The sequence below is a fragment of the Arthrobacter sp. NPDC092385 genome (assembly GCF_044755105.1).
GTDB lineage: Bacteria > Actinomycetota > Actinomycetes > Actinomycetales > Micrococcaceae > Arthrobacter_D.
This window is the reverse complement of the sequence record NZ_JBIVQL010000011.1, coordinates 46,149-102,216: the sequence shown is the minus strand read 5'-3', so window position 1 is coordinate 102,216 and position 56,068 is coordinate 46,149. Positions and strand designations below refer to the sequence as shown.

The 56,068-nt window shown below is 69.2% G+C and carries 56 protein-coding genes and 1 tRNA gene (1 of these 57 running past the window's edge); 20 read left to right on the top strand and 37 right to left on the bottom strand.

Annotated elements, in window-relative coordinates; all coding sequences use genetic code 11:
• Positions 1–250, top strand: the 3' portion of a protein-coding gene (greA, locus tag ACIQCY_RS14360) for a transcription elongation factor GreA (RefSeq protein WP_400484575.1). It extends 242 nt beyond the left edge of the window; the window shows 250 of its 492 coding nt (coding positions 243–492); the start codon falls outside the window, past its left edge; its stop codon occupies positions 248–250.
• A 22-nt stretch (positions 251–272) separates the two neighbouring features.
• Here greA and ACIQCY_RS14355 read toward each other — a convergent pair whose 3' ends face one another.
• The 4 genes from ACIQCY_RS14355 to ACIQCY_RS14340 are packed head-to-tail and all read right to left on the bottom strand — an operon-like array spanning position 273 to position 4,466.
• A complete protein-coding gene (locus tag ACIQCY_RS14355) occupies positions 273–866 on the bottom strand; it encodes a rhomboid family intramembrane serine protease (RefSeq protein WP_400484574.1) in 594 nt (197 codons plus the stop codon).
• A gap of 3 nt (positions 867–869) precedes the next feature.
• Positions 870–2,132, bottom strand: coding sequence for a threonine ammonia-lyase (ilvA, locus tag ACIQCY_RS14350; RefSeq protein WP_400484587.1), 1,263 nt, complete (start codon positions 2,130–2,132; stop codon positions 870–872).
• 53 nt (positions 2,133–2,185) lie between these two features.
• On the bottom strand, positions 2,186–3,514 hold the full coding sequence (locus ACIQCY_RS14345) for an AI-2E family transporter (RefSeq protein WP_400484573.1): 1,329 nt from the start codon (positions 3,512–3,514) through the stop codon (positions 2,186–2,188).
• A gap of 37 nt (positions 3,515–3,551) precedes the next feature.
• Positions 3,552–4,466 carry an aldose 1-epimerase family protein gene (locus ACIQCY_RS14340; RefSeq protein WP_400484572.1) on the bottom strand — a complete coding sequence of 305 codons (915 nt, stop codon included), beginning with the start codon at positions 4,464–4,466 and terminating at the stop codon, positions 3,552–3,554.
• Positions 4,467–4,597: 131 nt separating this feature from the next.
• Here ACIQCY_RS14340 and ACIQCY_RS14335 point away from each other — a divergent pair, with 131 nt between their 5' ends.
• The 3 genes from ACIQCY_RS14335 to galK are packed head-to-tail and all read left to right on the top strand — an operon-like array spanning position 4,598 to position 7,679.
• Complete coding sequence (locus tag ACIQCY_RS14335) at positions 4,598–5,398, top strand: DeoR/GlpR family DNA-binding transcription regulator (protein WP_400484571.1); 801 nt, start codon at positions 4,598–4,600, stop codon at positions 5,396–5,398.
• Positions 5,395–6,525 (top strand): galactose-1-phosphate uridylyltransferase, encoded by a 1,131-nt coding sequence (gene galT / locus ACIQCY_RS14330; RefSeq protein WP_400484570.1) that lies wholly within the window; start codon positions 5,395–5,397, stop codon positions 6,523–6,525. Before ACIQCY_RS14335 ends, galT begins: the two co-directional genes overlap by 4 nt.
• On the top strand, positions 6,522–7,679 hold the full coding sequence (galK, locus tag ACIQCY_RS14325; RefSeq protein ID WP_400484569.1) for a galactokinase: 1,158 nt from the start codon (positions 6,522–6,524) through the stop codon (positions 7,677–7,679). The genes galT and galK overlap by 4 nt, the downstream gene beginning before the upstream one ends.
• Positions 7,680–7,801: 122 nt before the next feature.
• Here galK and ACIQCY_RS14320 read toward each other — a convergent pair whose 3' ends face one another.
• Positions 7,802–8,656: a Bax inhibitor-1/YccA family protein gene (locus ACIQCY_RS14320; RefSeq protein ID WP_400484568.1), complete on the bottom strand. Its 855-nt coding sequence runs from the start codon at positions 8,654–8,656 to the stop codon at positions 7,802–7,804.
• 342 nt (positions 8,657–8,998) lie between these two features.
• Here ACIQCY_RS14320 and ACIQCY_RS14315 point away from each other — a divergent pair, with 342 nt between their 5' ends.
• The 5 genes from ACIQCY_RS14315 (at position 8,999) to ACIQCY_RS14295 (ending at position 14,055) form a co-directional block, all read left to right on the top strand.
• Positions 8,999–10,267: a branched-chain amino acid ABC transporter permease gene (locus tag ACIQCY_RS14315; protein WP_400484586.1), complete on the top strand. Its 1,269-nt coding sequence runs from the start codon at positions 8,999–9,001 to the stop codon at positions 10,265–10,267.
• 9 nt (positions 10,268–10,276) lie between these two features.
• Positions 10,277–11,257: a branched-chain amino acid ABC transporter permease gene (locus ACIQCY_RS14310; protein WP_400484567.1), complete on the top strand. Its 981-nt coding sequence runs from the start codon at positions 10,277–10,279 to the stop codon at positions 11,255–11,257.
• 161 nt (positions 11,258–11,418) lie between these two features.
• Positions 11,419–12,402: an ABC transporter ATP-binding protein gene (locus ACIQCY_RS14305; protein WP_400484585.1), complete on the top strand. Its 984-nt coding sequence runs from the start codon at positions 11,419–11,421 to the stop codon at positions 12,400–12,402.
• Entirely contained in the window at positions 12,402–13,142 is a 741-nt protein-coding gene (locus tag ACIQCY_RS14300; RefSeq protein ID WP_400484566.1) for an ABC transporter ATP-binding protein, read from the top strand. The genes ACIQCY_RS14305 and ACIQCY_RS14300 overlap by 1 nt, the downstream gene beginning before the upstream one ends.
• 202 nt (positions 13,143–13,344) lie before the next feature.
• Complete coding sequence (locus tag ACIQCY_RS14295) at positions 13,345–14,055, top strand: hypothetical protein (RefSeq protein WP_400484565.1); 711 nt, start codon at positions 13,345–13,347, stop codon at positions 14,053–14,055.
• A 141-nt stretch (positions 14,056–14,196) separates the two neighbouring features.
• Here ACIQCY_RS14295 and ACIQCY_RS14290 read toward each other — a convergent pair whose 3' ends face one another.
• The 19 genes from ACIQCY_RS14290 to ACIQCY_RS14200 all read right to left on the bottom strand — a co-directional run bounded on the left by ACIQCY_RS14290 (position 14,197) and on the right by ACIQCY_RS14200 (position 35,890).
• Complete coding sequence (locus ACIQCY_RS14290) at positions 14,197–15,597, bottom strand: ABC transporter substrate-binding protein (RefSeq protein ID WP_400484564.1); 1,401 nt, start codon at positions 15,595–15,597, stop codon at positions 14,197–14,199.
• 237 nt (positions 15,598–15,834) lie between these two features.
• Positions 15,835–15,907 (bottom strand) — tRNA-Leu (locus tag ACIQCY_RS14285).
• A gap of 124 nt (positions 15,908–16,031) precedes the next feature.
• On the bottom strand, positions 16,032–17,471 hold the full coding sequence (locus tag ACIQCY_RS14280) for an NAD(P)/FAD-dependent oxidoreductase (protein WP_400484563.1): 1,440 nt from the start codon (positions 17,469–17,471) through the stop codon (positions 16,032–16,034).
• A 34-nt stretch (positions 17,472–17,505) separates the two neighbouring features.
• Positions 17,506–18,954 (bottom strand): S8 family serine peptidase, encoded by a 1,449-nt coding sequence (locus tag ACIQCY_RS14275; RefSeq protein WP_400484562.1) that lies wholly within the window; start codon positions 18,952–18,954, stop codon positions 17,506–17,508.
• Between the two features lie 4 nt (positions 18,955–18,958).
• A complete protein-coding gene (locus ACIQCY_RS14270; RefSeq protein ID WP_400484561.1) occupies positions 18,959–19,903 on the bottom strand; it encodes an exopolyphosphatase in 945 nt (314 codons plus the stop codon).
• Positions 19,903–20,607, bottom strand: a complete 705-nt coding sequence (locus tag ACIQCY_RS14265; protein WP_400484560.1) for a DUF501 domain-containing protein — start codon at positions 20,605–20,607, stop codon at positions 19,903–19,905. The genes ACIQCY_RS14270 and ACIQCY_RS14265 overlap by 1 nt, the downstream gene beginning before the upstream one ends.
• Positions 20,608–20,686: 79 nt before the next feature.
• The gene (locus tag ACIQCY_RS14260) at positions 20,687–21,550 is read right to left on the bottom strand and encodes a septum formation initiator family protein (protein ID WP_400484559.1); all 864 of its coding nucleotides are present in this window, start codon (positions 21,548–21,550) and stop codon (positions 20,687–20,689) included.
• Positions 21,551–21,647: 97 nt separating this feature from the next.
• The gene (gene eno / locus ACIQCY_RS14255; protein WP_400484558.1) at positions 21,648–22,928 is read right to left on the bottom strand and encodes a phosphopyruvate hydratase; all 1,281 of its coding nucleotides are present in this window, start codon (positions 22,926–22,928) and stop codon (positions 21,648–21,650) included.
• Between the two features lie 154 nt (positions 22,929–23,082).
• On the bottom strand, positions 23,083–23,769 hold the full coding sequence (locus ACIQCY_RS14250; protein ID WP_400484557.1) for a MazG nucleotide pyrophosphohydrolase domain-containing protein: 687 nt from the start codon (positions 23,767–23,769) through the stop codon (positions 23,083–23,085).
• Positions 23,770–23,789: 20 nt separating this feature from the next.
• Positions 23,790–24,947 (bottom strand): adenosine deaminase, encoded by a 1,158-nt coding sequence (locus ACIQCY_RS14245; protein ID WP_400484556.1) that lies wholly within the window; start codon positions 24,945–24,947, stop codon positions 23,790–23,792.
• Positions 24,948–24,971: 24 nt separating this feature from the next.
• Positions 24,972–25,655: a DedA family protein gene (locus tag ACIQCY_RS14240; RefSeq protein WP_400484555.1), complete on the bottom strand. Its 684-nt coding sequence runs from the start codon at positions 25,653–25,655 to the stop codon at positions 24,972–24,974.
• Positions 25,656–25,915: 260 nt separating this feature from the next.
• Positions 25,916–27,202, bottom strand: a complete 1,287-nt coding sequence (locus ACIQCY_RS14235; RefSeq protein ID WP_400484554.1) for a thymidine phosphorylase — start codon at positions 27,200–27,202, stop codon at positions 25,916–25,918.
• Positions 27,203–27,313: 111 nt separating this feature from the next.
• A complete protein-coding gene (locus ACIQCY_RS14230; RefSeq protein ID WP_400484553.1) occupies positions 27,314–27,724 on the bottom strand; it encodes a cytidine deaminase in 411 nt (136 codons plus the stop codon).
• A 13-nt stretch (positions 27,725–27,737) separates the two neighbouring features.
• A complete protein-coding gene (locus ACIQCY_RS14225) occupies positions 27,738–29,024 on the bottom strand; it encodes an ABC transporter permease (RefSeq protein WP_400484552.1) in 1,287 nt (428 codons plus the stop codon).
• Positions 29,021–30,418: an ABC transporter permease gene (locus ACIQCY_RS14220; protein ID WP_400484551.1), complete on the bottom strand. Its 1,398-nt coding sequence runs from the start codon at positions 30,416–30,418 to the stop codon at positions 29,021–29,023. The genes ACIQCY_RS14225 and ACIQCY_RS14220 overlap by 4 nt, the downstream gene beginning before the upstream one ends.
• On the bottom strand, positions 30,415–31,959 hold the full coding sequence (locus ACIQCY_RS14215) for an ABC transporter ATP-binding protein (RefSeq protein ID WP_400484550.1): 1,545 nt from the start codon (positions 31,957–31,959) through the stop codon (positions 30,415–30,417). The genes ACIQCY_RS14220 and ACIQCY_RS14215 overlap by 4 nt, the downstream gene beginning before the upstream one ends.
• A gap of 154 nt (positions 31,960–32,113) precedes the next feature.
• On the bottom strand, positions 32,114–33,226 hold the full coding sequence (locus ACIQCY_RS14210; protein WP_400484549.1) for a BMP family protein: 1,113 nt from the start codon (positions 33,224–33,226) through the stop codon (positions 32,114–32,116).
• 245 nt (positions 33,227–33,471) lie between these two features.
• Positions 33,472–34,677 (bottom strand): amidohydrolase, encoded by a 1,206-nt coding sequence (locus ACIQCY_RS14205; protein WP_400484548.1) that lies wholly within the window; start codon positions 34,675–34,677, stop codon positions 33,472–33,474.
• A 73-nt stretch (positions 34,678–34,750) separates the two neighbouring features.
• A complete protein-coding gene (locus ACIQCY_RS14200; protein WP_400484547.1) occupies positions 34,751–35,890 on the bottom strand; it encodes a mannose-1-phosphate guanylyltransferase in 1,140 nt (379 codons plus the stop codon).
• A gap of 304 nt (positions 35,891–36,194) precedes the next feature.
• On the opposite strand from ACIQCY_RS14200, the gene sdhC reads away from it, so the two are divergent.
• The 4 genes from sdhC to ACIQCY_RS14180 all read left to right on the top strand — a co-directional run bounded on the left by sdhC (position 36,195) and on the right by ACIQCY_RS14180 (position 39,704).
• Positions 36,195–36,578: a succinate dehydrogenase, cytochrome b556 subunit gene (gene sdhC, locus ACIQCY_RS14195; RefSeq protein WP_400484546.1), complete on the top strand. Its 384-nt coding sequence runs from the start codon at positions 36,195–36,197 to the stop codon at positions 36,576–36,578.
• A gap of 6 nt (positions 36,579–36,584) precedes the next feature.
• Positions 36,585–37,052 carry a succinate dehydrogenase hydrophobic membrane anchor subunit gene (locus ACIQCY_RS14190; protein WP_400484545.1) on the top strand — a complete coding sequence of 156 codons (468 nt, stop codon included), beginning with the start codon at positions 36,585–36,587 and terminating at the stop codon, positions 37,050–37,052.
• Between the two features lie 88 nt (positions 37,053–37,140).
• The gene (gene sdhA / locus ACIQCY_RS14185; RefSeq protein WP_400484544.1) at positions 37,141–38,919 is read left to right on the top strand and encodes a succinate dehydrogenase flavoprotein subunit; all 1,779 of its coding nucleotides are present in this window, start codon (positions 37,141–37,143) and stop codon (positions 38,917–38,919) included.
• Entirely contained in the window at positions 38,919–39,704 is a 786-nt protein-coding gene (locus tag ACIQCY_RS14180) for a succinate dehydrogenase iron-sulfur subunit (RefSeq protein WP_400484543.1), read from the top strand. The genes sdhA and ACIQCY_RS14180 overlap by 1 nt, the downstream gene beginning before the upstream one ends.
• Positions 39,705–39,838: 134 nt before the next feature.
• On the opposite strand, the gene ACIQCY_RS14175 is transcribed toward ACIQCY_RS14180, so the two are convergent.
• Genes ACIQCY_RS14175 through ACIQCY_RS14155 form a run of 5 tightly spaced genes read right to left on the bottom strand, consistent with a single transcriptional unit; the run spans position 39,839 to position 43,922 of the window.
• Positions 39,839–40,942 carry a YihY/virulence factor BrkB family protein gene (locus ACIQCY_RS14175; protein ID WP_400484542.1) on the bottom strand — a complete coding sequence of 368 codons (1,104 nt, stop codon included), beginning with the start codon at positions 40,940–40,942 and terminating at the stop codon, positions 39,839–39,841.
• Positions 40,902–41,501: a 2'-5' RNA ligase family protein gene (locus ACIQCY_RS14170; protein WP_400484541.1), complete on the bottom strand. Its 600-nt coding sequence runs from the start codon at positions 41,499–41,501 to the stop codon at positions 40,902–40,904. Before ACIQCY_RS14170 ends, ACIQCY_RS14175 begins: the two co-directional genes overlap by 41 nt.
• Positions 41,502–41,504: 3 nt before the next feature.
• Positions 41,505–42,542 carry a tryptophan--tRNA ligase gene (trpS, locus tag ACIQCY_RS14165; protein ID WP_400484540.1) on the bottom strand — a complete coding sequence of 346 codons (1,038 nt, stop codon included), beginning with the start codon at positions 42,540–42,542 and terminating at the stop codon, positions 41,505–41,507.
• A 15-nt stretch (positions 42,543–42,557) separates the two neighbouring features.
• Entirely contained in the window at positions 42,558–43,391 is an 834-nt protein-coding gene (locus ACIQCY_RS14160; protein ID WP_400484539.1) for an exodeoxyribonuclease III, read from the bottom strand.
• A gap of 42 nt (positions 43,392–43,433) precedes the next feature.
• Complete coding sequence (locus tag ACIQCY_RS14155; protein ID WP_400484538.1) at positions 43,434–43,922, bottom strand: hypothetical protein; 489 nt, start codon at positions 43,920–43,922, stop codon at positions 43,434–43,436.
• 171 nt (positions 43,923–44,093) lie between these two features.
• Here ACIQCY_RS14155 and ACIQCY_RS14150 point away from each other — a divergent pair, with 171 nt between their 5' ends.
• Both ACIQCY_RS14150 and ACIQCY_RS14145 read left to right on the top strand, forming a co-directional pair.
• The gene (locus tag ACIQCY_RS14150; protein ID WP_400484537.1) at positions 44,094–44,870 is read left to right on the top strand and encodes a hypothetical protein; all 777 of its coding nucleotides are present in this window, start codon (positions 44,094–44,096) and stop codon (positions 44,868–44,870) included.
• Between the two features lie 15 nt (positions 44,871–44,885).
• Positions 44,886–45,572 carry a class F sortase gene (locus ACIQCY_RS14145; protein ID WP_400484536.1) on the top strand — a complete coding sequence of 229 codons (687 nt, stop codon included), beginning with the start codon at positions 44,886–44,888 and terminating at the stop codon, positions 45,570–45,572.
• Between the two features lie 4 nt (positions 45,573–45,576).
• On the opposite strand, the gene ACIQCY_RS14140 is transcribed toward ACIQCY_RS14145, so the two are convergent.
• From ACIQCY_RS14140 to glyA, 6 genes are read right to left on the bottom strand one after another with little or no spacing between them, the layout of a single operon-like run.
• On the bottom strand, positions 45,577–46,410 hold the full coding sequence (locus tag ACIQCY_RS14140) for an ABC transporter permease (RefSeq protein ID WP_400484535.1): 834 nt from the start codon (positions 46,408–46,410) through the stop codon (positions 45,577–45,579).
• Entirely contained in the window at positions 46,407–47,282 is an 876-nt protein-coding gene (locus ACIQCY_RS14135; RefSeq protein ID WP_400484534.1) for an ABC transporter permease, read from the bottom strand. Before ACIQCY_RS14135 ends, ACIQCY_RS14140 begins: the two co-directional genes overlap by 4 nt.
• The gene (locus ACIQCY_RS14130; protein ID WP_400484533.1) at positions 47,275–48,216 is read right to left on the bottom strand and encodes an ABC transporter ATP-binding protein; all 942 of its coding nucleotides are present in this window, start codon (positions 48,214–48,216) and stop codon (positions 47,275–47,277) included. Before ACIQCY_RS14130 ends, ACIQCY_RS14135 begins: the two co-directional genes overlap by 8 nt.
• Positions 48,217–48,273: 57 nt before the next feature.
• Entirely contained in the window at positions 48,274–49,167 is an 894-nt protein-coding gene (locus tag ACIQCY_RS14125) for a bifunctional methylenetetrahydrofolate dehydrogenase/methenyltetrahydrofolate cyclohydrolase (RefSeq protein WP_400484532.1), read from the bottom strand.
• Positions 49,142–49,327 carry a hypothetical protein gene (locus tag ACIQCY_RS14120; protein ID WP_400484531.1) on the bottom strand — a complete coding sequence of 62 codons (186 nt, stop codon included), beginning with the start codon at positions 49,325–49,327 and terminating at the stop codon, positions 49,142–49,144. Before ACIQCY_RS14120 ends, ACIQCY_RS14125 begins: the two co-directional genes overlap by 26 nt.
• On the bottom strand, positions 49,321–50,628 hold the full coding sequence (gene glyA / locus ACIQCY_RS14115; RefSeq protein ID WP_400484530.1) for a serine hydroxymethyltransferase: 1,308 nt from the start codon (positions 50,626–50,628) through the stop codon (positions 49,321–49,323). Before glyA ends, ACIQCY_RS14120 begins: the two co-directional genes overlap by 7 nt.
• 433 nt (positions 50,629–51,061) lie before the next feature.
• Here glyA and ACIQCY_RS14110 point away from each other — a divergent pair, with 433 nt between their 5' ends.
• From ACIQCY_RS14110 to ACIQCY_RS14095, 4 genes are all read left to right on the top strand, one after another.
• The gene (locus ACIQCY_RS14110; RefSeq protein ID WP_400484529.1) at positions 51,062–52,222 is read left to right on the top strand and encodes an FAD-dependent oxidoreductase; all 1,161 of its coding nucleotides are present in this window, start codon (positions 51,062–51,064) and stop codon (positions 52,220–52,222) included.
• Entirely contained in the window at positions 52,223–53,083 is an 861-nt protein-coding gene (gene purU / locus ACIQCY_RS14105; protein WP_400484528.1) for a formyltetrahydrofolate deformylase, read from the top strand.
• Positions 53,084–53,136: 53 nt separating this feature from the next.
• Complete coding sequence (locus tag ACIQCY_RS14100; protein ID WP_400484527.1) at positions 53,137–53,661, top strand: gamma carbonic anhydrase family protein; 525 nt, start codon at positions 53,137–53,139, stop codon at positions 53,659–53,661.
• A 79-nt stretch (positions 53,662–53,740) separates the two neighbouring features.
• Complete coding sequence (locus ACIQCY_RS14095; protein ID WP_400484526.1) at positions 53,741–54,820, top strand: Gfo/Idh/MocA family protein; 1,080 nt, start codon at positions 53,741–53,743, stop codon at positions 54,818–54,820.
• 84 nt (positions 54,821–54,904) lie between these two features.
• Here the strand turns inward: ACIQCY_RS14095 and ACIQCY_RS14090 are convergent, their stop codons facing one another.
• Positions 54,905–55,072 carry an LPXTG cell wall anchor domain-containing protein gene (locus ACIQCY_RS14090; protein ID WP_400484525.1) on the bottom strand — a complete coding sequence of 56 codons (168 nt, stop codon included), beginning with the start codon at positions 55,070–55,072 and terminating at the stop codon, positions 54,905–54,907.
• Between the two features lie 76 nt (positions 55,073–55,148).
• Positions 55,149–55,421 (bottom strand): hypothetical protein, encoded by a 273-nt coding sequence (locus tag ACIQCY_RS14085; RefSeq protein WP_400484524.1) that lies wholly within the window; start codon positions 55,419–55,421, stop codon positions 55,149–55,151.
• A gap of 33 nt (positions 55,422–55,454) precedes the next feature.
• Here ACIQCY_RS14085 and ACIQCY_RS14080 point away from each other — a divergent pair.
• On the top strand, positions 55,455–56,068 hold a 614-nt coding region (locus ACIQCY_RS14080; RefSeq protein ID WP_400484523.1), incomplete at its 3' end, for a hypothetical protein.

Sequence of the window (56,068 nt, the reverse complement as noted above, 5' to 3'; positions counted from 1 at the left end):
GGCTCCGGCGGACAACGGCGTCGTCGAGCCGGGCATGATGGTGTCCGCGAAGATCGCGGGCGACGTCGAGAACTTCCTGCTGGGCAGCCGCGAGGTGGCCGGTGACACCGATGTCGACGTCTACAGCGAGAAGTCCCCGCTCGGCGCCGCCATCCAGGGCAAGAAGGCCGGCGACACCGTCACCTACGCCGCTCCCAACGGCAAGCAGATCACCGTCGAGATCATCTCGGCCACTCCCTACGCCGGCTGACGACTCCGCAGTCCCGCGCCGGTCAGGCGGTGAAGAGGTCCGTCCCCCCGGGGGCGGGCCTCTTCCGTCTGAGCAGGAACGCGGCGAGGATTCCGCCGAGCGCCCCGAAGAGGTGCGCCTGCCAGGAGATGTTCGAGCCGAACCTCGGCAGGATCCCCCACAGGAGGGAGCCGTACGCGGCGAACAGGACGACGGCGAGCAGGATCTGCTTCCAGTCGCGGTTGTAGAAGCCGCGGGTGACCAGGTACGTGAAGAGGCCGAACACCACGCCCGAAGCACCGATGGTCAGCCCTCCGCCGAACAGCCATGCGCCGATGCCGGAGGCCAGCCAGCTGGTACCGACGGCGACGGCGAAGCGCCGGGCACCCTCGAGGAAGGCGAGGAAGCCGAGGACCAGCAGGGGCAGGGTGTTGCCGACCAGGTGCTGGATGCCCCCGTGGAGGAGCGGTGAGAAGAGCACGCCGTCGAGGCCGTCGACCTGCCGCGGGGCGATGGCCAGGGTCCTCACCAGGAGGTTGCCGAGCGCCGCGTCCAGCACGAACACGGCCCACATCACGGCCACGAAGCCGACGACGGTGACGAGCCCTGCCTGCGCCCGGCGCGCGAGGAGTCCCATTCCTCAGCCCCGGAGGACCACCGGCTGGAAGCCCTCTGCGCGCAGGTTGCTGAGGACCTGCTCGCAGTGCTCGTCGCCCTTGGTCTCCATGTTGATGGTGATCGCCACGTCCCCCATGCTGATGGACCCGCCGACGCGCGTGTGGTCGACACCGGTGACGTTGGCATCGGATTCGGCGATGATCCGCGAGATGGTGGCGAGCGAGCCCGGCCGGTCGTCGAGCAGCATGCGCACCACGAGGAAGCGCCCCGCGGCGGCGAGTCCGCGCTGGATCACCTTGAGCATGAGCATCGGGTCGATGTTGCCGCCCGAGAGCACCACCACCGTGTTGCCCGGGCTCGCGCCGTCCTCGGTGAGCTTCCCGTCGAGCAGCGCCGCGACCCCCACGGCGCCGGCCGGTTCGACCACCATCTTGGAGCGCTCGAGGAGGAAGATGAGCGCGCGGGCGAGGGAGTCCTCGCTGACGGTCACGACGTCGTCCACGAGTTCCCGGATGATCGAGAAGGGCAGCTGGCCGGGCCGGCCCACGGCGATGCCGTCCGCGATGGTCGAGACCTTCGTCAGGGGCACGAGCGCATCGGCCGCCAGCGATGGCGGGTAGGCCGCGGCGTTCTCGGCCTGCACGCCGATGATGCGGATCTCACGGCCGAGCTCCTTCGCCCGCGCCTTCACGGCCACGGCGACACCGGCGAGCAGCCCGCCGCCGCCCACTCCCATGAGGATGGTGTCGACGTCCGGCACCTGCTCCAGGATCTCGAGCCCGAGGGTCCCCTGCCCCGCCACGACATCGACGTTGTCGAAGGGGTGGACGAAGACGGCGCCGGTCTCATCGGCGTACTTCTTCGCTTCCGCGAGCGCCTCGTCCACGTTGTGCCCGTGCAGCACCACCTCCGCCCCGTGACCGCGCGTCGCGGCGAGCTTGGGCAGCGCGACGCCGAGGGGCATGTAGATGCGGGCGGAGATACCGAGCCGGGCAGCGGCCACGGCGACGCCCTGGGCATGGTTGCCGGCCGATGCCGCGACGACGCCGCGTGCGCGCTCGGCCTCGCTCAGCTTCGCCATGCGGTTGTACGCACCACGGACCTTGAAGGAGCCGGCGCGCTGCAGGTTCTCGCACTTGAAGGACACGGGAGAACCTGTGAGGCGGCCCAGGGCGCGGGACTGCTCGATGGGCGTCCGTGCGATGACTCCCTCGAGCGTACGGTATGCGGCTTCGACGTCGGCGAGGGTCACCGGGAGGCCGGCGTCCGCTGCGACATCGAGCACGGTGGTGGTCGCGGTGGTGGAGGTGTTCAGGTGGGTTGCTACGGTCTGCTCGGTCACGGGGATGTCTCTTCCTGGAGGGCTGGCGCCGGCGTGGCGGGGGAAGGTTCCGGGGTGCTGGCCGGTGACGACGAAGAGTTGCGCTCCGCCGTCGCCGGCCCGCTAATGCCGGGGCCTCCCCCGTGTGGCCAGCCTGCCTGCTGCACCACGGGATCGTATTCCCAGGCCCGCTGGGCGATGTAGCGCACGGAGGTGTTGAGGACCGCGAGGAGCGGGACGGAGAAGAGTGCGCCGGGGATCCCGGCGAGGAGCGTGCCACCGACCACGGCGAGGACGACGGCGAGCGGGTGGAGCGCGACGGCAGGTCCCATGATGAGCGGCTGGAGGACGTGCCCCTCCAGTTGCTGGACCAGCAGGACGATCGCGAGCATCACCAGGGCGTTGACCCAGCCGTTGGCGACGAGTGCGAGCAGGACCGCGACAGATCCCGTGGCCAGCGCGCCGACGATGGGGATGAAGGACCCGAGGAACACGAGGACGCCCAGCGGCAGCGCGAGCGGAACGCCGATGATGGCCGCACCGACACCGATACCGATGGCATCGACGGCCGCGACGAGCATCTGGACGCGGACGTAGCTCGCCATCGACATCCACCCCCGCCGGCCCGCGCCGTCCACGGCGGCACGGGCACGCACCGGCGCCAGCCCGACGGCGAAGCGCCAGATCCGGCCGCCGTCGAGCAGGAAGAAGATCAGGGCGAACACCGTGAGGAGCGTGCCAGCGCCGACGTGGCCCGCCGTCGTGCCGAAGGAGAGCGCTCCGCTGAGGATCGAGGCGCTGTTGTTCTGCACGGCGTCGGCGATGTCCTGGAGGTACCGGTCGATCTGCGTCGCGGTGAGCTGCAGCGGGCCCTGCGCCAGCCAGTCGAGCGTCTGCTGGATGCCCGCGCGGGCCTGCCCCCAGAGGCTGCCCAGCCCGAGCGCCAGCTGGCGGCCGACGAGGAGCAGTGCTGCCGTGATGAGGCCGAAGAACCCGACGAGCGTTGCGGCGACGGCGAGGCCGTTGGGCATGCGGCGGCGGAGTGCGTTCTTCAGCGGCATGAGGAGCGCTGCGACCAGTCCCGCGATCATGAGCGGGATGACCAGGAGGGAGACCTGGCCGAGCAGGTAGATCAGCGCTCCCCCGACGACGATGACGAGCCCCAGCCGCCAGGACCAGGAGGCCGCGACGCGCAGGGCGAACGGCACGTCCGTGCGGTCGTCCGTGCGCAGGGGCTGCCGTGCCTGTGCGGGCTGTGCGGGCAGCGGATCGGGCAGGGCGGCGGCACCGCGGCTCACTGCGCGCTGGATGGCGCGCTGGGGATTCGCTCCGGGGAGACGCTGCATGGGCCAATCCTTCCATAGAAGGCCCGGGCGCCCGCTATCAGAGGCCTGGCAGGATGCCCCATTCCGCGGCGAACGACGCGCCTGCCTCGAGCCACCGGAGTCCCTCGCCGGAGTTGAGGGCGTTGGCCGGGGCGGTCATCGGCTCGATGGCCACGGCCTTGCTCACGCCGGGGTAGATGGTGCTCACGTAGACGTGGGCGTAGCTGAACGAGGCGTCGGCCCAGAGGGTGACGCGTCGTCCGTCGGGAGCGGAGAGGACGTGCTCGTGGCGTCCGCCCCGGAGGCGCAGACCGGTGAAGGCCGTGTCGAACTGGATGTCCCCGATCCGCCGGCCCTCGCGCAGGTCGTGCTGCCCGGCCACGGGGGCCCTGCCCGTGGGGATAGACCGGTCGTCCGCTTCGAACATCTCGTCCGCCAGCAGTGTCAGCGTGAGCTCCTCCGTCGGTACGTCGGAGATCTTGAGGTACGGGTGGGCACCGAGCGCGAAGGGCGCTGAGTCGTCCGAGAGGTTGGTGAGCTCCTGGGTCACGGTGAGCTGCTCCTCCGTGAGTTCGTAGGTGGCCCGGTGGAGGAGGTGGAAGGGGTAGCCGTGCTGCGGGAAGACCTCGGCCTCGAGGACGGCGTGGGAGTCCCCGACGTCGATCGCCCGGTAGCCGGTGTTCCTCAGCAGCCCATGGATGGCGTTGCCCTTCGACGGCTCCGTGATGTCGAGGCGCTGCTCCTTGCCGTGCAGCGACCAGCGGCCGTCGGCCACCCGGTTCGGCCAGGGCGCCAGGAGGATCCCGCCGCCCCCGGCGGGGATGTCGCCGTCGCCCCAGGTCTCCGTCAGCGCGACGCCGTCGCACTCGTAGGACCGCAGCGCCGCGGCCAGGCTCGCGACGACGACGGTCGAGGATCCTGCGCGCAGGGTGTAGTTGGTGCCGCTGGCCGGTCGTGGAGTCGCCGAAGTCATGCAGCGATGCTACAGCTGCGCCCGCCCGGGGCCTTCTCCCTGTGCTGCCCTGGCAGGACCGCCTATGATAGGTTTTGTTCGTTTCGGTGCGGACTAGTTCGGTTCTGCCCGTCGCCCCAGGGAGGAGGATCATGCTGGCAGCAGAGCGCCACGCCGCGATCCTCGACCGGCTCGCCCGGCAGCCCGCCGTGCGGGTGAGCGGACTCGCCCTGGCCCTGGGGGTCTCGGAGATGACCGTCCGGCGCGACATCGACACCCTCGAGGCCCGTGGGGCGCTGGTCCGCGTGCACGGCGGAGCCGTACGCCCGGGCAGCCTCAGCTCGGTCGAGGCCGGTTTCGACGCCAACCGCTCGAGGGGTGGCGAAGCGAAGCGTAAGATCGCGGCTGCCGCCGTCTCCCTGCTGGCCCCCGGCATGACGGTGTCCATCACGGGTGGCACCACCACCTACGCGCTCGCCCCGCTCCTCTCCCGCGTGCAGGGGCTGACGGTCATCACCAACTCGCTGCCGCTGGCCGATGAGCTCCACCGGCTGCACGCCGCCGCACCCGGCGACGGCGCGCCCCAGGTCCTCCTCTCCGGGGGACAGCTCACGCCGTCCAAGGCCCTCGTCGGCCCGCTCGCGACCGGCACGATCACCTCCCTCCGCGCGGACCTGTGCTTCATGGGTGCCCACGGTGTGGACGCCACGGCCGGCATCACCACGCCCAACCTCGCCGAAGCCGACACGAACCGGGCGTTCGCCCGTACCTGCGGCACCCTCGTGATCCTGGCGGACGCCACCAAGATCGGCGTCGTGAGCCTCGCGCGCGTGGCCGACCTCGACACCACTGCCGCCCTCGTCACCGACCGGCAGCCCGAGGGCGAGTACGCCGCCCTCACCCGGATCCTCTGCGACCCCGTTCCCGACCCCCACCTGGAAGAGCGCCCATGACCTCCATCACCCCGACCCGCCTGTCCGACGGGCGCGAGCTGATCTACTTCGATGCGCACGAGGACAGCGCCGCGCGGCACCGCGACGCGGCAGCCACTCGTGACACGCGCGGGCTCCCGCCGCGCGGAGCCGCCGCCACCGCACGCTACGACGCGCTGTCGGGCGAGTGGATCGCCGTCGCGGCGCACCGCCAGTCCCGCACGCACCTCCCGCCCGCCGACCAGTGCCCCCTGTGCCCGACGACGCCGGCGAACCTCTCGGAGATCCCCGCGTCCGACTACGAGGTGGTGGTGTTCGAGAACCGCTTCTCCTCGTTCGGCCCGGATCTCGGTGCCCTGCCCGCCGCCCCGGAGTGGGGTACGACGGCGCCGGCGTACGGACGGTGCGAGGTGGTCGCCTTCGATTCCGCGCACGAGGGCTCCTTCGGCTCGCTCAGCCCGGAGCGTGCCAGGACGGTCATCGATGCCTGGGCGCACCGCACCGAGGCGCTGTCCGCGCTGCCCGGGATCAAGCAGGTGTTCTGCTTCGAGAACCGCGGCGCCGACATCGGCGTCACGCTCCTGCACCCCCACGGACAGATCTACGCGTATCCGTTCATCCCGCCGCGCGCCGCCGCCCTGGCGGCCCGGGCGGCCGAGTTCTTCGAAGCGTCCGGCGGAACGCAGACCCTCCTGGGGCACGCGCTGGCCTCCGAGCGCGAGTCCGGGGACCGCATGGTCATCGAGGGGAAGCACTTCAGCGCCTTCGTGCCCTTCGCGGCGCGCTGGCCGCTCGAGGTGCACCTGGTCCCCCACCGCCAGGTCGCCGACCTCGCGGGCCTGACCGGCGAGGAGCGCGATGAGCTGACCACGGTCTACCTGGAACTCCTGGGCAGGCTCGATGCCCTCTACCCCACACCCACGCCCTACATCGCGGCGTGGCAGCAGGCTCCGATCGACGACGCCCTCCGGCCCGCGAGCTACCTGCACCTCCAGCTGACCTCGCCTCGACGCGCCGCCGACAAGCTGAAGTTCCTGGCCGGCTCGGAAGCCGCCATGGGGGCCTTCATCAACGACACGAATCCGGAGAAGGTCGCGGAAGCACTCCGCGGCGCCACTCCCGCCACCGCCCGGAAGGACCAGGCATGAACTCCACAGCACAGGATCTCGCGACGGCCTTCACGGACCGGTTCGGCACGGAGCCGGACGGCCTGTGGTCCGCTCCCGGACGTGTCAACGTCATCGGCGAGCACACCGACTACAACGACGGCTTCGTGCTGCCGTTCGCCATCCGGCACTCGACGACGGTCGCCGCCGCCGTCCGGTCCGACCGGCTGGTGCGGGTAGCCTCCACCTTCGCTCCGGACGAGGACGCCGTGGTGGCCGACCTCGACGAGCTCTCGGAAGGCAGCGTGGAAGGCTGGGCGGCGTATCCGCTCGGCGTCCTCTGGGCCCTGGAGCAGTCCGGGTACCGCTGCCCCGGCATGGATCTCCTCGTCGATTCCTCCGTGCCGGTCGGCGCGGGCCTCTCCTCCTCCGCGGCGCTCGAGTGCTCGGTAGCCGTTGCAGCCAACGAACTCGCGCAGGCGGACATCTCGCGCCGGGAACTCGCCGTGATCGGGCAGTTGGCCGAGAACCGGATGGTCGGTGCACCGACCGGCATCATGGACCAGTCCGCGTCCCTCCTCGGCGAGGCCGGGCACGCCGTGTTCCTCGACTGCCGGTCCGGGGCCTCCCGGCTCGTGCCCCTCGACCTGGAGGGCGCCGGGCTCGAACTGATGGTGATCGACACCCGCGTCAGCCACTCGCATGCGACGGGAGGCTACGCCGCACGCCGCCGGTCCTGCGAGCTCGGCGCGGAGATGATGGGCGTGGCGGCGCTCAGGGACCTGTCCGTCAAGGACCTCGCCGAGGCGGCCGGCGTGCTCGACGAGGAGACGTTCCGCCGCGTCCGCCACATCGTCACGGAGAACGCGCGCGTCGAGGATGCCGTGGAGGTGCTGACGCGCAAGGGCCCTGCCGAGCTCGGGCCGCTGCTCGTGGCAAGCCATGCCTCGATGCGCGACGACTTCGAGATCTCCTGTGCGGAACTCGATACCGCGGTGGACACGGCGCTCGAGGCCGGCGCCCTCGGAGCCCGCATGACCGGCGGGGGCTTCGGCGGTTCGGCGATCGCCCTGGCACGCGTCGGGGATGTCCCTGCCATCCGCTCGGCGGTGGAAACAGCGTTCTCCGCTGCGGGCTTCCGCTCGCCGGTGATCTTCAGTGTCCTGCCCGGTGCGGGTGCCGCGCGGATCGCCTAGACCCGACAGCCCGTGCAGACCGGCCCCGAGGCCGCACAACGGGAAGGACCCGCAACCGACAGGTTGCGGGTCCTTCTGCTTCTGGTACTGCCCAGCCGGCCGGGAGGCCGGCTGCCTGCGTGTTAGTCGTCGCCCCGGAGGATCGCGAGGAGTCGGAGGATCTCCACATAGAGCCAGACGAGCGTGACGGTGAGGCCGAACGCGGCCGTCCACGAGTACTTCTGCGGGGCACCCTGGCGGACGCCCTCGCTGATCGAGGTGAAGTCGATGATCAGGGAGAAGGCCGCGAGGCCGATGGCGAAGACGCCGATGACGACGCCGAAGGGGATGCCCGTTCCGAGGAAGTCAGCACCGCGAAGGCCCCAGGGGTCGTCGTTCAGGCCGAAGACCATGAGTCCGAGGTTCAGCAGCGAGAAGGCCGCATAGCTGATCATCGCGATCATGAAGAACTTCATCGCCCTGGGCGTCGCCCGGACCTTGCCGCTCTTGAACAGGGCGAGCGTCACACCGAACACGACGAGCGTCCCGAGGACGGCCTGCATCGCGATACCCGGGAACATGCTCTCGAGGAACATCGTGATGCCGCCGACGAACAGGCCCTCGAGCCCGGCGTAGGCCAGGATCAGCGCGGGCGACGGCTCACGCTTGAACGCGTTGACGAGTCCGAGCACGAAACCACCGAGCGCGCCGACCACCATGAGGGGAAGGGCGAGGCCGGGCACGAGGAACGCGGGAACAGCGGCGCCCAGCAGGACGACGCCCAGGCACAGCAGCGTCTTGACGATGACATCGTCGAACGTCATGCGGCCCGTCTGCGCGGGGCCCGCCGACGGCTGGTTGTACATGTGCTCCAGCTGCTGCTGGTTGGCCATGGTCTGGCCCGCATACGTCGCGGTACCGAGTCCCGCCATCTGGTTGCCTCGGGTAGCCGAACGGAAGTTCTTCCCGTTGAATACCGGATTACCGCCAAGTGCCATTTTCGTTAGTCCTCCAATAGGGGGCTGGGTGTTCTCGCAACCCTACCAATTCCAACGGTTCTGCCGGGGTTTTGTTCCCGCAGCGGCAACTCGCGGGACTCCCTCCGGCAGGGAATTACAACACCAAGGTGCCTTGGTAAATCTTTTGTTACCAAACTGATCCCTTGGCGGGATGCTTTTGCGAAATCACGAAACATGCCGCTAGTAACATGATCCCCACGCCCGTGACACTCGTCACAACTGTTGATCCCGGCGGCCAGCGCCGGGCCTGCCCCCACCGTGGAGGTTCCCATCTTGATCACCCTATCGACGCCTGCACGGATCAGGAGGTCGCTGCTCCTGATGCTCGGCTTCCTGGCCATCGTGCTGATCGGCGCCCCCGCGGCGCAGGCGTCCCACCAGCCGCAGACCGCCACGAGCGTCCAGGCACAGGAATTCGACAACCGGATCGGCGGCGTCCTCCGCGGCGCCGACGGACCCATCGCCGACGTCACGGTCACCGCCGAGGGCAATGGATTCGAAGGAGAGACCACCTCCGGGCCCAACGGCGCCTGGAGCATCGGCGTCCCGGAGCAGGGAACCTACGAGGTGGCCATCGACGAGGACACCCTCCCCGAGGGCATCTCCCTCGCGGAGGGCCAGGAGAATCCCCGCGAGGTCACCTTCGCCAACACCTCCAGCGCCACCACGCTCTTCCTCTTCGGCGAGGGCATCGTCACGCAGCAGGCATCCTTCCTGGACACGCTCGCAGAGCGTGCGCTCGCAGGTTTCAGCTTCGGGCTCCTCCTCGCCCTGAGCGCCGTCGGCCTCTCCCTCATCTTCGGGACCACCGGCCTGACCAACTTCGCCCACGGTGAGATGGTCACGCTCGGCGCCGTCCTCGCGTTCGCCTTCGCGGCCGCCGGGCTCCCCATCGCCGTCGCGATCGTCCTCGCCGTCCTCGGTGGCGGACTCCTCGGGTACGTGCAGGACGCCGGGCTGTGGAAGCCCCTGCGGAGCCGCGGCACGGGCCTCGTGCCGATGATGATCGTCAGCATCGGCTTCGCCCTCGCGCTGCGCTACATCATCCAGTTCTTCTTCGGTGGCGCCACCCGGCAGCTGCCCGGTTCGCAGAGCGACATCATCGAGATGGGGTCCGTCGCGATCTCCCGCAACGACCTGACGTCGCTGATCGTGAGCCTCGTGGTCATCCTGGTGGTCGCCTTCCTGCTCCTCCGCACCCGCATCGGCAAGGCCACGCGGGCGGTGGCGGACAACCCCGCACTCGCGGCGGCCTCGGGCATCGACGTGGACCGCGTCATCCGGATCGTCTGGGTGATCGGCGGAATGCTCGCAGCCCTCGGCGGCATCCTCTGGGCCTACTACCGCCCGGGCGTCTCCTACAACATGGGCCAGCAGATCCTGCTGCTCATCTTCGCAGGCGTCACCCTCGGCGGACTCGGCACCGTCTTCGGCGCACTGGTCGGTTCGATCATCGTCGGGCTGTTCGTGGAGATCTCCACGATCTGGCTCGAGGCAGACCTCAAATACGTGGGCGCGCTGCTGATCATGATTCTCGTGCTCCTGTTCCGGCCGCAGGGTATCCTCGGCCGCCGAGAGCGCATAGGTTAGGGGCTCGTCATGGACTTCGGAAACATCCTCATCAACGCCTTCGGCGAACTGATCAGCCCGACGACGGCGGCCTACGCACTCGCCGCGCTGGGCCTCGCCGTGCACTTCGGCTACTCGGGCCTCCTGAACTTCGGGCAGGCCGGCTTCATGGCGGTCGGCGCGTACGGGTACGCCATCTCGACCCTCAGCTTCAACGCTCCGCTGCCCGTGGCCGTCCTCGTGGCACTGCTGGCCTCGGTGGTCTTCGCGATCGTGCTCGGCATCCCCACCCTCCGCCTCCGGGCGGACTACCTCGCCATCGTGACCATCGCGGCGGCGGAGATCATCCGCTACATCGTGACGACGAACGGCCTCACCGACGTCACGGGTTCGGCCAACGGACTCGCGGCGTTCGAGGGCGGCTTCTACGCGCTGAACCCGTTCCCGCCCGGCACCTACAACATCGGTCCGCTGGGCATGAACGAGCGCGACTTCTGGATCCGCATCGTGGGCTGGACCGTCGTCATCATCGCCTGCGTCGTCGTCTGGCTCCTCATGCGCAGCCCGTGGGGGCGGGTCCTCAAGGGGATCCGCGAGGACGAGAATGCGGTGCGCTCGCTCGGCAAGAACGTGTACGCCTACAAGATGCAGGCACTCGTGATCGGCGGTGTCCTCGGCTCGCTGGCCGGCATCATCTTCACGCTGCCCCGTGGTGCCGTGCAGCCCGCCAACTACGCGACCGAATTGACGTTCTTCCTCTACACCTGCCTCCTCCTCGGCGGCATGGCCACTGTCCTCGGACCGGTCATCGGCGCGATGATCTTCTGGGTGGTGCTCTCGTTGACGCAGGGACTCCTGTACGGCGCTATTGAGGTCGGCGCCATCACGTTCCTGTCCAACTCTCAAGCGGGTCAGCTGCGCTACATCCTCGTGGGTGTGGCATTGATGCTGCTCATGGTCTTCAGGCCGCAGGGCGTCCTGGGTAACAAGAAGGAGTTGGCGTTCGCATGACCGGCAACCACAACGACAGCAACCCGGACGTCACGTCGGGCACCACGAGTGCCTCCGGCGATGCGCAGGGCACAAGCGGAGCCCACGCAGCGACTCCCCCCGCCGGCGGCGTCGCCGGAGGTGCCGCGCCCTCCGGGCCGGCCTCCTCCGGCCGCGACTACATGACGGACCCGGAGCCGATCACCACCGACGCGACGGGCCCGGGGTGCCGCAAGCGGGACCCGATCGTCGTCGCACGGAACGTGACGCGCAGCTTCGGCGGCATCAACGCCGTCGACGTCGAGCACCTCGAGATCCCCCGGCACAAGATCACCGCGCTGATCGGGCCCAACGGTGCCGGCAAGACGACCCTGTTCAACCTGCTGACGGGGTTCGACACGCCCAACAGCGGCGACTGGGAGTTCGACGGCAAGCCCCTCGCCAAGGTCGCTTCGCACAAGGTGGCCCGCATGGGCATGGTGCGCACGTTCCAGCTGACCAAGGTCATGGGCAAGCTCACGGTCATGGAGAACATGCGCCTGGGCGCCACCGACCAGCCGGGCGAAAGCCTTGCCCGCGCCCTGTTCAAGGGCATCTGGGGCAGCCGCGAGCGGGAGATCACCCAGCAGGCCGAGGTGCTCCTGACGAAGTTCAAGCTCGACACGAAGCGGGACGACTACGCGGCGTCGCTCTCCGGAGGGCAGCGCAAGCTCCTCGAGATGGCGCGCGCACTCATGGTGCGGCCGCGGCTCGTGATGCTCGACGAGCCCATGGCGGGCGTCAACCCGGCGCTGACGCAGTCCCTCCTCGACCACATCAAGAACCTCAAGGCCGAGGGCATGACCGTCCTGTTCGTCGAACACGACATGCACATGGTCCGCCACATCGCGGACTGGGTCGTCGTCATGGCCGAGGGCAGGGTCGTGGCGGAGGGCCCACCGGACATCGTCATGAAGGACCAGGCCGTCATCGACGCCTACCTGGGAGCACACCACGACGTCGACCTCGGTGACTCCACGGGCATCGAGCGCCTCGAGGAGGAGCTCGCCCACGACGAGGAGTCGGTGGTCGGCACGGAGGACGAGGGCATCCTCGGACACGGCGTCACCGAGGTCGGCGGGGCACACGCCGCCGGCTCCACGCACAAGGACGAGGAGACGAAGTAATGGATGAATTCGAGGGAGACTCGGTCGTCAAGGTCACCGATCTCGTCGCGGGCTACATCCCGGGCGTGAACATCCTGAACGGCTGCAGCATCGAGGCCCGCCGTGGTGAGCTCATCGGCATCATCGGACCCAACGGTGCGGGCAAGTCGACGCTCCTGAAGGCGATGTTCGGCCTGGTGAAGGTCCACTCGGGCACCGTCGTCGTCCGCGGCCAGGACCTCACGGGGCTGAAGGCGAACCGCCTCGTCAGCCGTGGTGTTGGCTTCGTGCCGCAGAACAACAACGTCTTCGGCACGCTCACCATCGAGGAGAACCTCCAGATGGGCATGTACCAGCGGCCCAAGGACTTCAAGGAGCGCTTCGACTTCGTCGCCAGCCTGTTCCCGGAACTGGGGAAGCGGAAGGCGCAGCGGGCCGGCTCGCTGTCGGGCGGTGAGCGCCAGATGGTCGCCATGGGCCGCGCGCTCATGATGGATCCGGCGGTTCTGCTGCTGGACGAGCCCTCCGCCGGCCTCTCCCCCGTGAAGCAGGACGAGACGTTCCTCCGGGTCCACGAGATCAACCGGGCCGGGGTCTCGGTGATCATGGTCGAACAGAACGCCCGCCGCTGCCTCCAGATCTGCGACCGCGCCTACGTCCTGGATCAGGGCAAGGACGCCTACACGGGCACCGGGCGCGAACTGATGAAGGACCCGAAGGTCATCCAGCTCTACCTGGGAACCCTCGCGGACACCGCCTGAGGTCCTCGCGGTGCGGCCCGGCGGCTGCCCCGCGACGCACCGGCACCACGCATGGGTAGCTGGCCGGGTGCGGTACACGTGATGTGGGCGCACAGCGCAAGGGGTGGGCGGAACCGACAACGGTTCCGCCCACTTCCTTTTAACGACCGCTACGTTGGAAGGGAGAACCGGAAGCAGCACATCCAGGAGAGGACGCCCGCAGATGGCAGGACTGGCCAGCACCGCAATCGGCAAGGGGTTCGAGGTGGTGTTCCGCGGCATCAAGCACGTACGGCGGCACCGCCCCATCCACTCCCGCGGACTGAGGCTCGACGGCACGGTGGTGGTTCATGACCACGGCGGGCGCAGCGGCATCTCGTGGATCGACCAGCCCAGCGAGTCCCCCGCCACCGGGCGTATCTCGCGGTCCGCGGGCACGCCGGACGGACTGCCGGACATCGTCGGGCTCGCGCTGCGGATCCATCATGCAGAGGTCGGTCCCGCGCCGTCGACGTTCTCCGACGTACTGCTCTCCTCGACCGGGTGGTCCTTTCCCGGCCGCTTCGTGCTGGTGCCCCGGCTCCGGGTCTCACGCGCGCCCCTGAACACGATGATGCCCTACCGCGGCGAGGACGGGCCCGTCCTGCTCGGCGCGAGGACGATCAGCCCGGGGGCGCTGCCGTCATCCCTCAGGGGCTTCAGCCGCTCGCTCGGATCCTCGCCGTGGCAGCTCGGCCTGTACTACGCCACGCCCAGGGGCCCCTGGCAGCACTTCGGCACACTCACCCTGCAGCTGAACCCCGGGGCCGAGGAGAAGGACCTGCGATTCGACGCCGTCCTCCACCCCCTCGCAGGAACGCGGAGCTATGACTGGGCCCGGACGGTGCGCGAGCCCTCCTACGCGGTCTCCAGGCGCGAACCAGGCGACTCCTGAGGGCCCGGTAGAGCCCTCAGGAGCTTGGCGGCGGGCGGATTCCCGCCGGGCACGGCAAAGGCCCCGGCTGCACCCTCCTGGGAGGGGCGGCCGGGGCCTTTGCTTCGTACCACTCAGGGGGCGAGCCCCCGACGGGATTCCCTAGAGCTGACCGACCTCGGAACGGCTCGGCTGGGGCTTGTTGTCGGCGTCGTACTTGTAGATGCCGATGGCTGCCTCGGTGGGATCACCCTTCTCATCGAAGGAGACGGGGCCGGAGAGGCCGTCGTAGTCGATGTCCTCGCCGTTGCGCAGGAGCGTGACGCAACCAGCGAAGTCGAAGCACTTGGTGCCGTCCTTCGACACGGCCGCGAGCTGCTCGGCGATCGCCGTGCCCTCGACGCTTCCCGCTGCCTCGGAGGCGAGGGAGATCAGGTTCACGGCGTCGTAGCTCTCACCGGCGTACGCGTAGCTGGTCAGGTTCGGATCGACGGTTGCGAGGGCTTCCTGGAAGCCGGTTCCGGTGAAGGGGCCGGGGATGGTGCCCTGGGCTCCTTCGAGGGTTCCGGGATCGAGGTCCGCACTGTAGTCGGAGGTGTTGCCGTCGACCATGAACAGGGTGCTCGCGTCGATGCCCTTGGCGACGAGCAGCGGGACGATGCTCTTGGCCTCGTCGAAGCTGATGAGCACGATCGCGTCGGGCTTCGCCGCGGCGATCGCGTCCACCTGGCTGGAGAACTGCGAGTCGCCGGTGTTGAACATCTCGTTGGCCACGACCTGGCCGCCCGCCGCTTCCACGGTCTCCTGGATGTTGCTCTGCAGGCCGGTGCCGTAGGAGTCGTTCAGGGTGATCATGCCGACCGTCTGGGCACCACACGTCATGATGTAGTTGCCGAGCGTGCGGCCCTGGAGCACGTCCGAGGGAGCCGTACGGAAGTACAGGCCCTTGTCGTCCCAGTCGGTGAACTCGGGCGACGTGTTGGCGGGCGAGAACTGCACGACGCCGGCGCCGGTGATCTGGTTGATGACGGTCTTCGAGACGCCCGAGGACGCCGCGCCGATGATGGCGCTCACGTTCTGCGACAGGAGGTCCGTCACGGACTGGGTCGCGATGTCGGTCGTGGTGTCGCCGGAGTCGCGGTGCGTGATCGAGATGTCCTGGCCCAGGACACCGCCGGCCTCGTTGACTTCCTTGACGGCGAGGTTGACGCCGGCGATCTCGGGCGGGCCGAGGAAGGCGAGGGTTCCGGTGGTCGGCAGGATGGAGCCGAGCTTCAGCGGCTCGGGGCTCGTGGTCTTGCTCGCCGGTACGGCTGCAGGGTCGCCCTTCTCGCCCTGCTCCTCGCCGGCACCGCCTTCACTCTCGGGGCATGCCAGTGCCGACGCGGCAGCAGCGCTGGTCTCGGTTCCCGCTTCGGTCTCGGTGCTCCCGCCCTCGGTGCTCGAGGAGCCACCGCAGCCGGAAGCGAAGAGCGCGATGCCAAGGCCCAGTGCCGCGACCTTCGCCGCTCGCGGGGCACTCTCCCCGATGCTGGAACGCATCGGGATTCGTGTTGCAGTCATGAATTAGTCTCCTCGACCGAAAGGCTCTCACTGCCTTTGATGCTTTTGCCAGGTGTTCCTGGCTTGTAGGAAAAGCTAATCCAAAAATGTGTCTGAGATAAGGGAATCGGGTTACATCCTTGTAACGCTCGTCACGGGCCCTGCTTCGCACTCTTGACAGCGGGCGCTACTCAGTGCCCTGCCTATATTTGCAGGATCAACTGGAGGACGTCACGCAGGCGTCGTGGATGGAGTGGGTGCCCCAGCAGGGACTCGAACCCTGACTGAACAGATTTTAAGTCTGCTGCCTCTGCCATTGGGCTACTGGGGCCGTCCCGCCGCACCAGCCTACCGCGGACAGGAGTCCGGACCACTGCGCACGGGGAACGACGAAGAACGACGGCGACCCCCCGGAAGGCGGTCGCCGTCGTTCGTCGTGCGGGTACTGCCAGGCGTCAGGCAGAGGCCTTGGCCGCCGCGGCCTGGCCGGCCGGTGTGGGCGGCTGGCTCTGCAGCGCGGTGTCCTTCTTCGGCGGCGGAGTGGCCGCTTCGCGGAACTGGCGCTGCGGGGTCTGCAGGTCCGAGAGCGGTGCGAGGTCGCGCCCGAACAGGAAGCTCATGCTCCAGTTGATGATGACGCGGGCCTTGCGCTCGTACATCGGCATCGCGAAGCCGTGGTAGCCGCGGTGCGCGAGCCAGGCCGGGAAGCCCTTCATGCCGAAGCCCATGATGTTCGCGACACCCTTGAACTGGCCGAAGCCTGCCACCGCGCCGAGGTTGGTGTGGCGGTACTCCTTGACCTCGCCCACGCCGTAGTTGACGGCGAGGATGTTGGCGGCGAGGAGCTTGGCCTGGCGGACCGCGTGCTGGGCGTTGGGGACGCAGAAGCCGCCGACTCCCCCACCGGTCAGGTCGGGAACGGCCGCGACGTCGCCGGCGGTCCAGGCGTGCTCGACAGGACCGTCGTCGCCCGTGATGCGGAGTTCGGCGGTGGCGCGGACGCGACCGCGCTCATCGACCGGGAAGTCCGTGGAACGGACCACGGGATTGGCCTGGACGCCTGCGGTCCAGAGGAGGGTGTCGGTCTCGAACTCGTCGGCAGGCGTCTTGTCCGGCATGTTGATGAGCTTGAGGGTGCCGTCCAGGGCGCTGGACAGCGACGTGTTGAGGAGGACCTCGATCTGGCGTGAGCGGAGGTGTTCCACGACCCACTCGGCCTGCTCGGCCGTGACCTCGGGCATGATGCGCCCCATCGCCTCGACGAGGACGAAGCGCAGGTCGGACCGGCTGAGGCGCGCATTGGCCTTCACGGCGTCGCGGGCCGCGTCCTCCATCTCCGTGATGGCCTCGATGCCGGCGAAACCGCCGCCGACGACGACGAAGGTGAGGGCGCGGTCGCGCTCCGGGCCTTCGGGGAGGAGGGATCCGGTCTCGATGCGCTCGAGCATGCGGTCGCGCAGGGCTACCGCCTCCTCGATCGTCTTCAGACCGATGCCCTGGTCCTTCAGGCCGTCGATCGGGAAGGTGCGCGTGATGGATCCGGCGGCGACGACGACGTCGGTGTAGCCGAGCTCGAAGGACTCGCCACCACCGGTGGGGGCGATCGTCGCTGTGCGGCCGGCGTGGTTGATCGAGGTCACCTTGCCGGAGATGAGCTCCGTCTTCTTCAGGTGCTTGCGGTGGGACACGATCGCGTGGCGCGGCTCGATGCTTCCCGCGGCGACCTCCGGGAGGAAGGGCTGGTAGGTCATGTAGGGCAGGGGATCGACGAGCGTGACGATTCCGCCGTGGTCCTTGACCTGCTTCTGCAGCCTGTGCGCGACGTACAAGCCGACGTAGCCGCCGCCGACGACGAGGATGCGCGGGCGGTCGGAGAGGTGTGGGTTCGATGCCATTCCTCGATGCTACCGGACTTTGTGAAAATCTTCACTAGCTCGGAGGCGGGCCAGGAACCCCTTCCCGGCCCTGCTCGTCGCGGGCCTCCGGCACGCGGTCCATGCGCCCGGTGTCGTCGTCCTGGGGCACGGGTCGGCGCTTCCGCACGCGGGCCGTGTGCACGGCCCCGCCCAGCAGGACAGCGATCATCAGGCCCCCGAAACCGAGCACCACGAACGCGGACACGTCGTGCACCGGGGTGAGGGGATCCTCGGCCACGGGGGCCGGTGGTGCCGGGATGACCTCCGCCGGCGGCAGGCTGGGCTGAACCGGAGCCGCCTCGGGTGCCTGGCCCTCCCGCCGGTAGAGCTGGATCCACTCGGCCATGCTGCCGAGCCGGTTCTCGGCCGGCACGCTGATGTCGTCCCCCACGGCGGCGGCGACATCGAGCACGCCGTAGCCGTAGAGGGTGTCGAAGCCGGGTGGGCCGGCATCCCTGGCGGTGTCCACGATCCGGTTGACCACCTGTGCGGCCGAGAGGTCGGGGTACCTGGACCTGATCAGTGCGGCGACACCGGACACCAGGGGCGCCGCCCCGGACGTCCCGGACCAGTCGGCGTAGGAGCCGCCCGGCAGTCCGCCGACGAGGTTCTCGGACGGCGCGGCGACGGCGATGCTGATGCCCTCGCTGGACGCTTCCGCGCTGGCCACCCCCGCCCGGTCGAGTCCGGCCACGGCGAGGACGCCGGGGATGGTCGCGGGCGCGCCGACCTGCGCCAGGCCGCCGGCGCGGTTGCCGGCGGCCGCGACGATGACGACGTCGTTCTGCTCCGCGTACAGGAAGGCTTCGTCCCAGCTCTCGGGCCAGGCGGTACTGGTGCTGCCGAGGGACATGTTGATGACGTCGGCACCGTTGTCCACGGCCCAGCGGACGGCGTGGGGCACCTGCTCGTCCACCGGCACGCCGGCAGGATTCGGGCCGCTGTTCGAGCCCTCGATCCAGAGGGAGACGGCGAGCAGGTGGGCTTCGGGCGCGACGCCGACGATGCCGTCCGGCCCCCGCCCGTACTGGCTGTACGGCTCGGGCGGGGGCGTCGCGGCGGCAGTGCTCGCTCCGGAGGGTCGGGTGGCCGGCTGGGCGGGCTCCGGCTGGTCGGTGTGTCCGCGCCCGGCCAGGAGGGAGCCGACGAGGGTCCCGTGAGCCGGGACCTCGCCGATGCCGCGCTGTCCCCGAGGGTCCCCCGCTCCCGAGGCATCCGTCCCACCGATCACGGCCCCGGCGAGGTCGGGGTGGCTGCCGTCGATCCCGCTGTCGATCACGGCCACCGTGACACCCTCGCCCTGCGTGCTCTTCCAGGCCTCGGTGATCCCGTAGTCCTCGAGCCAGTACTCCTTGGCGCGGACCTCGTCCGCCGCCGCGGGCAGGGCTGCAGGCAGCAGGACGGCCAGGACGACGGCGGAAGCCGCCCCCGACCGCAGAGTCAGGCGCCCCGTGCTGCGCATCGGCTCAGCCGTTCCGCTCCGCGACGCTCAGCGCTATGCCGTCGAGGATGTCGTGCTCGCTGGTGATCGCACGGGTGACACGTCCGTCGGTCACGGCAGCGACCCGCTCCACGATCGACTTCCAGATCAGCGCGCCCGCCCCGATCACGTCCACGCGTCCCGGATGCATGTAGGGCAACGCGGCCCGCGCCGCGCGCGGCATGTGCAGGAGGTCCGACGCCGCCGCCGAGATCACCGCGATGGGCAGCTCCGATCCGTGGATGCGTTCCGCCTGGTACTCCGGCAGGTCGAGCGCATGCGCGGTCACCGTGGTGACGCTTCCGGCGACCCCGACGATCTTGGTGACGCGCTCCAGCGGGACTTCGGCCGCCGCCTCGTCCATCAGGCGCCCTACTTCGGCCTCCATGGCCTCGATCTGGTCCTCGTGCGGGGGGTTGTCCTTGAGGAAGCGCTCCGTGTAGCGCACGCAGCCCATGTCCGTGCTGCGTGCGGCGATCAGTCCGGCGGTGGTGCCCGCCACGAACTCCGTGCTCCCCCCGCCGAGATCGATCACCAGGACGGTCTCGTTCCCGCCCGTGGCGAGGACGCTCACCGCGCCGTCGAAGGACAGCTTCGCCTCCTCGTCCCCGGAGATGACCTCGGGTTCCACGCCGAGCCGGGAGCGGATGCCGTCGACGAAGTCCTGGCGGTTCTCGGCGTCGCGTGATGCGGAGGTGGCGACGAAGCGCACGGGCGGGTTGCCGTGCCGGTCGATGAGCTGTGCGTACTCCTCCGTGGCGGCGAAGGTGCGAGCGAGCGCCGCCTCGGACAGCCGTCCGGTCGCATCCACGCCCTCGCCGAGGCGGACCACGCGCATGAGGCGGACGACGTCGGTCAGGACGCCGTCCTCGACGTCCGCGATGAGGAGCCGGATGGAATTGGTCCCGCAGTCGATGGCAGCTGTGCGCATTACTTCTCCTCGCTGGTTGCGGTGGGGCCGGTCGCGGCGCTCCGTCGTGCCTCGCGCTTCGCCTCGAGCTCCTCGGGGCTCAGTCCCTGCGTCCGGGTGTGCCTGCTGAGGTCGGCGTCCGGCGCCTGGCCGGTGGTGTCCCACGCCCCCTCGCAGTAGCAGCGGTCGAGCGTCCACCACTGCGCGATGCGCTCGATCGCCTCGTCGCCGAGCGGGTTGACGCCGGGGCCGGCTGCGAGCGAATGGCCCACCAGCACGTGCAGGCACTTGACCCGCGTCGGCATCCCTCCGGCGGACACGCCGTCGATCTCGGGTACCGGGCCGGTGCCGGCGCGGGCCCCCACGGCGTCCCGCGCCGCGAGGTACGCCTCGTGCGCCGAGCGGTAGCGGGCGGCGAGGGCGGTGTCGGCGGAGAGCCGGCTGCTCATCTCGGTCATGACGCCGTCGGCCTCGAGGCGCGAGACGGCGGAGGTGATCACGGGGTGGCTGAGGTAGTAGGTCGTGGGGAAGGGGATGCCGTTCGACAGGCGCGGAGCCGTCGTGGCGACGAGCGGGTTGCCGCACACGCACCGGGCCCCGATCTCGACGACGTCCCGCACGGGCCGGCCGAGCTGGCGGCTGAGGACGTCGAGATCGCGTGCGCTCGGGGTCCTCGGATCCTGCCCCTGGTTGTCCTGGGCATCGTGCTGGTCCTGCTGGGTCACGCTGTTCCTTCCTGGTACGCCGCCGTGGGCGTACGGTTCACGGCGGGCGGCGGCACCGATGGTGCCTGTGGCCCGCCGCTCAATCTGTTGCTGCGCGCGCGACCGAGCTCCAGAGGGAATCCACCCAGGGGAGATCGGCAGGGTCCGTGGCGGAGCCCTCCCCAGTGCTCTCCTCGAGGCCGTCGGAGCCCTTGACCAGGTACCGGGTCTCCCCCGGCATCACGAGGAAGATGCGCTCCCGCGCCTGCTGCTTCACGAATGCGGGATCGTTCCAGCGCGCGAGCTCGGACTGGTAGTCGGCCTGTTCCTGCTGCTGCCGTGCGATGTCGGCTCGCAGCGCGTCGAGCTCGGACTGCTGCTGGAGGTACCTGCTCACGGACGGCGCGAGCAGCACGATCACGGCGATGAGGACGACGGCGAGGGCGAGCAACCGGCCGGAGAAGGACTTCGCCGGGATCGGGGTGGCTTCCTCGGCCGGCTGGATCGCGGAATCGACGCGCTTGGAGCCGAGCCGTCCACGACGGATGCTCCCCGCGAGCTGCGACCGTTCGGCCGCGCGGGCTTCCGAGGGGGACGCCGCTTTCGAGGCGCCCGGGCCGCTGGTCGCCCGGGGCGTGCCTGCCGGCGTCGTTCCGGCGGGGCTGCGCGGTGTACGCGCGTCCGGAGCGGCCGTGGCGCGGGGGTCCTTGGTCGCCGAGGGGCCGGCCGCGCGCGGGGCGGACGGCTTCCGGGGGGACGACCCGGCGGGCCGGGGTTGCGCCGGGCGCGCCGGGCCCGGCACGTGGCCGGTTCCCCGGGTGCCGGCGCCGGAGGGCGCCGGCGATCCGGAGCCCCTGGAACCGTGTGCAGGTGTCTGGCCCCTGTCCGTCCCGGGGGCCAGCCGTTCCTCCGCCGCAGGCGTCGGACGGCCGGCTCGCGGCACGTTGGGGCGGCGGGCAGTCATGAAGCTCCTCGTCAATGCTCTCGCGTATGGTCGCGTCGGGTCCCTCGCCGAACCCGTCTAACGAGGGTAACCGCCCTCCGCCTCAACTGAGGATCAACTATGCCGTGAAACGCGGGAAGGCGGCCCGGCCGGCGTAGCGTGCGGCGTCGTCGAGCTCCTCCTCGATGCGCAGCAGCTGGTTGTACTTCGCGACGCGCTCGCTGCGGGCGGGCGCACCGGTCTTGATCTGGCCGGCGTTCGTGGCCACACAGATGTCGGCGATCGTGGTGTCCTCGGTCTCGCCGGAGCGGTGCGAGGTGATCGTCGTGTAGCCGGCACGCTGCGCCATGGAGATGGCGTCGAGCGTCTCGGTCAGGGTGCCGATCTGGTTGACCTTCACCAGGAGCGAGTTCGCCGTCCCGTTCTGGATGCCCCTGGAGAGGCGCGTCGGGTTCGTGACGAACAGGTCGTCACCGACCAGCTGCACCTTGTCACCGATCGAGTCCGTGAGGTGCTTCCAGCCTTCCCAGTCCTCCTCGTCGAGGGGGTCCTCGATGGAGACCAGCGGGTAGTCGCGGACGAGCTCCACGTAGTAGGCGCTCATCTCCTCGGTGCTGAGGGACTTGCCCTCGAACTGGTAGGCGCCGTCCTTGTAGAACTCCGAGGCGGCGACGTCGAGTGCGAACGCGATGTCCGTCCCCGGGGTGTAGCCGGCGCGCTCGACCGCGGAGGTGATGAGGTCCAGCGCGTCACGGTTGGACGGCAGGTTCGGCGCGAAGCCGCCCTCGTCGCCGAGGCCGGTCGCCAGGCCCTTCTCCTTCAGCACGGCCTTGAGCTCGTGGTACACCTCGACGCCCCAGCGGAGGCCCTCGGAGTAGGACTGCGCGCCGAGCGGCACGATCATGAACTCCTGGACGTCGACGTCGGAGTCGGCGTGCGAGCCACCGTTGAGGATGTTCATGAGGGGAACGGGCAGGACATGCGCGTTCGGTCCGCCAAGGTAGCGGTAGAGCGGGAGGGCCGAGGACTCGGCCGCTGCGCGGGCGATCGCCAGGGAGACGCCCAGCATGGCATTGGCGCCCAGGTTCGACTTGTTCTCGGTGCCGTCCAGGTCGATCATCGCCTGGTCGATGGCGCGCTGGTCCGCGGCGTCGAAGCCGAGGAGGGCCGGCTGGATCTGCTCGATGACCGCCTCGACGGCCTGGAGGACGCCCTTCCCGAGGTAGCGGTCCTTCTCGCCGTCGCGGCGCTCGTTGGCCTCGAAGGCCCCGGTGGAGGCACCGGAGGGGACGGCCGCGCGGCCGAAGGTGTCGTCGTCGAGCAGGACCTCGACCTCGACCGTGGGGTTACCGCGGGAATCGAGGATTTCCCTCGCGTGGATGGCATCGATGATGGCCATGGATTTGCTCCTCTTCGTTGGAGTGTAGGGGTTCACATCTTGTTGGGACGTCTTTGTCAGAGCAACGGAGGTGTTGCTCCAGCCTAGTTCACGCAGTCACGGCCGTGGTGTGCATCACCCGGATGTGACGCCGCGGCCCCGTGTCCCGCGATGCTCACGCACCGTCGGGGACGCCCTGCTGGTAGTCCAGCACAGCACGGCGCAGTGCCCGCTCGGGATCGACACCGGCTGCGACGGCCCGGCGGACCACCTCCAGCAGCTCGCCGCCGATCTCGGCCTCTCCGGACCCGGCCCGGCCGTCACCGGCCTCCCCCGCGCGCTTGACCGTCTTGGCGGCGAAGGCGAGGGCGGGAAGGTGGCGGGGAATGCCGTCGAAGGGCGAGGTGCGGCCGGGCCGCTCCTGCTGCTTGACCGCCTGCCAGGTCGCCACGATCTCGTCCACCGATGCGGGGAAGGCGCCCTGCAGCGAGCCGTCCGGCCGGAACACGTGCGGGTTCCGGCGGACGAGCTTCGCCGTGAGCCCTTCCGCCACGTCGGCCAGCCCGAAGGAGCCCTGCTCGGCCTGCAGCTGCGCGTGGAGGACCACCTGGAACAGGACATCGCCGAGTTCACCGCGCAGCTCCCCGAGGAGGTGGGCGTCGGGTTCCCCGGACCGGGCGACGTCGTCGACGGCCTCGTAGAGCTCGTACGTCTCCTCCACCAGGTACTCGAGCAGGCCCGCGTGGTCCAGCGCGGCCGTCCACGGACAGTGGCGCCGCAGCAGGTCCACCACCTGGACGAGGCGATCGACCGCCGCGCCGGGGAGCGGTCCGGGTGCGGCGCCTGCCGCGGGCTCCGCCACCGGGTCCGCTCCCGCGTTCGTCAGGCGGACGCCTGGTCGGCAGCCCGGTCGAAGCTCACGGCGATGTGCTCGGCGAGCGCCTCGCGGTCCTCGAGCGGCAGGAAGGCGGCGTCGACGGCGTTGAGCGTGAGCTCCAGCAGGTCGCCCAGGTCGTAGCCGAAGGTGTCGACGAGCAGTTCGAACTCGCCCGTAAGGGTCACTCCGCTCATGAGCCGGTTGTCCGTGTTCACGGTGACCTTGAAGCCGAGCTGGTACAGCAGGTCAAAGGGGTGGGCGTCGATGGTGTTCCCGAAGGCCTCGACGGCACCGGTCTGCAGGTTGGACGACGGGCACAGCTCGAGCGGGATGCCCCGGTCGCGGACCCACGAGGCGAGGCGGCCGAGGTTCGCGATGCCGACTTCCTCGCCGTCCGCCGCCTCCTCGTCCGCGGATTCCTCGATCTCGATGTCCTCGGCGATGCGGACGCCGTGGCCGAGGCGCAGGGCCCGACCCGCGACGAGGGCGTCCTGGATGCTCTCCAGCCCGGCTGCCTCACCCGCGTGGACGGTCACCGGGAACTGCTCCGAGGCGAGGTACGTGAACGCCTCAGTGAAGCGCGACGGCAGGAAGCCGTTCTCCGCTCCGGCGATGTCGAAGCCGACGGCGCCGCGATCACGGTGGCGCACCGCGAGCTCCGCGATCTCCTGGCCGCGGTCGGCGTGGCGCATGGCGGTGATGAGCTGGCCCACCTGGATGAGGCGTCCGGCGGCGATGGCCGCGGCGGCGCCCGCCTCCAGGCCCTCCTGCACGGCCTCGACGGCCTCGTCGAGCGTCAGCCCCTTCTGCGTGTGCTGCTCGGGTGCCCAGCGCACCTCGCCGTAGACCACGCCGTCGAGCGCGAGGTCCTCCACGAACTCTTTGGCCACCCGAATGAGGCCCTCGCGCGTCTGCATGACGGCGATGGTGTGGTCGAAGGTCTCGAGGTACCGCTCGAGCGAGCCGGAGTCCGCGGACTCGCGGAACCAGCGCCCGAGGGACTCGGCATCCGACGCCGGCAGTTCGTGGCCGATCCCGGCGGCGAGTTCGAGGATGGTGGCCGGCCGCAGGCCGCCGTCGAGGTGGTCGTGCAGCGAGATCTTCGGCAGGGTCTGGATGTCGATGGCAGCGTCGGAGACGGCGTCGTTCTGGGTGTGGGTCACGCTGCCAAGCCTACGCGATGCGCCTCACGAGGGGCTCGTCTCCCGGACCGGCCCGGCCTCCTCCTGGACCTCCTCGAGGGAGGCCCGGAGCGGCGTCGCCCCACGGACCAGTGCGATCACGCGGTCCACGACGAAGCCGATGCCGACGGCGATCCCGACGGCCACGGCGACACCGAGCAGGTGGTTGTGCTCGAACCAGGTCCCGGCGACGGCGCCGATACCCACCGAGTAGCCCGCCCACACCGTCCCGGAGAGCGCCGTGAGGGCCACGAAGCGGCGCCGCGAGTAGCCGGTCGCCCCGGCCGTCAGGTTGACGGCCACGCGCCCGATCGGGATGAAGCGCGCCACGAGGATCAGCGACGCGGCCCTCTTCGAGAGTTCGGTGCCCGCCCAGCTGAAGGACCGCTGCACCCGGGGCCGCCTCATCCAGCGGAACCGGGTGGTACCGATCCCCCGGCCGATCCCGTAGGCGACGTTGTCGCCGAGGAACGCGCCCAGGGCTGCGACGAGGATCAGCAGCCACGGGTTCGGGACGCCCTGCGTGATGACGAGGGACGCGAGCCCCACGACGACGGATTCGCTGGGGAACGGCGGGAAGAACCCGTCCACCACACAGCAGACGAGGACGAGGAGGTACACCCAGGGTTGCTCGGCAGCGGCGAGCACGAACCCGCTGATGCCGTCGAGTGCGCTGGTCATCGCGTCCATCCGGGGTTCCTCCGCTCGTCCGCCCCGCGTGTCCGCATCCCTGGACGGGAACGGAAGCGGAAACCGGGGCCCGACGCCGGAGTGCCGCGGTTCCGGTCGAACCGCGATGCGTCACCCTGCGCCTGCCTTCGACGCTACCGGCGGGCCCCCGGCCGGGTCGTCGCCCTTGTGGGCGACCTGCGCCGCGGCGGGCCTCACCCCATGGGATGAGGCCCACGGGCCGTGCCCCTAGGGGGTTTCCCCGGTCACGGCCGGTACGGCTAGGCGATGCGGTCGATGATGAGCTGATGTGCCGGGCGTGATCCTTCCGGAGCGATCACGACGGCATCGGCCAGGGCCTCGCGGGCTCGGTCGAACTTGTCCGGCGTATCGGTGAGCAGCGTCATGAGCGGCTCGCCGGCCCGCACGTGGGCGCCGGGCTTCGCGTGCAGCCGCACGCCCGCGCCTGCCTGCACCTGGTCCTCCTTGCGGGCGCGGCCGGCACCGAGACGCCATGCCGCGATGCCGACCGAGAGCGCGTCGAGTCCCACGAGGACGCCGTCGGCCGGTGCGAGGATCACCTCGGACTCCTTCGCGACCGGCAGCGCGGCGCGGGGATCCCCGCCCTGTGCCTCGATCATCCTGTTCCACACGTCCATCGCGCGGCCGTCCCTCAGCGCGGCCGCGGGATCGGCGTCGTGCACCCCGGCGCAGGCCAGCATCTCCTCCGCGAGGCGCACGGTGAGCTCGACGACGTCGGCCGGCCCGCCGCCCGCGAGCACCTCCACGGATTCCTCGACCTCGATGGCGTTGCCGGCGGTGAGGCCGAGCGGGGTGCTCATGTCGGTGAGGAGCGCCACGGTGTTGACGCCGGCGTCCTTGCCGAGCGCCACCATGGTCTCGGCGAGCTCGCGCGCCTGGTCGAGGTCCTTCATGAACGCGCCGCTGCCGACCTTCACGTCCAGGACGAGCGAACCGGTCCCCTCGGCGATCTTCTTGCTCATGATCGAGGACGCGATGAGTGGGATGGCCTCCACGGTGCCGGTGACGTCGCGCAGGGCGTAGAGCTTCTTGTCGGCGGGCGCGAGGCCGGTGCCTGCGGCGCAGATGACGGCGCCCACCTCCGCGAGCTGCCGCATCATGTCGTCGTTGCTGAGGTGTGCCTGCCAGCCGGGGATGGACTCGAGCTTGTCGAGGGTTCCTCCGGTGTGGCCGAGCCCGCGCCCGGAGAGCTGCGGGACCGCCACGCCGAACACGGCGACCAGTGGCGCGAGCGGCAGTGTGATCTTGTCACCCACGCCGCCGGTGGAGTGCTTGTCGCTGGTCGGGCGACCGAGCGAGGAGAAGTCCATGCGCTCCCCCGAGGCGATCATGGCCGCCGTCCAGCGGGAGATCTCTGCCCGGTCCATGCCGTTGAGCAGGATCGCCATGTTGAGGGCCGCCATCTGCTCGTCGGCGATGACGCCGCGCGTGTAGGCGTCGATGGTCCAGTCGATCTGCTCGGGGCTCAGCGTGCCCCTGTCACGCTTGGTTCGGATGATGTCGACGGCGTCGAAGGCTTCGGTCATGGCGGATCCTCGGGTTGTTCGGATGACCGTCCGGCTCCTCGTGGGCTCCGCACGGTCTCGGTGGTTCGGACTGGACGGGAGGGGCGCGGCCCGTGCGGCCGCGCCCCCGGGTCAGGCGAGGTGCTGCGGGCCGAAGGCGTCCGGCAGGACCTCGTCCATGGTGCGGATGCCGCTCACCGTCATGAGCACCATCTCCGGCGCCCTGAACTCGTAGAGCAACTGGCGGCAACGCCCGCACGGCATGAGGGTATTGCCCTCGCCGTCCACGCAGCTGAAGGCCCGGATGCGCCCGCCGCCGCTCATGGCCAGCGCGCTGACGAGCGCGCACTCGGCGCACAGGGTCAGGCCGTAGGAGGCGTTCTCCACGTTGCAGCCGGAGATGATCCGGCCGTCGTCGAGCAGTGCCGCAGCTCCCACGGGGTACTTCGAATAGGGGACGTAGGCGCGTTCCATCGCGTCCCTCGCCGTGGCGGCGAGCTCGTCCCAGGGGATCTCGTTCTCGGGGATCTCGTTCTCGGTCATGCTGCTGAGCCTCCTAGCCCTTGATGTACGGGATGCCGCTGGCTCCCGGTGCCCTCGAGCGGCCCACGAGGCCCGCGACCGCGAAGACCGTCACCACGTAGGGCAGCATGCGCAGGAACTGGTCCGGCACCGGCGTGCCGAGCAGGCTCAGCACGTTGGACAGGTTGGTGGCGAAGCCGAACAGCAGGGCCGCGAAGAACGCGCCGATCGGATTCCAGCGCCCGAAGATGAGCGCTGCCAGGGCGATGTAGCCCTGGCCCGCCGTCATGTCGCGGCCGAAGCCGGAGACGGCCACGAGCGTGAAGAAGGACCCGCCGATGCCCGCCACGACGCCGGCGAGCAGCACGTTCATGAAGCGCATCCGGTTGACGTTCACGCCCAGGGTGTCCGCCGCCTTCGGGTGCTCGCCGACGGCGCGCGTCCGCAGGCCCCAGCGCGAGTGGTAGAGCGCCACGTAGACCACGGCGACCGCGACGTACATCAGGTAGCCGACGATGGTCTGCTGGAACAGGATCGGGCCGATCACCGGGATGTCCGCGAGCAGCGGGATCTCGATCACGGGCAGGCGCGGCGGCGAGTTCCACCGTTCCGCGTCCTCGCTCAGCACGGCGGAGAACAGGAAGCCCGTGAGACCGGAGACGAGCACGTTCAGCACCACGCCGACGATCACCTGGTTCACCACGTACCGGATGCTGAAGACGGCCAGGACGAGGGACACGAGGACGCCGGCGACCGCCGCCGCCAGGAGCCCCACGACGGCGCTGCCCGAGAGCGATCCGGCCACCGCTGCGGCGAAGGCCCCGAAGAGGAGCTGTCCCTCGATGGCGATGTTGACCACGCCGGACCGCTCGCAGAGCACGCCCGAGAGCGAACCGAAGATCAGCGGGACCGCGAGGGTCACCGACCCCGCGAGGAGCCCGTAGAGGGCGACGTTCGGGGTGCGCGCGCTGCCGACCACCCAGGTGAGGAAGGCGACGAGGAACAGGACGGCGAACACCGCCAGAACCCAGGCGGGTACCTTCCGCCCCGAGCGGGTGCGGAGGATCGCGAGGACGGCGAGGCCGAGCATCGCCAGGGCCGCGATCCACCCGATCACCGGGGCGGAGACCACGATCGACGGAAGGACGATCGGATCGTTCTCCTCGGAGAGCCTGAACGTGACGTCGTTGCCCGGTGCGCCGAGCGCGAAGACGAGGAGGGCGAAGAGGGCGACGACGGAGAGGATGATCGGATTCTTCCAACTCCGTACGTTCGCCTCGCCGGCGCCGCGGACGGGCGCCGTGGTGGTTGCTGTGCTCATGCTGCTGCTCCGGTCGAGGCTGGCGTGCGGGTCGTGGAGCCGCCCTTGCCGGCGCGCGTGGCTCCGGGCGTGGGGAGGCGGAACAGCGCGCGGACGAGCGGGGGCGCTGCGATGAAGAGGACGATCAGCGACTGCACCACGAGGACGATATCGATGCTCGTACCCGTCGAGGCCTGCATGGTGACTCCCCCGGCGCGGAAGGCGCCGAAGAGGATGCCCGCCGCGAACGTCCCCCACGGCGAGGAGCGTCCGAGGAGTGCGACGGTGATGGCGTCGAAGCCGAAGCTCGCGGCGACACCCGATGTCAGCACCTTCTCCGTCCCGGCCACCTGGGCCACTCCGGCGAGGCCCGCGAGGGCACCGGCGATGGCCATGGCGAGGATGTAGCCCTTGCTGACATTGACGCCGGCGGTGCGGGCCGCGCTCGCGTTGGCGCCGACCGCCCGCAGCTCGAAGCCCACGGTGGAGCGGTTGAGCAGCCACCACACGAAGACGGTGGCGAGCACCGCGACGACGAAGCCCCAGTGCAGGCGGAAGGCCGGACCGAGGAGCGGCGGGTACAGGGCCGTCGCGTCGAGCTGCGGACTGATCGGGTTCGTCGAGCCGGGGCGCTGGAACGCGGGAGTGCTGAGGAAGTAGAGCACGAGGTTCGTCGCGATGTAGTTGAACATGATGGTGAGGATGACCTCGTGGGCGCCGGTGCGGGCCTTGAGGAGTCCCACCAGGCCCGCCCAGACGGCGCCTCCGACCATGCCCGCGAGGATCACGAGCAGCAGGTGGATGCCGACGGGCAGGTGCAGCGTGAAACCGACCCAGCCCGCGAAGGTCGCGCCGATCAGGATCTGACCCTGCGCGCCGATGTTGAAGAGACCCGCTCGGAAGGCGAGCGCCACGCCGAGCCCCGCGCAGATGAGCGGCGTCGCCACGGTCAGGGTCTGCGTCAGCGGGTAGATCATCCGGGTGAAGGAGTCCCCCTCGAAGTTGAAGACCGAGCCCTGGAAGAGCGCGATGTACGCACCCGATGCGGCGGTCCATGCGGCGCCGAGGGTGTCCTGGGGCCGGCTGAAGAAGTACGACGACGCCCGCGCCACGTTCTGGTCCGTCACCGCGATGAGGAGGCCACCGAGGATCAGGGAGAGGACCACGGACAGGAAGGCGACGAGCGCGTTCCCCGTCATGATGCGCTGCAGGAGCGTCGACTCGGGCGAGGGACCGGCGCCGAGACCGGCGGCCGTCGCGGGAACGGCGGGAGGCGGGAGCTCACCGCCCGCCGTCTCGACGGCGTTCTCGAGGCGCACCTCGTCCTGGCGAGCGCTGTCCTTCGCTTCCCGGCGGGTCGGCCGCACGTCGCCGTCGTTGGCCGGGGGTACCGGCCGGTCGTCCTGCGGGGTCACAGGTTTCCTCCTTGAACGTCGTGTGCCTGCGCGAGCGCTTCGTCGGCGGGCATGCCGGCCATCATGAGGCCGAGGACATCGCGCGACACGTCGCCGGGCACGATGCCCATGAGGCGGCCGCGGTAGAGCACGGCGATCCGGTCGGCCAGTTCCAGGACCTCGTCGAGTTCCGTGGAGACGATGATGACGGGCGTCCCGCCGTCGCGCTCCGCGACGATGCGTCGGTGCAGGAACTCGATGGATCCGACGTCGACGCCGCGGGTGGGCTGCGAGGCGATGAACAGTTTGAGCGGCCGCGAGAACTCACGGGCCATGACGACCTTCTGCTGGTTGCCGCCGGAGAGCGTGCCGGCCGCCGCGGAGGCCGACTGCGTGCGGACGTCGTACTCGGCGATCTTCTCGTCGGCGTTCTTCTGGATGGCCGACGGCGACATGGACAGGCCGCGCGCGAAGGGGGCGTCGTCGTACCGGTTGAGGATGAGGTTCTCGGCGACGGAGAACGTGCCGACGAGGCCCTCGACGCTGCGGTCCTCCGGGACGAACCCGACGCCGGCGTGGATGATGTCCTTGACCCTGCGGCCCACGAGCTCCTCGCCGCCGAGGGTGATGGAGCCCGTGACGTGGTCCTGGAGTCCCATGATGGCCTCGGTGAGCTCGGTCTGGCCGTTGCCCTGCACGCCCGCGACCGCGAGGATCTCCCCCTGCGCGACGTCGAAGCTCAGGCCGTCCACCACGCGCTGGCCGTTGGCGGCCTGGACCGTGAGGTCCCGGACCCGGAAGGTCACCTCGCCGCGCACGGCGGGCTTCTTGTCGAGCGTGAGGCTGACCGAGCGTCCCACCATGAGGGACGCGAGCTCGGTGGTCGGGGCGCTCGGGTCGGCCGTTCCGACCACCCTGCCGCGCCGGATCACGGTGATGACGTCGGACACGGCCTTGACCTCGCGCAGCTTGTGGGAGATGAAGACGATCGACTTCCCGTCGGCCTTCAGCTGCGCCATGATCCCGAGGAGCTCGTCCGTCTCCTTCGGCGTCAGCACCGCGGTCGGTTCGTCGAGGATCAGCACCTCGGCGTCCCGGACGAGCGCCTTGATGATCTCGACGCGCTGCTGCACTCCGACCGGGAGGTCCTCGACCACGGCGTCGGGATCGACGTCGAACCCGTACTGGTCCGAGATCTGCCGGATGCGCGTGCGCGTCTCCTGCAGGTTCAGCATGCCGCCCGCCTTCGTGGCCTCGTTGCCCAGCGCGACGTTCTCTGCCACGGTGAAGACCGGCACGAGCATGAAGTGCTGGTGCACCATGCCGATGCCCGCAGCCATCGCGTCACCCGGGCCCTTGAAGGTCACGGGCTTGTCGTTGACGAGGATCTCGCCCTCGGTCGGGTCGTACAGTCCGTACAGCACGTTCATGAGCGTGGACTTGCCGGCCCCGTTCTCACCGAGCAGGCTGTGGACCTGCCCGGGTTCCACCACGAGGTCGATGGAATCGTTGGCGACGAGCGATCCGAAGCGCTTCGTGATGCCGATCAGTTCGAGTTTCACAACCCAGCCAGCCTGTTCTGTTCTGTTGTCTCCGTGGAGGTCATCGGAAAGGATACCGGCTGCGGCTTCGGGGCACGCATCCGGTCCGAACGCAAACCGCCTTCCTCCCGGCGGGGTGCCGCAGGAGGAAGGCGGTGTGCGCTGCGCTGCTGTATTACTTGGGGCTGGCGGCCGAGTCGACCGTGATCTCGCCCGAGATGATCTGTTCCTTCAGCTCGTCGAGCTTGGTCTGCAGATCGGCGGGCACGTTGGCCTCCTGGTCGTGGAACGGCGCGAGCGCCACTCCGCCGTTCTCCAGGGTGCCGACGTACGGCGCGTTGTCGAAGTTGCCCTCGACGTCGGTGCTGATGACGTCCTCGACGGCGTCGCCCATGAGCTTCATGACGGAGGTGAGGATGAACTCCTCGCCCTTGCCGGCCGTCTCGTAGCCGTCCGAGTCGACCCAGATCGCCTTGACGTCCTTGCCCGCGGCGTTGGCCTCGATGACGGCGTCGAGCGTTCCGGAACCCACCGGACCGGCGACCGGCATGATGATGTCGGCACCCTCGTTGATGAAGTTCTGGGTGTTGGTCTTGCCGGCGGCGGCGTCCTCGAAGTTGCCGACGAAGGTGCCGTTCTGGCTCTCCTTGTCCCAGCCGAGGAGCTGGACGTCGCCGCCGGTCTCCTCGTTGAAGTGGGCGACGCCCTCGGCGAAGCCGTCCATGAAGATGGTGACGGTCGGGATGTTGATGCCGCCGTAGGTGGCCACCTTGCCGGACTCGCTGGTCGCCGCCGCTGCGTACCCGGCCAGGAACGCTGCCTGCGCCGTGTCGTAGATGATCGGCTTGACGTTGGGCAGGTCGATCGAGTTGTCGTCGACGATCGCGAAGTTGGCGTCCGTGTTCTGCTCGGCGGCAGCCTTCGTGGTGTCGGCGAGCAGGAAGCCCACGGTGACGGTGAGGTTGCAGCCGGCCTGGACCATGCTGTCGACGTTGGGGCCGAAGTCGGTCTCGGCCTGCGACTCGGCCTGGTTGATCTTGATGCCGAGATCGGCCTCGGCCTTCTTCAGTCCTTCGTAGCTGGACTGGTTGAACGAGCGGTCGTCGAATCCGCCCGAGTCGGAGACGATGCAGCCGAGGTAGTCGGTGCCCGCCTCGGCGCTCGCGCCGCCGCCGGACGAGTCCTCGGCCGGCGGCGCGCCGCAGCCGGAGAGGACGAGGGCCGATACGCCGAGAACGGCGGCGGACAGACCGGTTCCGCGCGAAAACCTGCGCAGTGAGTTCTTCAAAATGCCTCCAGGAAAGAAATGCGCCACGGGGACGAATACCAGTGAGTGTCCATCAACGGTTCACGATTGACCCGAGGCACTGTTTTCACTGAAAGACCGTGGCGCCGCGACACCGTCGGTGCAGCACGTATGGAGACATCCTAAGGGCCAAGTGACGGGGAACACTACACGGGCCGCCTGCAGGGAACGATCGTTCGGATTTCGTTATGGACAGCGGACCGAGGAGGTGTGCGGAAGGGCACCGCTCAGTAGTCCGGGCCCAGCACGGCCTGCAGCGCCGCGGCAGCCATGACCCGGATCCCGGACTCGATGGCACGCTCGTCCGGCGCGTAGTCCCCACGGTGCAGGTCGTACGTCTCCCCGCCGGGAGTGCGCGTCCCGAGCCGCATCATCGCCCCGGGCACCTCCTGGGTCATCCAGGCGAAATCCTCTCCCCCCATGGACTGCGGTGTGAGCACGACGGCGCCCGGACCGAGTTCGGCGCGGGCTGCCGCCTCCAGGAGCCCGGTCTCGGCCTCCTGGTTCACCACGGGAGGCACACCGCGGATGTGCTCCAGCTTCACGTCGACGCCGAAGGGCGCGGCCACCTCCCGCACCGCACGATCGAGCAGCTCGCCCGCGGATTCCCAGGCTTCGGCATCGAGGCAGCGGAGGGTGCCCGACATGAATCCGTGGGCGGGGATGGCATTGGGAGCCGACCCTGAGTGGATCTGCCCCCACACCACGGACACCGCGCTGCGCACGTCGATCCTGCGCGACAGGACGGCCGGCACGTTCACGGCGATGGATGCCAGGGCGAACACGAGGTCCTCGGTCAGGTGCGGGCGCGAGGTGTGGCCGCCCCGCCCGCTCAGCTCGACCCGGAGGGTGTCCGACGCGGACGTGATCGCGCCGATGCGCGTGCCGACGAGGCCGACGTCGATCCTCGGGTCGCAGTGCAGCGCCAGGATGCGCGGGAGGCCGTCGAGCACGCCCTGTGCTATCACGTCGATGGCACCGCCGGGCATCATCTCCTCGGCGGGCTGGAAGATGATCCGCACCGTTCCCGGCAACGGGGCCCGGGCGTGGAGATCGGCGAGCACCAGGGCGACGCCGAGCATCACGGTGGTGTGGATGTCATGTCCGCATGCGTGGGTGATGCCGGTCGAGGCGGACTCGTACGCGAGCCCCGTCTCCTCGATGATCGGCAGCGCGTCGATGTCGGCCCGCAGGCCGAGCCGGAGCGGTCCCTGCCCGACGTCGACGAACGCCCCGGTGCCGTCGAGCCGCTGCGGAGCGAGGCCGGCCTGCTCGAGCCGGGCGACGATGAGGTCGGTGGTGCGGTGCTCCTTGTAGGACAGCTCCGGGTGCCGGTGGATGTCGCGCCGGATCTCGGTCAGCTCGGCGAGCAGCGGCTCGAGCGATGCTCCCACTCGGGCGGTCGGCGGGCTCTGGGTGCTGGACTTTTCCACTCCCTCAGCCTACCGACAGGGGGCCGACGCCCCCGCACAGCGACTCGGAGGTTCCGCCCTTCGGCCGAGCGGACTAGAGGACGTCGGTGTCTCCACTGGCCCGCAGGCGCTCGACGGCCTTCTTGACCTCCTGCGCATGCTCCTTCGTGGTGACGAGCAGGGCGTCCGGGGTGTCGACGATCACGACGTCGTCGATGCCGATGAGGGCGATCACCCGCTTGGTGTCGGAGACCACGATCCCCGACGCGTTCTCGGAGAAGACGCGGGCACCCTCCCCCATGACCGTGAGCTCGCTGTTCTCCTCGGCGGGGTTCAGCCGGCCGATCGCGGCGAAGTCCCCGACGTCGTCCCAGCTGAACTCGCCGGGGATCATGGCGACGTCGCCGGCGGCCGCGGCAGGCTCCGCGACGGCGTAGTCGATCGCGATCTTCGGAAGCGTGGGCCAGACGCGGCGGGCCACCTCGACGCGGCGGGGGGTGTCCCACGCGACGGCGATCTCCATCAGGCCCGCGTAGAGCTCCGGCTCGTTCGCGGACAGGTGCTTCAGCATGAGGTCGACCGGCGCCACGAACATGCCGGCGTTCCAGGAGTAGTTGCCACTCTCGATATAGCCGTCGGCGATCTCCTGCGAGGGCTTCTCGACGAACTCGATCACGGCGTGGGCGCTGGGCGCCCCGTCGACGGCGAGGGGTTCGCCTGCACGGATGTAGCCGAAGCCCGTCGAGGCATGGGTCGGCTTGATGCCGATCGTGACGATGTAGCCCCGCGCAGCGGTGTGGATCGCTTCCCGCACCGCGTCCTGGAAGACCTCCACCGGAGCGATGACCTGGTCCGCCGCGAAGGACCCCATGATGATGGTCGGATCGCGCTGGTGCAGGATCGCCGCGGCGAGCCCGATGGCCGCCCCGGAATCCTTGGGCTCGGACTCGAGCACGAGGTTCATGTCCTCGATCTCCGGCAGCTGCGCAAGGACGGCACGCCGGTGCACGATGCCGGTGACGACCATGGTGCGCCCGTCGCAGAGCGGACGCAGGCGGTCGTAGGTCGCACGGATCAGGGTGCTGCCGGAGCCGGTGAGATCGTGCAGGAACTTCGGGGCGGCAGCCCGCGAGAGCGGCCACAGCCGGGTGCCGGTGCCTCCCGCGGGAATGACGCCGTGGAAGCGGTCCAGGACACTGTCAGGGGTATGGGCAGCCGCCCTCTCGGTACTCATCGCTTCCACGGTAACCGACGGGAGGCCGGTGGCGGGGCTTCCTGCATGCCCGGACAGGGGGCGAGCCCCCTCGGAACCCTGCAATCCCGGCTGCGCGGCCTCCAGGCAGCCACCAGCCGCCGTCCACCCCCTGTCCGGAACCACCTGCTACCCGCAGGTGTTAACAAGGTCACAGGTGAGGCGCCCCTAAATTGAACGGGGAGTGTCACCGGCCTACATTATTCTTATCGAAGAGTGCTGTCGCACCGGCGTAATCCCTGCGTATAACGCGCTAACGCCCATGCGATGCAGGGAGGTAATTTCAATGCCGAAGACACTGACACCAGCAGGCACCCTCTACCGTGGCCGCGAAGGCCAATGGTCCTGGGTCGCCCACCGGATCACCGGGGTCGTGATTTTCTTCTTCCTCCTGGTCCACGTCCTGGACACATCCCTCGTCCGCGTTTCGCCGGAAGCCTACGACGCCGTCATCGCCTCGTACAAGAACCCGATCATGGGCCTCGGGGAACTCGGGCTCGTCGCAGCCATCCTGTTCCACGCCTTCAACGGGGTCCGCGTCATCCTCGTGGACTTCTGGAAGAAGGGCCCCAAGTACCACCGCCAGATGCTCTGGGGCGTCGTGGGCCTCTGGGCGGTCGTCATGATCGCCTTCTCGATCCGCCATCTCTCGCACGTCTTCGGAGGTTAGTACCCCATGGCTACGCCAACCATTGAAAGCCCCCGCTCGGGCCGCGTCGCCCCGGGTTACTCGCGCACCGCCTCCTCGCGCGGCAATTTCGAGATGTTCGCCTGGCTGTTCATGCGCCTCTCGGGCGCCATCCTCCTGGTGCTGATCCTCGTCCACCTGTACATGAACCTCGTGGCCGGTGACGGCATCACGGGGATCGACTTCGGCTTCGTGGCCGGCAAGTGGGCCAGCCCGGTCTGGCAGATCTGGGACCTGACACTGTTGTGGCTCTCCATGCTGCACGGCACCAACGGCATCCGCGTGATCATCAACGACTACGCCGAGAAGAACAGCACGCGCATGTGGCTCAAGGGAGTCCTCTACACGGCGACCGTCGTCATCCTGGTCCTCGGCACCCTGGTGATCTTCACCTTCGATCCCTGCCCGGTCATCGACGGCGTCGCGCACGTCGCGGACTACTGCCCCGCACCGTAGTACCTGCCGGCCTCCGGCAGTTCCCGCATGGCAGGCGCACTCCCGCGCCCGGCGTGCACCACCAGTTTCAACAGAAAGAGCGACCAGCATGCAGGTCCACAAGTACGACGTCGTCATCGTCGGCGCCGGCGGCGCAGGGATGCGCGCAGCCATCGAATCAGGGCAGCGCGCCCGCACCGCCGTCCTGACGAAGCTCTACCCCACGCGCTCCCACACGGGTGCGGCGCAGGGTGGCATGTGCGCGGCACTCGCCAACGTCGAGGAGGACAACTGGGAGTGGCACACCTTCGACACGGTCAAGGGCGGCGACTACCTCGTCGACCAGGACGCGGCCGAGGTGATGGCGAAGGAAGCCATCGAGGCGGTCCTCGACCTCGAGAAGATGGGCCTGCCCTTCAACCGCACGCCCGAGGGACGCATCGACCAGCGGCGCTTCGGCGGACACACCCGTGACCACGGCAAGGCGCCCGTCCGCAGGTCCTGCTACGCCGCCGACCGCACGGGGCACATGATCCTGCAGACGCTGTACCAGAACTGCGTCAAGCACAACGTCGAGTTCTACAACGAGTACTACGTCCTCGACCTGCTGATGGTCGACGAGGAAGTCACCGTCGACGGCGTGACGCGCATCCAGAAGCGCGTCGCCGGCGTGGTCTCCTACGACCTCGCCTCGGGCGAGCTGCACGTCTTCCAGGCGAAGTCGGTCGTCTTCGCCTCGGGCGGTGTCGGCAAGGTCTACAAGACGACGTCGAACGCCCACACGCTGACGGGTGACGGCATGGGTATCGCCTTCCGTCGCGGCATCCCCCTCGAGGACATGGAGTTCTTCCAGTTCCACCCGACCGGCCTCGCCGGCCTGGGCATCCTCCTGTCCGAGGCCGCACGCGGTGAGGGTGCCATCCTCCGCAATTCCGAGGGTGAGCGCTTCATGGAGCGCTACGCGCCGACCATCAAGGACCTCGCCCCCCGTGACATCGTCGCGCGGTCCATGGCGAACGAGGTCCGCGAAGGCCGCGGGGCCGGGCCGAACAAGGACTACGTCCTCCTCGACCTGACCCACCTGGAGCCCGCGCACATCGACGCGAAGCTCCCCGACATCACCGAGTTCGCCCGTACCTACCTCGGCGTGGAGCCCTACACGGAACCCGTGCCGGTCTTCCCGACGGCGCACTACGCCATGGGCGGCATCCCCACCAACATCAAGGCGGAGGTCCTGGCGGACAACGACACCGTTGTTCCCGGGCTGTACGCAGCCGGTGAGGTCGCCTGCGTCTCCGTGCACGGCTCGAACCGCCTGGGGACGAACTCCCTCCTCGACATCAACGTGTTCGGCAAGCGCGCGGGTCTCGCTGCCGCGGAATACGCCCTGACGGCCGACTTCGTGGAGATCCCCGAGAACCCCACGGTCGAGACCGAGGAGCTCCTCAACCGGGCACGCAGCTCGGAAGGCGGTGAGCGCGTCGCCCTGATCCGCAAGGAACTCCAGGACGTGATGGACGCCAATGTGCAGGTGTTCCGTACCGAGGAGACGCTGCTCGAGGCCCTGCGCGTGATCGACTCGCTGGAGGAGCGCTACACGCGCATCACCGTGCAGGACAAGGGCAAGCGGTTCAACCTGGACCTCCTGGAGGCCGTCGAACTCGGGTTCCTCCTCGACATGGCGAAGGTCATGACGGCGGCGGCACTCCACCGCAAGGAGTCCCGTGGGGGCCACTTCCGCGAGGATTACCCCGAGCGCGACGACGAGAACTTCATGACCCATTCCATGGCCTACAAGGACCCCAGCGCCACTGAGACCAGCGGCGTCCGCCTTGAGACCAAACCGGTGATCTTCACCCGATACCAGCCCATGGAGCGTAAGTACTGATGAGTACCGAAACAGTAGAGAAAGAGCCGGCCTCGAAGATCGAGCTCAGCAAGGACGTCGCCGGCGGGGAGATCCCCACGTTCGACGTCACGCTGAAGGTCCGCCGCTACAACCCGGAGGTCTCGGACGAGGCCCACTGGGACGAGTGGCAGCTGACCATGTACGGCACGGACCGCGTGCTGGACGCCCTGCACAAGGTCAAGTGGGAGCATGACGGTTCCGTCTCCTTCCGCCGCTCCTGCGCCCATGGCGTCTGCGGCTCGGATGCCATGCGCATCAACGGCCGCAACCGCCTCGCCTGCAAGACGCTGCTGAAGGACCTCGACACGTCCAAGCCCATCCTCGTGGAGCCCATCAAGGGCCTGCCCGTGGAGAAGGACCTGATCGTGGACATGGAGCCCTTCTTCCAGTCGTACCGCGAGATCATGCCCTTCCTGATCAGCAAGGGCCACGAACCCGCGAAGGAGCGGCTGCAGTCCGCCGAGGAACGCGACCGCTACGACGACACCACCAAGTGCATCCTCTGCGCCGCGTGCACGTCGTCCTGCCCGGTGTTCTGGACGGATGGACAGTACTTCGGTCCGGCCGCCATCGTGAACGCCCACCGGTTCATCTTCGATTCGCGTGATGACGCCGGCGACATGCGCCTCGAGATCCTCAACGACAAGGAAGGCGTCTGGCGCTGCCGGACCACCTTCAACTGCTCGGAGGCCTGCCCCCGCGGCATCCAGGTCACGAAGGCGATCTCCGAGGTCAAGCAGGCCATCCTGACCCGCAGGGTCTGACGTCCGACACGAGTGACCACGCACTTCGATGTGCCAGGAAGGGCGGCCCGCACCAGCGGGCCGCCCTTCCTGCTTCATGGTGCCCCGTGCATGTCACTGCCACGGGCGATCCACCCGGCAGCAGGATGGGCAGGTCAGGTGGGAGGATTTCCGGTGCCGGGTTTCCGGCGGCTCCGCTGGCGCAGGGTGCCGCCCTTCGCATGGTGTTCGCGCTGCGCCCTGGTCTCGGCGTCGGCCGTACCCACGGCGCACCACGCCGTCGCCAGCAGGTACACCTGGCTGAGGAGGAAGAACCAGATGAACAGCGCGAGGATCACGGCGAAGGACAGCAGCAGCGGATTGTTGCCGAAGGTGCCGAGGATCTGAGCCGAGAAGGTCCGTAGCAGTGTGGTCCCGAGCCCCGCGATGATCGCCCCCTGCAGCATGACCCGGCGCGGCATCTCGATGGCCGACGCCGTGCGGAACAGCACCACGGCCACGAGGATGTCCAGCAGGATCATCACGGCGAAGCCTGCCGCCTGCGTCAGCACCTGGGCCACTGCGGCGAGGTCGAGGAGGGCCAGGAGTGCGTCCAGCGTGTTGGTGGCGACGATCCCGAGTCCGGTGGTCACGAGCATGATGACACCGAGCACTGCGAGCGTGCCGAGGTCCTTCAGCCAGAGCAGGACAGGGGGCGCCGTGACGGGCTGGAGCGCGAAGATCCCGCGCATCGCCTGGCGCATTCCTCCGATCCAGCCGAGTGCCGTCACGAGCATCACGGCCGACGAGACGACGATCGTCCAGCCCAGCCCACTGGTGGCATCGAAGAGGCGAGCGGGGGTCACGAGGCCTCGCCCGTCCTCCCCCATGTCGATCAGTCCGGGTACGGCCCGGTCGAGGGCGTCCACGGAGAGCTCGCGGAGGTCCTCGTCGCCCGCGACGACGATCCCGAGTGCGGCGAACCCGACGACGAGGAGTGCCGCGATCGCGAAGAACAGGCGGTATGCCAGCCCGGCCGCCATCAGCGGACCTCGCCGCTCGTAGTAGAGCTGGACGACCCGTACGGGCCGAAGGGTGTAGAACCGGCAGATCGCCAGGTCGACCCGCGCCAGCAGGAGCTCCGAGCCCCCGCTGCCGGTGCGGGTCAGCCGGCCGACGCGCACCTGCGCGTCGACGACCCTGCGGTGGAGGTCGGTCAGGCTCGCCGGAGAGGGCTGCTCAACCCGCGGCGGCTTGGGAGCCGTCAGTGTCTTCGCCAAAGTGCAGCTCCTCCCTCAGCTTCCAGAGCCCCGACGGCACATGCTCGTAGAGTCCCATGGATCGCACCTCGAACGAGGCTTCGAACGCATGGAGTTCCTCGACGGCCGCATTCATCCCGGCCTCGGAGACATCGTGCGCCACCGTGACGTGCGGATGGAAGGGGAAATCGAGGTCGCGTTCGAGCGGTCCCGCCTGGAGCCTCGAGTGCAGGTCGACGCACTCGTCGAAGCCGTCGACGAGCTTCAGGAACACCACCGGCGACACCGGCCTGAAGGAGCCCGTGCTGCTCAGGCGGACCGTGAATGGCCGCTGCCGCCGGGCGATGGCGCGTACATGATCGATCGTCGCGTCCCAGTCGGAGGCCGGCGTCGTCGTGATGAGCGTGATGTGCGGCGGTACCACCGCGGCCATGGGATCACCGAAGGACGCCCGCCACGACTCCAGGTCGCTCGCGAGCGGTTCCGGGATGGGGATGGTGATCCCCACGCAGCTGCCGTCGATCCGGGAGTCGGACAGGGCTGTCCTCGCTCCGCTGGGCCGGCCGGTCGGGACGCACATGGATCAGAGGGCTGCCGCGGCGGGGAGGAAGCCCACGCGGGCGTACACGTCGGCGAGCGTGGGAGCGGCCAGGGCACGTGCCTTCGCCGCGCCCTTCGCCAGGAGGCGATCGAGTTCCGCGGGATCGGACAGCAGTTCCTCGGCGCGGTTCCGGACCGGGGTGAGCGCCTCGACCACGACCTCGGCCAGGTCCACCTTGAGGTGCCCGTACATCCGTCCCTCGTAGTCCGCCTCGAGCTCGGGGATGCCCTTGCCGGACAGGGCCGAGTAGATCGCGAGCAGGTTCGAGATGCCCGGCTTCTCCGCCGTGTCGAAGCGGATCTCCGTGCCGGCGTCGGTGACGGCCGACCTGATGCGCTTGGCCGTGACCTTCGGGTCGTCCAGCAGGTTGATCAGCCCGGCGGCCGACGAGGCGGACTTCGACATCTTCGCCGTCGGATTCTGCAGGTCGTAGATCTTCGCCGACTCCTTCTGGATGAAGGGCTTCGGTACCACGAAGGTCTCCCCGAAGCGGGAGTTGAAGCGCTGGGCGAGGTCGCGGCTCAACTCCACGTGCTGCCGCTGGTCCTCGCCGACCGGGACGCCGTCGGGCTGGTAGAGCAGGATGTCCGCGGCCTGGAGGACCGGGTACGTGAAGAGCCCGACGCTCGCGGCGTCCGTACCCTGCTTGGACGCCTTGTCCTTGAACTGGGTCATGCGGGATGCCTCGCCGAAGCCGGTGATGCAGTTGAGCACCCACGCGAGCTGCGCGTGTTCAGGCACGTGCGACTGCACGAAGAGCGTCGCCTCGTCCGGATCGACGCCTCCGGCGATGTACTGCGCGGCGGTGAGGCGGGTGCGCTGCGCCAGCTCCTGCGGATCCTGCGGCACGGTGATCGCGTGCAGGTCCGGGATGAAGAAGACGGCGTCGTACGTCTCCTGGAGGCGCACCCAGTGCACGAGCGCGCCGAGGTAGTTGCCGAGGTGCAGCGAACCGGCGGACGGCTGCATGCCGGAGAGGATGCGCTGGCGACGAGCCGGCGCGGGGGTGGAATCGGTCATGTGCTGTCCTGGCTCCTAGAGCTGGTAGTCGACGACGAGCGGGGCGTGGTCCGAGAACCTCGTGTCCCAGCTCGGCGCCCGGTCGACGTCGGCGCTCAGCGCGCTCTTCGCGAGCGCCTGGGTGGCCATCTGGTAGTCGATGCGCCAGCCGGTGTCGTTGTCGAATGCCTTGCCGCGCCACGACCACCAGGTGTACGGGCCGTCCACCTCGCCCGCGAGGAGTCGCGCCACGTCGACGAAACCGCATTCGTCCGAGAAGAACCGGTCGAAGTAGGCCCGCTCCTCGGGCAGGAAGCCGGCGTTCTTGACGTTGCCCTTCCAGTTCCTGATGTCGAGTTGCGTGTGGCCCACGTTGAGATCACCCATGACCACGGCATGGTCCGCGCCGTCCCTGAGCTGGGGCAGCCGCGCGATCATCGCGTCGAGGAAGCGGTACTTGTCATCCTGCTTCTGCGTGCCGACGTCGCCCGAATGGACGTATGCACTGACGACCGTCAGGCTCGCGCCGTCGATCTCGAAATCGGCCTCGACCCATCGACCGGCGGTGTCGAAGTAGCTGTCGCCGATGGTGGTCCGTGTGGCGGTGGGCTCCCGGCGGGAGGCGATGGCCACTCCGGCCCGGCCCTTCGCCTCGGCCTCCGTATGGAGGATGTGCCAGCCGTCACCGAGCAGGCTGCGGACGATCGAGTCGGGCGCCCGGACCTCCTGCAGGCAGAGGATGTCGACGTCCCGGCCGTCGAGCCAGTCCTGCATGCCGCGCTTGTACGCGGCCCGGATTCCATTGACGTTGACGGAGGCGATGCGCAGCGGTTTCTGCGGAGGATTCGATGCCGGACTCACTCGATCCACCTTACCTCGCGGGGTATTCCGATTCATCCTGGCTTCCGCGCCTCAGTCGACGACGGTGCCCTCGACGGGGCCGTCGGTGGATCCCTTCATCATGGACCGGGCATTGTGCGAGGTGATCTCGATCGTCTCGAGGGCACGCTCCACCATGCCGTCGTCCTTGCCGAGGTACTCCCGGACCACACCGACCTGCACCTGGACGATCTTGAAGCTGTGGTCGAGCTTGAGGTCCCGTGCCCTGTCGACGGCGACCGGCGCGGCGGGCGACTGCCCGGAACCGCCGAATCCGGTATGGCCCTGGAGACGCGCGGTGGCCTTCCGTGCCGCCGAACGCAGGCTGAAGACCACGAAACTGAAGACCAGGAGCCAACCGAGGGAGACGATCACCACCAGCCAGCCGATGACGTCGTTCTGGTTGGCCGCGAAGACGACCGCGACCAGGAACACGACCAGCATGACCGCCATCCCGGCGCTGCCCATGCGCATGCTCACACCCCGGCCCGCGGGCCGCCCATCGTTTCCTAGTTGCTGCATCCGTCCATTCTCCCGCACGCCCTGCAGCACTCCTGTCCCTTCCACCGCGGGCGAACTGTCAGGATTCTCGAAGTTTCCTCCCATCTGCGCCCATCCGTGATGGCAGTCACCCCGAAGTACAGTCATGCGCGCCCCACGGCGCGCTTCATTCGCACTATGGAGGAATTCCCGATGAACAAGAAGATGCGTTTCCTCGCAGTACCGGCCCTCGCCATCAGCGCCGTCGCTATGGCGGGTTCCCCCGCCATGGCAGCCGACGGCTCCTACTCGTCCACCCTGGGCCAGCTCAACGGCACCACGGGCACCGGCACGATCACCGTCGACGTCAAGGGCGACCAGGCGACCGTCAACCTCCAGGTGTCGGGCCTCGCCCAGACCTTCATGGACGCTCCGTACCCGCACGTCCAGCACATCCACGGTGGCGCCAAGGGTGTCTGCCCCACGCCTGCCGATGACGCCAATGGTGACGGCATCGTCAACGTGGCCGAAGGCGCGCCGGGCTATGGCGATATCGTGACCACGCTCACCACCTCCGGTGCGACGACCCCTGCCGAGGGCCTGAACCTCGCCCTCGGCGGCCAGGGCGGGACCTACTCGATCCAGCGCACCATCACCCTTGATGCCGCTACCCAGTCGTCGCTCGAAGCCGGCACCGCCGTCGTCGTCGTGCACGGCCTGGATCCCGCCACCGCCGGCGTTCCCGCCGAGGTCTTCGGCAGCCCTTCGGAGCTCAAGCCGGAACTCCCCCTCGGTGCGACCTCCCCCGCCCTGTGCGGCACGCTCGTCGCGTCACAGATGGGCGCCATGCCGTCCGGCGGAGCCGATACCGGTGTAGCCCAGGAGACCGGTTCCAACGCCGGCGTCCTCGCCCTCGGTGGCGGCCTCGTCCTGGCAGCAGCAGCCGGCGGAACTCTGATGGTCCGTCGCCGCGCAGCCAGCAACGCATAGTCCTGATCACTTCCCATGATCAGTAGGAACACCGGCCACCGCTGGGGCTTCACGGCCCCGGCGGTGGCCGCCCTCTTCTTCCTCGCCGGTTGCGGAACCGGGGACGCTCCCAGAACCGCCCCGGATGCCCCAGCTTCCGCAAGCACCGCGAGCGCGGCTCCGTCCGCAGCCGGACCGTCTGCAACGCCTCCGGCTGCTGTGGCCGCCCCCGCGGCCCCCGCGCCCCCCGCGGCCCAGCCTCCCGTGCTCCCCGCCTCGGCGCCGGTCACGCTGGAGATCCCGTCCATCGGTGTACGTACCGAGCTACTGCGCCTCGGCCTGCGCGAGAACCAGAGCCTGGAGGTCCCGCCGGACGGCCCGGGCGCGCCGGCGAGCTGGTACGACCGGTCCCCCACCCCGGGCGACCGCGGACCCGCCGTTCTGCTCGGGCATGTCAACGCCACCGACGGGGGCAAGGGCGTCTTCGCGGAGCTCCGCTCCCTCACGTCCGGTGACCGCATCGACGTGGTCCGGGAGGACGGCACGACGGCGGTCTTCGAGTTCCAGCGCGGCGAGGCGTACGAGAAGGACGAGTTCCCCACCCTCACGGTGTACGGAAACACGCCCGGCTCGGAACTGCGCCTGATCACGTGCGACGGCTACAACCCGGACACGGGAGAATTCGACGACAACTACGTCGTCTACGCGACCCTCGTGGCCTGATCCCCTACCTGAGGAACAGCTTCCGCAGTCGCAGCGTGGTGAGGAGCATGCCCACCGCGATCATGACGAGGAAGTAGCTGAGGTGGAGGACGGTCGCCGGCGAGAACGAGGCGACGCTGATCTGGCGCAGCAGTTCCACCCCGTGCCACAGGGGCAGTGCCTGGATGAACCACTGGATGCCCTGGGGGTAGACGCTGAGCGGGTAGAACGTCGCCGAGAACAGGAACATCGGCAGCATCACGAAGTTGATCCATTCCATCTGCTGGAACGTCTTCATGAAGCTCGTGATGCCCATGCCGAAGGACGCGAAGCCGAACGCGATCACGACGGACGCCGGGATCACGAGCAGGGCCACCGGGGTGGTGATCAGCCCCATGAGCGCCATCACCGCGGTGAAGCCCGTGGCGTACAGGGCGCCCCTCAGCAGGGCCAGGAAGATCTCCCCGATCGCGACGTCCAGCGGCCCGAGCGAGGTGTAGAGCATGCCCTGGTACAGCTTCGCGAAGTTCATCTTGAAGAACACGTTCCAGGTGCTGTCATACACCGCGCCGTTCATCGCGGAGACGGCGAGCAGCGCGGGGGCAATGTACGCCGCATAGCTGATCTCCTGCCCGTCGGGGCCCTGGACCGTACCCACGAGAGCGCCGAGGCCCACTCCCATGGACAGGAGGTAGAGCACCGGCTCGAAGAAGCCCGACACCATGATCAGCCAGTTGCTGCTCCGCGTGGCCAGGAGCCCGCGCGCGATGACGGCCTTCGCGTTGCGCGAGTACAGCGCGGCCAGGGGGCGCCTCGATCCGTCGAGTGCATAGTCCTGCGCGGTGAGCTGCGTACTCATCTGCCCAGCCTCCTCGCGTAGACCGAGCGTGCCAGCCGCAGGCCGACGACGGCGAGGACCACGAGGAACAGTACGTGGACGACGGCGAGCCAGGGCGGTAGGGCGTACCCGTAGGTCAGGGCCCGGCCCAGTTCCGTCCCGTGCCACAGCGGGGAGATCCAGCCGATCCACCGCAGGAACACCGGAAGGGTGTCCAGCGGGAAGAAGGTCCCGGAGAAGAGGAACAGCGGCGTGACGACGAAGCGCATGACGAGCGCGAACTGTCCCTTGTCCTCCTCGATGCTCGCGGAGTAGGCCATGAGCGGGAGCCCGAAGGCGAGGCCCGCGAGCACAGCGACGGGGATGGCGGCAGCGCCCGTGGCGGACGGCGAGGCGCCGAAAGCGGCGACGATCAGGAAGTAGATGATGGTGGTGGCCGTCAGGCGGGCCGTGATGGCGATGACATGGCCGTTGACGATCTGGCCCGGATTCAGCGGCGACGCGTGCGGCCCGTAGTAGAGCCGCCGCCACTTGAAGCCGGACATCACGGGGTAGGTGAACTCGGTGGCGGCGGTCATGATCGTCGCCGAGGCCAGCAGGGCCGGCGCGATGAAGGCGAGGTAGCTGACTCCCCCGAATGCTCCGGCGGAGTTCTGGTCGACGAGGGTGGCGAGTCCTACCCCCATGGCGAAGAGGTACATGACCGGGGTGCCCACGCTGGAGGCGAGCAGCGTCCAGCGGTAACTGCCCATGGCCCGCAGGACGTGTTCGGCGTAGTACCACGAGCCGAACGTCCGGGCGCGACTCGCCGACACCTCGGGCTTGTGCGCGTGCAGCCGGTACGGCCGGTCTGCGGAGTCCTGCGCGACGGCGGCGGGCTCGTGGTCAGTCAACGAGGCTCCTCCCGGTCAGGCGCAGGAAGACGTCCTCGAGGGAGGAACGCCGTACGAGGGACGTGATGGGCCTCAGGCCCCGCGCCATCACCTGCTCCAGTGCCGCCTCCCCGTCGTTCGCGTAGATCAGGACGCGGTCCGGCAGCGGCTCGAGGCGCTTACCGATGCCCTGCAGGTCCCCGGCGACGGTGGTGTTGCGTTCGGACCCGAAGCGCAGCTCGAGGACCTCGCGGGTCGAGTGCTCGCGGATCAGCTGCGCAGGCGAGCCCTCGGCCATGATCCGGCCCTTGTCGACGACGACGAGCCGGTCGCAGAGCTGCTCCGCCTCATCCATGTAGTGGGTGGTGAGGATCAGCGTCACGCCGGACTCCTTGAGCCGGAACAGGCGGTCCCAGAGGATGTGGCGGGCCTGGGGATCGAGGCCCGTGGTGGGTTCGTCCAGCAGCAGGATCTTCGGCTCGTTGATGAGCGACCGCGCGATCGTCAGTCGCCGCTTCATGCCGCCGGAGAGCGCGTCGACCTTCGCCGTCGCCTTGTCCGTGAGTTGCGCGAACTCGAGCAGTTCATCGGCCTTCGGCCTGAGGTAGCTCATGGGCAGCCCGAAGTAGCGCCCGTAGACGATCAGGTTGTCGCGTACCTTGAGTTCCTCGTCGAGGTTGTCCTGCTGCGGGACGACACCCAGGTGCGCGCGCACCTCGGGTCCGTGCTCCTCCGGGTCCAGGCCCATGATGGCGAGACGGCCCGAGGTGCGCTGGGAGACACCGCCGATCATGCGCATGGTCGTCGACTTCCCGGCTCCGTTCGGGCCGAGAAGGCCGAAGGACTCGCCGGCAGGTACCTCGAAGGAGATGCCGTCGACCGCCCTGAAGTCGCCGTAGTGCTTGCTGAGCTGCTGGGCGGAGATGACCGGAGGGCCGGAGGGATTGGTGAGCACCCGCCCAGCCTAGGCGAGAACCCCCATTGGGAGAAGCCAATGGGGGTGCAGTGAACCCTACGAGCGGGCGGCCCGGCGCTCCGCGGCCTCGACGACGTTGGTGAGCAGCATGGCCCGGGTCATCGGCCCCACTCCCCCGGGGTTGGGCGACAGCCAGCTCGCCACCGTCGCGGCCTCCGGATCGACGTCGCCGGTGAGCTTCGCCTTCCCCGTCTCCGGGTCCTCGACCCGGCTGACACCGACGTCGAGCACGATCGCTCCGGGCTTCAGCTGGTCCGCACCGATCATGTGCGGGATGCCGGCGGCTGCGACGACGACGTCGGCCCGGCCGAGGTGATCGGCGAGGTCGACGGTGCCGGTGTGCGCGAGGGTCACGGTCGCGTTGATCTGCTTGCGCGTCAGCAGCAGGCCGAGCGGGCGCCCGACGGTCACTCCGCGCCCGACGACGAGCACGTCGAGGCCCTTGAGCGCTATATCGTGCCGGAGCAGGAGCTCGACGATGCCGTGCGGGGTGCAGGGCAGCGGCGAGTCCATCTCTGCGTTGACGTTGAGGACCAGCTTGCCCAGGTTGGTGGGGTGCAGTCCATCGGCGTCCTTCGCCGGATCGATGCGTTCGAGGATCGCATTCGTGTCGATGTGCGCGGGGAGGGGGAGCTGCACGATGTAGCCCGTGGTCGCGTCGTCCGCGTTGAGTTCGTCGAGGACGGCCTCGAGCTCCTCCTGCGTGATGGTGTCCGGCAGGTCCCGTCGCACGGAGGTGATACCGACCTGCGCGCAGTCGCGGTGCTTGCCCGCCACGTAGGAGTGGCTGCCGGGATCGTCGCCGACGAGGACCGTGCCGAGGCCCGGCGTGACGCCGCGCTCGCGCAGTGCGCCCACGCGCTCGGTCAGTTCCGCCTTGATCTGCGCGGCGGTCGCCTTGCCGTCAAGGATGCGGGCTGTCGTGCTCATGCGAATCGTCCTTCTCGAAGTGCTGGTCCAGTTGCTCGAGCAGGAATGCCTTGCCGCGGTCGCAGCAGCCGGTGAAGCAGCATTCCTCGGTGGGGATGTCGAACTCCGTCGACGCGGCAGCCCTCGAGGTGAGGGCGCCGTGCGGAACCGGATCTACCACTCCTCCTGGCCCGGGTAGAGCGGGAAGTCCGCAGCGAGCGCGGACACGCGCGCACGGAGGGCCTCAACGTCGGGTGAAGGCTTGAGGGCCGCGGCGATGATCTCCCCGACCTCGGTGAACTCCGCGGCGCCGAATCCCCGGGTGGCGAGGGCCGGCGTACCGATGCGCAGGCCCGAGGTGACCATCGGCGGGCGGGGGTCGAACGGCACCGCGTTGCGGTTCACGGTGATGCCGACCGAGTGCAGCACGTCCTCGGCCTGCTGCCCGTCGAGCGACGAGTTGCGCAGGTCCACCAGCACGAGGTGCACGTCGGTGCCGCCGGTGAGGACCGAGACGCCGTGCTCGGCGACGTCGGAAGCTGTCAGGCGCTCGGCGATGATGCGCGCGCCCTCGAGGACGCGCTCCTGGCGTTCCTTGAACTCGGGAGATCCTGCGATCTTGAAGGCCGTGGCCTTGCCCGCGATGACGTGCATGAGCGGTCCGCCCTGCTGTCCCGGGAAGACGCTCGAGTTGAGCTTCTTCGCCCACTCCTGCTTGGCGAGGATCACGCCCGAGCGCGGCCCGGCGAGGGTCTTGTGCACGGTGGACGTGACGACGTCGGAGTGCGGGACCGGGCTGGGGTGCACCCCGGCCGCGACGAGGCCCGCGAAGTGCGCCATGTCCGTCCACAGGAGTGCGCCGACCTCGTCCGCGATGGAACGGAAGGCCGCGAAGTCCAGCTGGCGGGGGTAGGCGGACCAGCCGGCGATGATGACCTGGGGCTTCTCGGCGACGGCCTGCGCCCGGACTCGTTCCATGTCGAGCCGGTGGGTGTCCTCTTCGACACCGTAGGCTGCGACCTCGTAGAGCTTGCCGGAGAAGTTCAGCTTCATGCCGTGGGTGAGGTGTCCGCCGTGCGCGAGGGACAGGCCCATGATCTTGTCGCCGGGCTTGATCATCGCGGCGAGCGCCGCGGCGTTGGCCTGGGCGCCGGAGTGCGGCTGGACGTTCGCGAACTCGGCACCGAAGAGCGCCTTGACACGCTCGATCGCGAGGTTCTCCGCGACGTCCACGTGCTCGCAGCCGCCGTAGTACCGGCGTCCGGGGTATCCCTCGGCGTACTTGTTGGTCAGGACGCTGCCCTGGGCCTCGAGGACGGCGCGGGGAGCGAAATTCTCGGAGGCGATCATCTCGAGGGTGTCCCGCTGCCGGGCGAGCTCGTCCCGCAGGACGGCGGCGATCTCCGGATCCACCTCGGACAGGGGTGCGTTGGTGACGGAATCTGCGGCAGCGCGGGAGGGAGCCGTGGGCGAAGTGGTCATCGGTTGATCCTTCTGTGGGTCTCGCAAGAGGTCAGCGTGAGTCGCGGATGGGAGTCGGATCGATCATCCGCGCCCCGGCCGCTCATGGAACGTGACCCGCGGCCCAGGCGTGCGATCCGTGGTCTGCACTGGAAGCGCAGGCGCTCCCGGGGGATCATCCTGGCTCCACGCCGCTTCCTGGTGGTTGCCCACCCTACGCCAGTCGCGACGGTCCCATGCTAGCCGTACGACGGCGTGGCCCGCCACCGCTACCCCCCGTGCTCCCGGCGAGCGCGGGCACGCACGATCGGCCGTCCGGCCCCGCCGGTGGCTACCGCGCGTGCCATACCCCGCCCGTGCCGGGGAGTCCCGGAATACGGGATCCGCCTGGTCCGTTCGGGATGAGTGGGACGGATGCCCGATGGACGGGGTCCACCAGGAAGGATCCTGATTCATGCGCGAGCCGGTTCGGGAAGCATCGGTGGGCGGGGACGTCCGCCGCGTGCGCGTCGTCGTGGTCGGTGCGGGCCAGGCGGGGCTGAGTAGCGCCTACCACCTCCGGCGCAGGGGCCTGCAGCCGCACCGCGACTTCGTGGTCCTCGATGCGAACCCTGCGCCGGGAGGGGCATGGCTGCACCGCTGGCCTGCCCTGACCTTCGACGCCGCACACGCGCTGCACGACCTCCCCGGGTTCCCCCTCGGCACTCCTGACCCCGAGGAGCCGGCCTCCCAGGTGGTGAACCGGTACTACGGGGCCTTCGAGCGGGAGTTCGACGTGCCGGTCGTGCGGCCGGTGTCGGTGGTCCGCGTCGAGCCGGAGGCGGACCCGGACTCCGATGGGCACCACAGCTCCCCGGACACGCCCCTGCGGGTGACGACCACCGGCGGTACGTGGATCGCGGACGTCGTCATCAGTGCGACCGGCACCTGGGACCGCCCGTACTGGCCCTACTACCGGGGCCGCGACATCTTCAAGGGCCGTCAGCTGCACACGCACGACTACCGTTCCGCAGCCGAGTTCGAGGGCCGGCGGGTGCTCGTGGTGGGCGCCGGGACGTCGGCCGTGCAGTTCCTCCTCCAACTCCATGGGGCAGGCGCCCGGACCACCTGGTCCACCCGGCGCCCGCCGTCCTTCACGCGCCGCCCGTTCGACCCCGAATGGGGCCGGGAGGTCGAGGCGGAGGTGAACGCGCGCACGAGCGCAGGGCTTCCGCCCGCCAGCGTGGTGTCCGTGACCGGTTTGTCCCTCACCGCGCAGTACCAGGCGGGCATCGACGCCGGGATCCTCGTCTCTCGGGGCCCCCTGGCCGAACTGCGCGCGCACTCCGCGCTCTTCTCCGACGGTTCGGAGGAGCCCATCGATGCAGTCCTCTGGGCCACCGGCTTCAGGGCGGCACTGGACCACCTGGCTCCGCTGCACCTTCGGGAGCCCGGCGGGGGCATCCTCATGGACGGCGTCCAGGTGGTGAAGGAGCCACGGCTCCTGCTCGTCGGCTACGGCGCTTCGGCGTCCACGCTCGGCGCATCCAGGGCGGGCCGCGCAGCGGCGACCGCAGCCGCCCGGTTCCTCCAAGACATCGCGTCACACTCGGAGGCTGCCGGTAATCTGGCTTAGGTGACCTCCCCCGACGCATCCAGCTCCTATTCGCTCACACTGTCGTGCCCCGACCGGCCCGGAATCGTGCACGGCGTGTCCGGCGCCCTTGTGGGCGTAGGCGCCAACATCACCGAGTCGCAGCAGTACGGCAGCCCGGACACGGGCACCTTCTTCATGAGGGTGGCACTCACGACCGCTGCGGGCGAGGAGGACCTCCGCGGGGCCCTCGAGCCCATCGCCTCGGAGTTCGGGATGGACTGGTCGCTCGCAGCGTCGGAGCGGCGCACCCGGACGCTCATCATGGTCTCCAAGGCCGCGCACTGCCTCAACGACCTCCTGTTCCAGCACCGGTCCGGCACGCTCGCGATCGACATCCCCGTGATCGTGTCCAATCACCGCGACCTCGAGGACCTCGCCGCGTTCTACGGGATCGAGTTCCACCACATCCCGGTGACGCCGGAAACCAAGCAGGACGCCGAAGATGCACTGCGTGCCCTGATGGACCAGCACGACATCGAGCTCGTGGTCCTCGCCCGCTACATGCAGATCCTCAGCGATGAACTCTGCGAGGACCTGCTCGGCCGGGCCATCAACATCCACCACTCGTTCCTGCCGTCCTTCAAGGGCGCCCGGCCCTACCACCAGGCCCACGCACGCGGGGTCAAGCTCATCGGCGCCACCGCCCACTACGTCACCGGCGCTCTCGACGAGGGACCCATCATCGAGCAGGAGGTCATCCGCGTGGACCATGCGCGCACGGCGGAGCAGCTGACGTCCATCGGGCGCGAGCTCGAGGGACGCGCCCTCGTCCAGGCCGTGCAGTGGCATGCGGAACGGCGGGTGCTGCTCGACGGGCGCCGCACCATCGTCTTCAACTGACGCGACTCCCCTGTGCCCGCCGGGGCGTGACCGGCGTCGCCTAGGCTGACGCCATGGCACATCTCATTCCCTTCCGGGGCAGGACCCCCAGCATCGGCGACTCCGCCTTCACGGCTCCTACCGCGTCCGTCATCGGGGACGTGACGCTCGGTGCGTTCGCGAGCATCTTCTACGGGGCGAGCGTCCGCGCGGACACCGCTCCCATCACCATCGGTGAAGGAACCAACCTGCAGGACAACGTGGTGGTCCATGCGGACCCCGGCTACGCGGCGAGCATCGGCGACCGGGTGAGTGTAGGGCACGGCGCCGTGGTGCATGGCTGCACCATCGAGGACGACTGCCTCATCGGCATGAGCGCCACCGTCATGAACGGCGCCGTCATCGGCTCCTGCTCCCTCGTGGCGGCCGGCGCCGTCGTCCTCGAGGGGACCGTCGTCCCTCCGCGCTCGCTCGTCGCGGGCGTCCCGGCGAAGGTGCGCAGGGAACTGGACGACGACGAGATCGGTGCCATCAGGGCGAACGCCGATCGGTACCGGGACCTCGCGCAGGAACATCGTCGAGCGTTGGCGGGCTCCTGAACCAACGCGTGCGGGTCTCTCCTCCGTAAAGCCCCTGCCCAGGATGGACGCGGGACCGGCCAGCGGCAAGGATAGGTCCATGAACCCACAGAACCGGATCGCCGTTCCCCCCTGCGCGGAAGCAGGAGCTCCCAGCCCGATCGCCGCTACCGGCCGCCCCTTGAAGTGGGGTGTCGTCGCGACCGGCGGCATCGCTGCCAAGGTCACCGCGGATATCGCCCTGCTCGAGGATGCGGTGCTCCACGCAGTCAGCTCCCGGAGCACGGACAGCGCTGCCGCCTTCGCCGAGCGCTTCGGGTTCGCCACCAGCTACGGCAACGACGGCGGGGTGGACGGCTATCAGCGGCTCGTCGACGATCCCGAGGTCGACGTCGTGTACATCACGACCCCCCACGGCCAGCACTACGACGTCGCCAAGGCAGCGCTGACGGCCGGCAAGCACGTGCTGTGCGAGAAGCCCTTCACCATCAACGCCACCGAGGCGGAGGAGCTGGCCGGACTGGCCTCGGACCGGGGCCTGTTCCTCATGGAGGCCGTCTGGACGCGCTTCCTGCCCAGCGTCAACCGGGCCTGGGAGATCATCCACTCCGGTGAACTGGGCGACATCCGGTGGGTCCAGGGCGACCTCGGCTTCACCGCCCCCGATGACCCGAGCAGCCGCCTCTGGGATCCGAAGGCCGGTGGCGGTGCCCTGCTGGACCTCACCGTCTACCCGCTCACCTGGGCCCTGGGATCTCTCGGCTTCCCCGATTCGGTGTCCGCCGTCGGGACGCTCAACAGCGACGGCGTGGACCTGCAGAACGCGGTGACGCTCAGCTATGAGGGTGGCGCGTACGCCCAGTTGTCGTCGTCGTTCATCGCGTCATGCCCCGGCCAGGCGACCGTCTGCGGGTCGAAGGGTTGGCTGAAGACCGGAGGCGGGAACCTCCACAACCCGAAGGAGCTGACGATCAAGGCCGGTCAGGGCGAAGCCCGCGTGGAGCAGTTCGAGCAGGTTGGAGCCGGTTACACCTACGAACTGCGCGAAGTGACCCGCTGCATCCAGGAGGGCCTGACGGAGAGTCCCACGATGCCGGTGGGCGACACGGTGAAGACCATGCGCCTGCTCGACGGAGTGCGGTCCCAGATCGGCCTCCGGTACGCGAACGACGCCGCCTGACCGATACCCCGCGCCGAAGGACGGGCTCCCCGCAGCGGATGCTGCAGGGAGCCCGTCCTTCCTCGTTCTCGGGGCCTGCCCGGTCTAGGCGTTCGCCTTCGACCGGCGCAGGACCAGCAGGGTACCTGCACCACTGACGAGCAGGAGCGAGCCGAACAGCAGGATCTGCTGCTCGTCGAAGCCCGTGGAGGCCAGTGCCTTCGACGTGCCCGTTCCGGTGGTCGCAGCGCCTGCGGATGCTGATACCGTCACGCCGGCTGCTGCGACGGAGACCGTACCGGGCGTTGCTACCGGGCCACCAACACCGTCGTCGCCCGTTTCGGGAGCTTCAGGGGCGGGCGCCGAGTCCGAAGGAGTCGTCGGAGTCGTCGGAGTGGTCGGGTTCGACGGCGTCGTCGGGTTCGACGGCGTCGTCGGGTTCGACGGCGTCGTCGGGTTCGACGGCGTCGTCGGGTTCGACGGAGTGGTCGGAGTCGTCGGAGTCGTCGGGTTCGTCGGAGTCGTCGGGTTCGACGGAGTCGTCGGGTTCGACGGAGTCGTCGGGTTCGACGGAGTCGTCGGGTTCGTCGGCGTCGTCGGCGCTTCGGCGCCGGTGCCGCAATCAAGGCTCCTGTCACCGACCAGGGTGACGCCGTTGCATCCGACATTCACAGGCACGACGATCTCCGGAGAGATCACGTTGCCGTCCAGGATGCCGCCGCTGAGCAGCCCGCCATCCAGCAGCCCGCCATCCGTCGTTCCACCGGTGGTGCCGCCGGTCGAACCGGTTGTGCAATCCGACGCGCTGTCACCGATCAGGGTGACACCGTTGCATCCGACATTCACAGGCACGACGATCTCCGGAGAGATCACGTTGCCGTCCAGGATGCCGCCGCTGAGCAGCCCGCCATCCAGGATTCCCCCGTCAGTCGTGCCACCGGTGCTGCCACCCGTGCTGCCACCCGTGCTGCCGCCCGTGCTGCCGCCCGTGCTGCCACCGGTGGTGCCGCCGGTCGAACCGGTTGTGCAATCCGACGCGCTGTCACCGATCAGGGTGACACCGTTGCATCCGACATTCACGGGCACGACGATCTCCGGAGAGATCACGTTGCCGTCCAGGATGCCGCCGCTGAGCAGCCCGCCATCCAGCAGCCCGCCATCCGTCGTGCCACCGGTGCTGCCACCGGTGGTGCCGCCGGTCGAACCGGTTGTGCAATCCGACGCGCTGTCACCGATCAGGGTGACACCGTTGCATCCGACATTCACGGG

Coding starts and splice junctions, on each gene's coding strand:
- eno (WP_400484558.1), bottom strand. CDS start 22,928: ATGGCCATCATCGATGCCATCCACGCGAGGGAAATCCTCGATTCCCGC.
- ACIQCY_RS14280 (WP_400484563.1), bottom strand. CDS start 17,471: ATGGCATCGAACCCACACCTCTCCGACCGCCCGCGCATCCTCGTCGTC.
- ACIQCY_RS14225 (WP_400484552.1), bottom strand. CDS start 29,024: ATGAGCACAGCAACCACCACGGCGCCCGTCCGCGGCGCCGGCGAGGCG.
- ACIQCY_RS14275 (WP_400484562.1), bottom strand. CDS start 18,954: ATGCGCAGCACGGGGCGCCTGACTCTGCGGTCGGGGGCGGCTTCCGCC.
- ACIQCY_RS14270 (WP_400484561.1), bottom strand. CDS start 19,903: ATGCGCACAGCTGCCATCGACTGCGGGACCAATTCCATCCGGCTCCTC.
- ACIQCY_RS14125 (WP_400484532.1), bottom strand. CDS start 49,167: ATGAGCACGACAGCCCGCATCCTTGACGGCAAGGCGACCGCCGCGCAG.
- ACIQCY_RS14320 (WP_400484568.1), bottom strand. CDS start 8,656: ATGGCACTTGGCGGTAATCCGGTATTCAACGGGAAGAACTTCCGTTCG.
- ACIQCY_RS14315 (WP_400484586.1), top strand. CDS start 8,999: ATGCTCGGCTTCCTGGCCATCGTGCTGATCGGCGCCCCCGCGGCGCAG.
- ACIQCY_RS14335 (WP_400484571.1), top strand. CDS start 4,598: ATGCTGGCAGCAGAGCGCCACGCCGCGATCCTCGACCGGCTCGCCCGG.
- ACIQCY_RS14295 (WP_400484565.1), top strand. CDS start 13,345: ATGGCAGGACTGGCCAGCACCGCAATCGGCAAGGGGTTCGAGGTGGTG.
- ACIQCY_RS14230 (WP_400484553.1), bottom strand. CDS start 27,724: ATGACCGAGAACGAGATCCCCGAGAACGAGATCCCCTGGGACGAGCTC.
- ACIQCY_RS14200 (WP_400484547.1), bottom strand. CDS start 35,890: ATGAGTACCGAGAGGGCGGCTGCCCATACCCCTGACAGTGTCCTGGAC.
- ACIQCY_RS14110 (WP_400484529.1), top strand. CDS start 51,062: ATGCGCGAGCCGGTTCGGGAAGCATCGGTGGGCGGGGACGTCCGCCGC.
- ACIQCY_RS14260 (WP_400484559.1), bottom strand. CDS start 21,550: ATGACTGCCCGCCGCCCCAACGTGCCGCGAGCCGGCCGTCCGACGCCT.
- sdhA (WP_400484544.1), top strand. CDS start 37,141: ATGCAGGTCCACAAGTACGACGTCGTCATCGTCGGCGCCGGCGGCGCA.
- ACIQCY_RS14235 (WP_400484554.1), bottom strand. CDS start 27,202: ATGACCGAAGCCTTCGACGCCGTCGACATCATCCGAACCAAGCGTGAC.
- ACIQCY_RS14300 (WP_400484566.1), top strand. CDS start 12,402: ATGGATGAATTCGAGGGAGACTCGGTCGTCAAGGTCACCGATCTCGTC.
- ACIQCY_RS14100 (WP_400484527.1), top strand. CDS start 53,137: ATGGCACATCTCATTCCCTTCCGGGGCAGGACCCCCAGCATCGGCGAC.
- ACIQCY_RS14290 (WP_400484564.1), bottom strand. CDS start 15,597: ATGACTGCAACACGAATCCCGATGCGTTCCAGCATCGGGGAGAGTGCC.
- ACIQCY_RS14305 (WP_400484585.1), top strand. CDS start 11,419: ATGACGGACCCGGAGCCGATCACCACCGACGCGACGGGCCCGGGGTGC.
- sdhC (WP_400484546.1), top strand. CDS start 36,195: ATGCCGAAGACACTGACACCAGCAGGCACCCTCTACCGTGGCCGCGAA.
- ACIQCY_RS14145 (WP_400484536.1), top strand. CDS start 44,886: ATGATCAGTAGGAACACCGGCCACCGCTGGGGCTTCACGGCCCCGGCG.
- galK (WP_400484569.1), top strand. CDS start 6,522: ATGAACTCCACAGCACAGGATCTCGCGACGGCCTTCACGGACCGGTTC.
- ACIQCY_RS14190 (WP_400484545.1), top strand. CDS start 36,585: ATGGCTACGCCAACCATTGAAAGCCCCCGCTCGGGCCGCGTCGCCCCG.
- ACIQCY_RS14180 (WP_400484543.1), top strand. CDS start 38,919: ATGAGTACCGAAACAGTAGAGAAAGAGCCGGCCTCGAAGATCGAGCTC.
- ACIQCY_RS14355 (WP_400484574.1), bottom strand. CDS start 866: ATGGGACTCCTCGCGCGCCGGGCGCAGGCAGGGCTCGTCACCGTCGTC.
- galT (WP_400484570.1), top strand. CDS start 5,395: ATGACCTCCATCACCCCGACCCGCCTGTCCGACGGGCGCGAGCTGATC.
- ACIQCY_RS14095 (WP_400484526.1), top strand. CDS start 53,741: ATGAACCCACAGAACCGGATCGCCGTTCCCCCCTGCGCGGAAGCAGGA.
- ACIQCY_RS14345 (WP_400484573.1), bottom strand. CDS start 3,514: ATGCAGCGTCTCCCCGGAGCGAATCCCCAGCGCGCCATCCAGCGCGCA.
- ACIQCY_RS14340 (WP_400484572.1), bottom strand. CDS start 4,466: ATGACTTCGGCGACTCCACGACCGGCCAGCGGCACCAACTACACCCTG.
- ACIQCY_RS14155 (WP_400484538.1), bottom strand. CDS start 43,922: ATGCAGCAACTAGGAAACGATGGGCGGCCCGCGGGCCGGGGTGTGAGC.
- ACIQCY_RS14310 (WP_400484567.1), top strand. CDS start 10,277: ATGGACTTCGGAAACATCCTCATCAACGCCTTCGGCGAACTGATCAGC.
- trpS (WP_400484540.1), bottom strand. CDS start 42,542: ATGACCGATTCCACCCCCGCGCCGGCTCGTCGCCAGCGCATCCTCTCC.
- ACIQCY_RS14240 (WP_400484555.1), bottom strand. CDS start 25,655: ATGGACGCGATGACCAGCGCACTCGACGGCATCAGCGGGTTCGTGCTC.
- ACIQCY_RS14170 (WP_400484541.1), bottom strand. CDS start 41,501: ATGTGCGTCCCGACCGGCCGGCCCAGCGGAGCGAGGACAGCCCTGTCC.
- ACIQCY_RS14140 (WP_400484535.1), bottom strand. CDS start 46,410: ATGAGTACGCAGCTCACCGCGCAGGACTATGCACTCGACGGATCGAGG.
- glyA (WP_400484530.1), bottom strand. CDS start 50,628: ATGACCACTTCGCCCACGGCTCCCTCCCGCGCTGCCGCAGATTCCGTC.
- ACIQCY_RS14150 (WP_400484537.1), top strand. CDS start 44,094: ATGAACAAGAAGATGCGTTTCCTCGCAGTACCGGCCCTCGCCATCAGC.